42 protein-coding genes and 2 riboswitches (1 of these 44 running past the window's edge) are annotated in these 57671 nt (G+C 69.2%); of the genes, 33 read left to right on the forward strand and 9 right to left on the reverse strand.

The window, feature by feature from the left end; translation table 11 throughout:
- The 17 genes from ACZYZ5_RS09095 to ACZYZ5_RS09175 all read left to right on the forward strand — a co-directional run.
- The coding region (locus tag ACZYZ5_RS09095; RefSeq protein WP_463901125.1) for an Ig-like domain-containing protein at positions 1 to 5353 on the forward strand (5353 nt) is incomplete at its 5' end.
- A gap of 121 nt (positions 5354 to 5474) precedes the next feature.
- Complete coding sequence (locus ACZYZ5_RS09100) at positions 5475 to 6449, forward strand: AAA family ATPase (protein WP_463901126.1); 975 nt, start codon at positions 5475 to 5477, stop codon at positions 6447 to 6449.
- Positions 6450 to 6559: 110 nt separating this feature from the next.
- Positions 6560 to 7891 carry a DUF58 domain-containing protein gene (locus ACZYZ5_RS09105; protein WP_463901127.1) on the forward strand — a complete coding sequence of 444 codons (1332 nt, stop codon included), beginning with the start codon at positions 6560 to 6562 and terminating at the stop codon, positions 7889 to 7891.
- Positions 7888 to 10446, forward strand: a complete 2559-nt coding sequence (locus ACZYZ5_RS09110) for a transglutaminase-like domain-containing protein (RefSeq protein ID WP_463901129.1) — start codon at positions 7888 to 7890, stop codon at positions 10444 to 10446. Before ACZYZ5_RS09105 ends, ACZYZ5_RS09110 begins: the two co-directional genes overlap by 4 nt.
- A 278-nt stretch (positions 10447 to 10724) precedes the next feature.
- Positions 10725 to 11972 (forward strand): RDD family protein, encoded by a 1248-nt coding sequence (locus tag ACZYZ5_RS09115; RefSeq protein ID WP_463901131.1) that lies wholly within the window; start codon positions 10725 to 10727, stop codon positions 11970 to 11972.
- Positions 11969 to 13021: a PP2C family protein-serine/threonine phosphatase gene (locus ACZYZ5_RS09120; protein ID WP_463901133.1), complete on the forward strand. Its 1053-nt coding sequence runs from the start codon at positions 11969 to 11971 to the stop codon at positions 13019 to 13021. The genes ACZYZ5_RS09115 and ACZYZ5_RS09120 overlap by 4 nt, the downstream gene beginning before the upstream one ends.
- A complete protein-coding gene (locus ACZYZ5_RS09125; RefSeq protein ID WP_463901135.1) occupies positions 13018 to 14931 on the forward strand; it encodes an FHA domain-containing protein in 1914 nt (637 codons plus the stop codon). The genes ACZYZ5_RS09120 and ACZYZ5_RS09125 overlap by 4 nt, the downstream gene beginning before the upstream one ends.
- Positions 14928 to 16616, forward strand: coding sequence for a serine/threonine-protein kinase (locus ACZYZ5_RS09130; protein WP_463901137.1), 1689 nt, complete (start codon positions 14928 to 14930; stop codon positions 16614 to 16616). Before ACZYZ5_RS09125 ends, ACZYZ5_RS09130 begins: the two co-directional genes overlap by 4 nt.
- A gap of 33 nt (positions 16617 to 16649) precedes the next feature.
- Positions 16650 to 17384 carry a hypothetical protein gene (locus ACZYZ5_RS09135; RefSeq protein ID WP_463901139.1) on the forward strand — a complete coding sequence of 245 codons (735 nt, stop codon included), beginning with the start codon at positions 16650 to 16652 and terminating at the stop codon, positions 17382 to 17384.
- Complete coding sequence (locus ACZYZ5_RS09140; RefSeq protein WP_463901141.1) at positions 17381 to 21826, forward strand: type VII secretion EssC family protein; 4446 nt, start codon at positions 17381 to 17383, stop codon at positions 21824 to 21826. The genes ACZYZ5_RS09135 and ACZYZ5_RS09140 overlap by 4 nt, the downstream gene beginning before the upstream one ends.
- A gap of 152 nt (positions 21827 to 21978) precedes the next feature.
- Complete coding sequence (locus ACZYZ5_RS09145) at positions 21979 to 22590, forward strand: superoxide dismutase family protein (RefSeq protein ID WP_463901143.1); 612 nt, start codon at positions 21979 to 21981, stop codon at positions 22588 to 22590.
- A 242-nt stretch (positions 22591 to 22832) separates the two neighbouring features.
- Positions 22833 to 24215 (forward strand): vanadium-dependent haloperoxidase, encoded by a 1383-nt coding sequence (locus ACZYZ5_RS09150; RefSeq protein ID WP_463901144.1) that lies wholly within the window; start codon positions 22833 to 22835, stop codon positions 24213 to 24215.
- A 218-nt stretch (positions 24216 to 24433) separates the two neighbouring features.
- Positions 24434 to 26758, forward strand: a complete 2325-nt coding sequence (gene ligA, locus ACZYZ5_RS09155; protein WP_463901146.1) for an NAD-dependent DNA ligase LigA — start codon at positions 24434 to 24436, stop codon at positions 26756 to 26758.
- Positions 26755 to 27594, forward strand: a complete 840-nt coding sequence (locus ACZYZ5_RS09160; RefSeq protein ID WP_463901148.1) for an inositol monophosphatase family protein — start codon at positions 26755 to 26757, stop codon at positions 27592 to 27594. The genes ligA and ACZYZ5_RS09160 overlap by 4 nt, the downstream gene beginning before the upstream one ends.
- Positions 27595 to 27708: 114 nt before the next feature.
- Positions 27709 to 28212, forward strand: a complete 504-nt coding sequence (locus ACZYZ5_RS09165; protein ID WP_463901149.1) for a GNAT family N-acetyltransferase — start codon at positions 27709 to 27711, stop codon at positions 28210 to 28212.
- 96 nt (positions 28213 to 28308) lie between these two features.
- A complete protein-coding gene (locus tag ACZYZ5_RS09170) occupies positions 28309 to 28830 on the forward strand; it encodes a hypothetical protein (protein WP_463901151.1) in 522 nt (173 codons plus the stop codon).
- Positions 28831 to 29078: 248 nt separating this feature from the next.
- The gene (locus ACZYZ5_RS09175; protein WP_463901153.1) at positions 29079 to 29462 is read left to right on the forward strand and encodes a RidA family protein; all 384 of its coding nucleotides are present in this window, start codon (positions 29079 to 29081) and stop codon (positions 29460 to 29462) included.
- 25 nt (positions 29463 to 29487) lie between these two features.
- On the opposite strand, the gene ACZYZ5_RS09180 is transcribed toward ACZYZ5_RS09175, so the two are convergent.
- Positions 29488 to 30159, reverse strand: coding sequence for a response regulator (locus ACZYZ5_RS09180; protein ID WP_463901155.1), 672 nt, complete (start codon positions 30157 to 30159; stop codon positions 29488 to 29490).
- Positions 30152 to 31918 carry a sensor histidine kinase gene (locus tag ACZYZ5_RS09185; RefSeq protein ID WP_463901157.1) on the reverse strand — a complete coding sequence of 589 codons (1767 nt, stop codon included), beginning with the start codon at positions 31916 to 31918 and terminating at the stop codon, positions 30152 to 30154. Before ACZYZ5_RS09185 ends, ACZYZ5_RS09180 begins: the two co-directional genes overlap by 8 nt.
- Before the next feature lie 159 nt (positions 31919 to 32077).
- On the opposite strand from ACZYZ5_RS09185, the gene ACZYZ5_RS09190 reads away from it, so the two are divergent.
- The 5 genes from ACZYZ5_RS09190 (at position 32078) to ACZYZ5_RS09210 (ending at position 37879) form a co-directional block, all read left to right on the forward strand.
- Complete coding sequence (locus ACZYZ5_RS09190; RefSeq protein WP_463901473.1) at positions 32078 to 33532, forward strand: CitMHS family transporter; 1455 nt, start codon at positions 32078 to 32080, stop codon at positions 33530 to 33532.
- A 164-nt stretch (positions 33533 to 33696) separates the two neighbouring features.
- Positions 33697 to 33993, forward strand: a complete 297-nt coding sequence (gene gatC / locus ACZYZ5_RS09195; protein ID WP_463901159.1) for an Asp-tRNA(Asn)/Glu-tRNA(Gln) amidotransferase subunit GatC — start codon at positions 33697 to 33699, stop codon at positions 33991 to 33993.
- A gap of 4 nt (positions 33994 to 33997) precedes the next feature.
- Positions 33998 to 35563, forward strand: a complete 1566-nt coding sequence (gene gatA, locus ACZYZ5_RS09200; RefSeq protein WP_463901161.1) for an Asp-tRNA(Asn)/Glu-tRNA(Gln) amidotransferase subunit GatA — start codon at positions 33998 to 34000, stop codon at positions 35561 to 35563.
- Complete coding sequence (gatB, locus tag ACZYZ5_RS09205; RefSeq protein ID WP_463901163.1) at positions 35563 to 37068, forward strand: Asp-tRNA(Asn)/Glu-tRNA(Gln) amidotransferase subunit GatB; 1506 nt, start codon at positions 35563 to 35565, stop codon at positions 37066 to 37068. Before gatA ends, gatB begins: the two co-directional genes overlap by 1 nt.
- Before the next feature lie 388 nt (positions 37069 to 37456).
- On the forward strand, positions 37457 to 37879 hold the full coding sequence (locus ACZYZ5_RS09210; RefSeq protein ID WP_463901164.1) for a hypothetical protein: 423 nt from the start codon (positions 37457 to 37459) through the stop codon (positions 37877 to 37879).
- On the opposite strand, the gene ACZYZ5_RS09215 is transcribed toward ACZYZ5_RS09210, so the two are convergent.
- On the reverse strand, positions 37876 to 38790 hold the full coding sequence (locus ACZYZ5_RS09215) for a LysR family transcriptional regulator (RefSeq protein WP_463901166.1): 915 nt from the start codon (positions 38788 to 38790) through the stop codon (positions 37876 to 37878). The two genes, ACZYZ5_RS09210 and ACZYZ5_RS09215, sit on opposite strands and share 4 nt — an antisense overlap.
- A 160-nt stretch (positions 38791 to 38950) precedes the next feature.
- Between ACZYZ5_RS09215 and tdh the strand changes: the two genes are divergently transcribed.
- The 4 genes from tdh (at position 38951) to ACZYZ5_RS09235 (ending at position 43683) form a co-directional block, all read left to right on the forward strand.
- Positions 38951 to 39997 carry an L-threonine 3-dehydrogenase gene (gene tdh, locus ACZYZ5_RS09220; protein ID WP_463901167.1) on the forward strand — a complete coding sequence of 349 codons (1047 nt, stop codon included), beginning with the start codon at positions 38951 to 38953 and terminating at the stop codon, positions 39995 to 39997.
- 49 nt (positions 39998 to 40046) lie between these two features.
- Positions 40047 to 41255 carry a glycine C-acetyltransferase gene (locus ACZYZ5_RS09225; RefSeq protein WP_463901169.1) on the forward strand — a complete coding sequence of 403 codons (1209 nt, stop codon included), beginning with the start codon at positions 40047 to 40049 and terminating at the stop codon, positions 41253 to 41255.
- Positions 41256 to 41335: 80 nt separating this feature from the next.
- Complete coding sequence (locus ACZYZ5_RS09230) at positions 41336 to 42454, forward strand: NAD(P)/FAD-dependent oxidoreductase (protein ID WP_463901171.1); 1119 nt, start codon at positions 41336 to 41338, stop codon at positions 42452 to 42454.
- Between the two features lie 11 nt (positions 42455 to 42465).
- Positions 42466 to 43683, forward strand: coding sequence for an amidohydrolase family protein (locus ACZYZ5_RS09235; RefSeq protein WP_463901173.1), 1218 nt, complete (start codon positions 42466 to 42468; stop codon positions 43681 to 43683).
- A gap of 36 nt (positions 43684 to 43719) precedes the next feature.
- Here ACZYZ5_RS09235 and ACZYZ5_RS09240 read toward each other — a convergent pair whose 3' ends face one another.
- A complete protein-coding gene (locus ACZYZ5_RS09240) occupies positions 43720 to 44400 on the reverse strand; it encodes a histidine phosphatase family protein (RefSeq protein WP_463901175.1) in 681 nt (226 codons plus the stop codon).
- Between the two features lie 64 nt (positions 44401 to 44464).
- On the opposite strand from ACZYZ5_RS09240, the gene ACZYZ5_RS09245 reads away from it, so the two are divergent.
- Entirely contained in the window at positions 44465 to 45247 is a 783-nt protein-coding gene (locus tag ACZYZ5_RS09245; RefSeq protein ID WP_463901177.1) for a CPBP family intramembrane glutamic endopeptidase, read from the forward strand.
- Between the two features lie 114 nt (positions 45248 to 45361).
- On the opposite strand, the gene ACZYZ5_RS09250 is transcribed toward ACZYZ5_RS09245, so the two are convergent.
- Positions 45362 to 46000 (reverse strand): VOC family protein, encoded by a 639-nt coding sequence (locus ACZYZ5_RS09250; protein WP_463901179.1) that lies wholly within the window; start codon positions 45998 to 46000, stop codon positions 45362 to 45364.
- Between the two features lie 204 nt (positions 46001 to 46204).
- A riboswitch (SAM riboswitch) is annotated at positions 46205 to 46320 on the forward strand.
- A gap of 64 nt (positions 46321 to 46384) precedes the next feature.
- Here ACZYZ5_RS09250 and ACZYZ5_RS09255 point away from each other — a divergent pair.
- The 4 genes from ACZYZ5_RS09255 (at position 46385) to ACZYZ5_RS09270 (ending at position 51325) form a co-directional block, all read left to right on the forward strand.
- The gene (locus ACZYZ5_RS09255; protein ID WP_463901181.1) at positions 46385 to 47701 is read left to right on the forward strand and encodes a bifunctional o-acetylhomoserine/o-acetylserine sulfhydrylase; all 1317 of its coding nucleotides are present in this window, start codon (positions 46385 to 46387) and stop codon (positions 47699 to 47701) included.
- A 134-nt stretch (positions 47702 to 47835) separates the two neighbouring features.
- Positions 47836 to 47951: riboswitch (SAM riboswitch) on the forward strand.
- Positions 47952 to 47962: 11 nt separating this feature from the next.
- Complete coding sequence (metX, locus tag ACZYZ5_RS09260) at positions 47963 to 49141, forward strand: homoserine O-acetyltransferase MetX (RefSeq protein ID WP_463901182.1); 1179 nt, start codon at positions 47963 to 47965, stop codon at positions 49139 to 49141.
- 101 nt (positions 49142 to 49242) lie between these two features.
- Complete coding sequence (locus ACZYZ5_RS09265) at positions 49243 to 49782, forward strand: DinB family protein (RefSeq protein WP_463901184.1); 540 nt, start codon at positions 49243 to 49245, stop codon at positions 49780 to 49782.
- A gap of 163 nt (positions 49783 to 49945) precedes the next feature.
- Positions 49946 to 51325 carry an MFS transporter gene (locus ACZYZ5_RS09270; protein ID WP_463901186.1) on the forward strand — a complete coding sequence of 460 codons (1380 nt, stop codon included), beginning with the start codon at positions 49946 to 49948 and terminating at the stop codon, positions 51323 to 51325.
- Positions 51326 to 51450: 125 nt separating this feature from the next.
- On the opposite strand, the gene ACZYZ5_RS09275 is transcribed toward ACZYZ5_RS09270, so the two are convergent.
- A complete protein-coding gene (locus ACZYZ5_RS09275; protein ID WP_463901475.1) occupies positions 51451 to 52350 on the reverse strand; it encodes a LysR family transcriptional regulator in 900 nt (299 codons plus the stop codon).
- A 183-nt stretch (positions 52351 to 52533) separates the two neighbouring features.
- Between ACZYZ5_RS09275 and mmsB the strand changes: the two genes are divergently transcribed.
- Both mmsB and ACZYZ5_RS09285 read left to right on the forward strand, forming a co-directional pair.
- On the forward strand, positions 52534 to 53436 hold the full coding sequence (gene mmsB / locus ACZYZ5_RS09280; protein WP_463901188.1) for a 3-hydroxyisobutyrate dehydrogenase: 903 nt from the start codon (positions 52534 to 52536) through the stop codon (positions 53434 to 53436).
- Between the two features lie 62 nt (positions 53437 to 53498).
- Positions 53499 to 54983, forward strand: a complete 1485-nt coding sequence (locus ACZYZ5_RS09285; RefSeq protein WP_463901189.1) for a CoA-acylating methylmalonate-semialdehyde dehydrogenase — start codon at positions 53499 to 53501, stop codon at positions 54981 to 54983.
- Between the two features lie 134 nt (positions 54984 to 55117).
- On the opposite strand, the gene ACZYZ5_RS09290 is transcribed toward ACZYZ5_RS09285, so the two are convergent.
- The 3 genes from ACZYZ5_RS09290 to ACZYZ5_RS09300 form a co-directional block, all read right to left on the reverse strand.
- The gene (locus ACZYZ5_RS09290) at positions 55118 to 55681 is read right to left on the reverse strand and encodes a hypothetical protein (RefSeq protein ID WP_463901191.1); all 564 of its coding nucleotides are present in this window, start codon (positions 55679 to 55681) and stop codon (positions 55118 to 55120) included.
- A gap of 114 nt (positions 55682 to 55795) precedes the next feature.
- On the reverse strand, positions 55796 to 56902 hold the full coding sequence (locus ACZYZ5_RS09295) for a winged helix DNA-binding domain-containing protein (protein ID WP_463901192.1): 1107 nt from the start codon (positions 56900 to 56902) through the stop codon (positions 55796 to 55798).
- A 22-nt stretch (positions 56903 to 56924) separates the two neighbouring features.
- Positions 56925 to 57671, reverse strand: partial view of an SGNH/GDSL hydrolase family protein gene (locus ACZYZ5_RS09300; protein ID WP_463901194.1) — the 3' portion only. The gene runs 129 nt beyond the window's last position; the window shows 747 of its 876 coding nt (coding positions 130-876); its start codon lies beyond the right edge, outside the window; its stop codon occupies positions 56925 to 56927.

Consider the following 57671-nt stretch of genomic DNA (forward strand, 5'->3'; position numbering starts at 1 on the left):
GCGGGATGCGAAGCTGCAGCTGTCCGGTCCGGCGGCGGACGCGGTGGCGGTTGCGACGCCGAAGGCGCTGCTGCACCAGCCGTTGGATGGTTCGACGGCGAAGTCGGTGACGTTCGGCGGGCAGGGTGTGCCGGCGGCGCCGGTGCAGCTGGCCGGGTGTGTGCATGCGGCGTGGTCGGGGGCGAACAAGTATGTCCGTGAGTGCGTCAATGATGCCGATGACAAGACGGTGGATGTGCCCAAGGCCAGTGCGTCGCCGTCGTATGCGTTCCGGGTGAACCGGGACCTGGTGGTCCTCAACGATGTGAACTCCGGCAATGTGTGGCTGGTGAACCAGAACATGCAGCTGGTCAACAACTGGGACGACGTCGTCCCGCCCAAGAACCAGTCCGATGACCAGGACCAGGAGTCGGCGGACACCAACACCGTCAACGTCCTGCCGGACCGCACCAAACCCAACCGGCCCCCGGAAACCACCCCCGACGCCGTCGGCGTCCGCCCGGGCCGCACCACCATCCTGTCCGTACTGGACAACGATTCGGACCCCGACGGCGACGTCCTCACCGCCTCCGTGGGCAACAACGGCCCGGCGTCCGGCAGCCTGGAAAACATCTACGGCGGCACGGCCTTCCAGATCACCGTCCCGGCCGACGCGAAGCCCGGCACCGAAAACTTTGGCTACAACGCCGCCGACGGCCGCGGCCTCTCCGCCGCCGGAAGCATCACCCTGAACGTCGTTGGCCCCGACGAGAACACACCGCCCCTGTTCAAACGCGGCGAGCCCACCACCATGCTGGTGGAGCAGGGCAAAACCGTCAGCCAGAACATCCTCACCGACTGGACCGACCCCGACGGCGACGACCTCGTGCTGATGGACGCCAAGGCGGACAACGACCAGGACCAGGTCAAGATCCGCCGCGACGGCCTGCTCACCTACCAGGACTCCGGCGCCGCGCCCGGAAAGAAGTCTGTCACCGTGACCGTCTGGGACGGACGCGCCACCAGCACCGGCAAGGTTACCGTCAACGTCCAGCCTCCCGGCGCCCTGCAGCCCGTGGTCAACGCCGACCACGTCACGGCTGTCGTCGGCCAGGACCTCGTGATCGCGCCGCTGAAGAATGACGTGGACCCCAACGGCGGCGCGCTGCGCCTGGCCCAGGTGGAAGCCGCCGGCACCGCGGAACTGGGTCCCGTGACCGACGGCGGAACCTTCACCTTCCGCAGCAGCACCCCCGGCCCCATCTACCTGACGTACATCGCCAGCAACGGCCCGCAAAGCAGCCAGGGCCTCATCCGCGTGGACGTCGAATCCGGCAAGGACGCCGGCAACCCGGTCGCCGTCCACGACGTCGCCCTGATGCCCGTCGGGGGCAGCGTGCTCCTGGACCCGCTGGCCAACGACTCGGACCCGTCCGGCGGCGTGCTGGTGCTGCAATCCGTCCAGCTGCCCGAGAACGCGACCGCCTCGGTCAGCGTGATTGACCACAGCGTCCTGCGGATCACCGACGTCATCGGCACCAAGGACCCGTTCACCTTCCGCTACACCATGTCCAACGGCACCAAGTCGGCCACCGGCAGCGTCTCCGTGGTTCCCGTCCCGGCACCCGCCGTCGTCGAGGCCCCGCAGCCCAAACCGGACGAGGTGAACGTGCGCGTCAACGACGTCGTCACCATCCCGGTGCTGGCCAACGACACCCACCCCCAGGGCGAGAAGCTCAGCGTGGATCCCGTCCTGCCGCAGCCCGTCCCCGAAACGGACGGGAAGAGCTTCGTCTCCGAAAACACGCTCCGCTTCATTGCCGGCGCGGAACCCAAGACCGTCCGCGCGATCTACAACGCCGTCGACCCGCAGGGCCAGAAGAGCGCCGCGGCCGTCACCATCCACATCCTGCCGCTCGAGGGCGCGGAAAACTCCCGCCCGCAGCCCAAGAACCTCACGGCCCGCGTGGTGGCGGCCGGGTCCGTGCGGATTCCGGTGGAGCTCGACGGGATCGACCCCGACGGCGACTCCGTCCAACTGACCGGAATCGACAGCACCCCGGCGATGGGCACCGCCACCGTGGGCAGCAACTTCATCGACTTCACGGCGGCCGGCGACGGCGCCGGCACGGACACGTTCCGCTACAAAGTCGTCGACCGGCAGGGCGCCGTCAACACCGGCACCGTGACTGTCGGCATCGCCCCGCGCGGGGACACGAACCAGTTGCCCACCCCCGTGGACGACGAGGTCAAGGTCCGCCCCGGACGGCAGATCGCCGTGGACGCCACCGGCAACGACACCGACCCCGACGGCGACCCGATCCGGCTCATCAGCGACGGCATCGAAGCCGCTCCGGAACTGCAGGCCACCGTCAGCAAGCAGTCTTCCCGCATCATCCTGCTGGCTCCGGCCGAGGAAGGAACCGTCAACGTGCGCTACTCCGTGGCGGACGACCGCGGCGCCACAGCGCAGGCCGCCATCGCCGTCAAGGTGCAGCAGGACGTGCCGCTGCAGGCGCCGATCGCCCGGGACGACCGGGTGACCTCCGCCCAGACCCTCGGCAAGACCGCCGTCGACGTCCCCGTCCTCAAAAACGACGAGGACCCCGACGGCGTGGGCGAGAACCTCAAGATCGCCACCGACGCCAAAACCGCCCGGCCCGGCGCCGAGGGCAGCATGATCGTGGAACTGACCGAACAGCCGCAGCTCATCCCGTACACCGTCGAGGACCTCGATGGCCAGACATCCACCGCCATCATCTGGGTCCCGGGTGTGGGCCAGCAGGTCCCCACCCTGGCCAAGGACGAGGTAATTGAAGTCATCGCCGGCCAGTCCGTCACGGTGGACCTCAAAGACTGGGTCAAGGTCCGCGACGGACGCTCACCGCGCCTGACCCAGACCGACCGGATCAAACTGATCGGCGCCGACGGTTCCGACCCCGTGGCCGGCAACGGCACCGCGCTGAAATACACCGCCGGCCAGGACTACGTCGGCCCCGGCTCGCTCAGCTTCGAAGTCACCGACGGCTCCGGCCCGGACGACGAGGCCGGACTGAAGTCCACGCTCAGCATCCGCACCAGGGTGCTCCCGGACCCCAACCGGAACAACCCGCCGGTGCTGCTGGGCAGCCCGGTGGAGGTCCCCAAGGCGGATTCCACCACCACCGACCTGGCCAAACTGACCACCGACCCGGACGACGGCGACGTGGACCGGATGAAGTACGAACTGGTGGGCGGCGTCCCGGCAGGATTCGACGCCAGCATCGACGGCACGTCCCTGAAGGCTTCCGCCAAGGACGGCACCGCCGCCGGAGCTGCAGGAGCAGTCCAGGTCAAGGCCACGGACCCCCGCGGGCTCGAAGCCACCGCGACCTACCAGCTGACCGTCACCGCCTCCAACCGGCCCAAGCCCGTGGCCAACGACGACGCCGAAGCCAACGCCGCGGCCGGCAAGCCCGTCACCGTGCGGGTGCTGGACAACGACGCCAACCCGTTCCCGGAGACGGCGCTGAAGATCGTGTCGGCCTCGACCGAAACCGGCCAGGGCACCGCCGCCGTCACCGGGGACACCGTGACCGTGACACCGGCCGACGGGTTCTCCGGAACCATGATCGTGGCCTACACCGTGGCGGACAAGACCGGCGAAGCGTCCCGCTACGCGACGGCCCGAATCCGGCTGACGGTCAAGGACAAGCCGCTGGCGCCGACCACGCCGCAGGCCGGGAGCGTGGGAGACAGCACTGCCCTGCTGAACTGGACCGCCCCGGCGGACCGCGGAGCGGCCATCACCAAATACACCGTGTACGGCGAGGCCGGCTTCCGCCAGGACTGCCCGGCCAACTCCTGCACCCTCACCGGCCTGACTAACAACTCCAAGTACCACTTCCAGGTCACGGCCACCAACGCCCTGGGCGAATCCGAGCGGTCCCCGGCATCGGCCGAGGTGCGCCCGGACGTCAAACCGGACACTCCGGCCGCGCCGGCCGTGAAGTTCGGCGACACCCAGCTCACGGTGACCTGGGCGCCGCCGGCGTCCAAGGGCTCACCGGTCAAGTACTATGACCTGGAAATCTCTCCGGCCCCCGCCGGGCAGAACGCCCAGATCCAGAACCTCAGCTCGGTGAGCTACGTCTGGAAGGGCCTCAAGAACGGCGTCGCGTACAAGGTGCGCGTCCTGGCCCGCAACGACGCCAAGGAGCCCTCCGAATGGAGCGCCTACTCGGCGGCGGAAACCCCGGCCGGGGTGCCCGCCACGGCCGCAGCGCCCACTGCCACCGCCGCCGGTTCGGTGGGCAGCCAGAGCCAGCTCAAGGTGAACTGGACGGCCCCGAACAGCAACGGCGACGCCATCTCCAGCTACACGCTCACCACCCTGCGCGGCGGGGCTGCCGTGGCCACGCAGAAGGTGTCCGGCACCACGCAGAATGTCACGGTGGACAACTCGGAGGCGGGCTACACCTTCACCGTTTCCGCCTCGAACAAGGCCGGAACCTCCGGAACGAGCGCCCAGTCCGCCGCCGTGCGCGCCGTCGGCAAACCGGCAATGGTGGCCAAACCGGCGGTGACGCTGGTGGATACCGGCGGCGCTGGCGGCAAGATCGACGTCCGCTTCACCGGACTGACCGCAGAGCAGCGGAACGGGTCCAGCGCCGGCGAGATTTCCTACCGTTACAAGCTCACGTCCAGCGGTGCCGGCGGAACCATCCCCGCCGGCGGCGCGGTGGTTGCCGCCCCCAACGGGACCGCCACCGCGGTGACGGTCTGGGCGGTCTCCTCGCGGAGCAGCAGCGCTGGCGACGCGAGTCCCGCGTCCGACTCGGTCAACCCCTACGGTCTGGCGTTCGCCCCGACCGTCACGGGAGCCAAAAGCAGTGGCGTGGGAGACAAAACCGTCTCCTGGACCTGGACCGCGCCGAACGGCAACGGGCGCCCCGTGACCGGCTACCAGTACCGGCTCGACGGCGCAGGTGGCTGGCAGGACACGCAGCAGCGCTCCTTCTCCAAGGGCGTGGGCTTCAGCGAGACACACACCCTGGAAGTCCGTGCCATCAGCGGCGGCCAGAACGGGCGGATCGGCAGCGATACGTCCCGCAGCGGGTCGGAACCGCCGCCGCCGGTACCCACCTCCCAGATCCAGGCGCACAACAGTACCTGCCCCGGCAAACCCGGCGAACGGGACACCTACAGTCCGAGCGGGCCGTCGTGCGGCGTCGGCTGGGTGGAACGGACGGAGGGCAAGCTGAACGTCAACTGCACCAAGGACATCTACGGCAACGGCACCCCCTGGTACCGCGTGACCCAGGGCAGCCACCCGGGCTGGTTCGTCAAGTCCACCACCGTGGATCTCTTCGGGCCCCGGCCCGGCGGCTGCTGATGCCGGCACCGAGACCTGCCGCCGGAGTTACCGGGACTCCGCACCGGCGGCAGACCCGGCAAGTTCACCCAGAACAGAATTATCCAGAACAGATTCACCCAGAACAGAAGAGGACCAACCCATGACCATGACCACCGAACAGGCCGAATGGTTTTCCGGCACCTTCGAGACGCTCGTCGCGAACGTGGGCCAGGCCGTCCTGGGCAAGTCCCACGTCATCCGCCTGACCTTCACCGCGATGCTGGCCGAGGGACATGTCCTCTTCGAGGACGCGCCGGGCACCGGCAAGACCTCGCTGGCCCGTGCCCTCGCGGCCACCGTCCAGGGCTCCAACAACCGCATCCAGTTCACCCCGGACCTGTTGCCCTCGGACGTCACCGGCGTGACCATCTATGACCAGAAGACGCAGAAGTTCGAGTTCCACAAGGGGCCCATCTTCAACAACATCGTCCTGGCCGACGAAATCAACCGGGCCTCGCCCAAGACCCAGTCGGCACTGCTGGAGGTCATGGAGGAGTCCCGCGTCACGGTGGACGGAACCACCTACGAGGCCGGCCGGCCGTTCATGGTGATGGCGACCCAGAACCCGATCGAGCAGGCCGGCACCTACCGGCTGCCCGAGGCCCAGCTGGACCGCTTCCTGATGAAGACCTCCATCGGCTATCCCGATCACGCCTCCACGGTGCAGCTGCTCGGCGGCGCCAACCTCAAGGACCGCTCCAAGGACATCACCGCCGTCATCACCACCCAGGCGATCGCGGACATGGCGGACCTTGCCGCCACGACGCATGTGGACACCGCCGTGCTCGAATACATCGCCCGGCTGTGCGAGGAGACCCGCAACGCCCCGGAAACCCGCCTCGGCGTCTCCGTCCGTGGCTCCCTCGCCATGGTCCGCGCCGCCAAGGTCTGGGCGGCCAGCCAGGGCCGCAACTTCGTGCTGCCGGACGACGTCAAGGACCTGGCCGCAGTCGTCTGGACCCACCGCTTCGTGATGGACCCGGAAGCCGAATTCTCCGGTGCCACCCCCGAGGCCGTACTGACGCGCGTTCTCGCCGCGGTCGCCGCACCGCAGCAGCGTGCAGCCCTTGTTTAATAACACCGGCTCCTAGCACCGGTTAGCAGGCCGGCAGCAGCACCGCCCGGCAGCACCGACTGCCACCACCACCGGCACCCAGAAAACCCAGCACGAACAAAGGCACCCATATGTCCTCCAGCACTCCGCTGACCCGGCTTGCTGAACGCCTGCAACGGCCCTTCCAACGGGACGGCAGGCCCACCCGGCTGCATCCCGGCTCCCTCTGGACCGAGGCCGGAAGCACTGCAGGCCTGGCCCTCGCCCCGGCCTGGCGCGCCGTCCGCGCGCTGTGGCTGCGCTACGTGTGGCCTGTCCTGTCCGTGGTGAGCCTCCTGGGCTGGTTCGTGCTGGCGGCCTCGATCCTGCTCTGGACAGTCGGCCAGGCGTTCGGCTGGCAGGAGGCGAAGGCGGCAGCGATCGCCGCGTTCGTTTTGTTCGTGCTCGCCGTCGGCTTCATCCTGGGCCGCTCCTCCTACGGCGTTGTCCTGGATCTGGCGCGGACGCGGGTGGCGGTGGGGGACAGCGCCGTCGGCAGTATTGCTGTCTCCAACACTTCCGCCCGGCCTCTGCTGGCCGCGGACCTTGAACTCCCGGTCGGGGCCGCCACTGCGGTGTTCCACCTGCCCCGGATGAAACCCCAGCAGGTCCACGAGGACCTGTTCACCATCCCCACCGCCCGCCGCGCCGTGATCGTGGTGGGTCCGGTCCGCTCCGTCCGCGCCGACCCGCTGCACCTGCTGCGCCGCCAGGTGCTCTGGACCGAACCCGAGGACCTGTACGTGCACCCGAAAACCACGGCGCTGGCCGGCTCAGCCGCCGGATTCATCCGCGACCTCGAGGGCATGCCCACCACGGACCTGTCCAGCGCCGACGTGTCCTTCCACGCGCTGCGCGACTACGTGCCGGGCGACGACCGGCGGCACATCCACTGGAAGACCACGGCCCGCACCAACAAGCTCATGGTCCGCCAGTTCGAGGAAACCCGCCGGGCGCACCTCGCCATTTCGCTGTCCATCAACACGGACGAATACGCCTCCGAAGAGGAGTTCGAGCTGGCCATCTCCGCCGCCGCATCGATCGGACGGCAGGCCATCCGTGAACAGCGTGACCTCGATGTGCTCACCCAGAAGGGCCCGCTGCGCTGCGAAACCGGCCGCAACATGCTCGATGACATGACGCGGATCGTTGGCGCGCCGCAGCGCAAGAGCGCCGTCGACCTCGCCCGGAGCCTTGCGGACACCGTCCCCAACGCCTCCGTGGTGTTCCTGATCGTGGGCAGCAACGTCACCCCCACCCAGCTGCGCTCCGCCGCCGCCGCGGTGCCGCTGGGCGTGCGCACCCTCGCCGTCCGGCTCCAGTCCGGCGCCGCACCGGCCCGGGCGAACATCGGGGACCTGACTGTGCTGACCCTCGGCGACCTCTCTGACCTGGCCATCGTGCTGAGGAAGGCGGCAGCATGAGCACCGCAACCCCGCTCCGCCCCCGCAACCACGCGGCAGCTGCCAAGCGTTCCGGCTTCACCGGCGGCCAGCCGCTCTGGCACCTCTGGCTCGACGCCGGTGCCCTCACCGTGCTGCTCGGCCTGGGTGTGCTCGGCTTCAGTCTCAGCTTCGGCGGCGACCCCTACTACCTGGTCGCGGGCTTCGGCGGCATCCTGCTGGGTCTGGCCCTTGCGGCGGCCGCGGTGCACTTCCGGCTCGGGCTCCTGATCACCGCAGCCCTGACGCTCGGGGCGTACCTCGTCTTCGGCACCGCGCTGGCCGTCCCGGAGGCCTCCTTCGCCGGGGTGCTGCCCACGCTCGATTCGCTGCGCACCCTGCTGCTCGGCGTGGTGTTCGCCTGGAAGGACATGCTCACCGTCGGCGTGCCGGTCGGCACCGCCGGCGGCACCCTGATTGTGCCGTTCCTGAGCTCGCTGCTCACCGCTCTGGCGGCCGGGCTGCTGATCTGGCGGATCAAGAGCCCGTACTGGCCGCTGCTGCCGGTGCTGGTCCTGTTCGTCACCGGCATCGCCTTCAGCACAAACGCCGGATTCATCACGGTGGAACGCGGCATCTCACTCACCGTGGTCGCGATCGCCTGGGCCACCTTCCGCCGCGACGCACTCCGCCGCAGTGACACCCGCAAGGTCTCCGTCAACCGGCTGGAGACGGATGAGGCCACCGCCCGCGCGGCCACGCTCCGCCGGCTGGGCACCGCCGCCGCCGTGATCGCCGTCGCCGTGGCGGTCACCGCCGTCGCGTCCCCGCTGGTCACTGCCAGCGACGACCGCCGCGTGCTGCGCAACACGATCGTCCCGCCGTTCGATCCCAAGGACTACGTGACGCCGCTGGCGAGCTTCCGCAACTTCGTCAAGGACAAAAAGGACGACAACCTCTTCGTCGTCAAGGGCCTGCCCAAAGACGCCCGGGTGCGGCTCGCCGCCCTCGACTCCTTCAACGGCACTAACTACAACATGGACCCGAACGGCTCCGGCAGCTTCAGCAAGGTGGGCGACGCGAAATCCCTCAACACCCTGGCCGACTCCACCGGGATCGTTCCGGCCACCAACTACACGCTGGACATCACGGTCGAGGACTACGAGGGCTATTTCCTGCCCGGCGGCAGCAAAACCACCGGCATCAGCTTCGCCCGCGACAGCTCCGGCGCAGCGTCCGGCCTGTACTTCAACGCCGGCACGGACACGGCCGTGACCACCCGGGGGCTGGCGAAGGGCGATTCCTACCGCGTTCAGGTGGCCGATCCCGCAACGCTGGAACACGGGCAGCTGACGCAGTACGACTTCGCACCGATGTCCCTCCCGGATCCCGCGGAGGTGCCGCCCGTCGTCGGGTCCCAGGCGAACGACCTCGCCGCGGATGCCCCCACCGCGATTGACCGGGTACGCCAGATCGAGGCGCACTTCCAGAAGAAGGGCGCCTTCAGCAACGGCCTGATCGCCGACGGCCAGCTGCCCAGCGTCTCCGGCCACGGCGCCAACCGCGTCCGGAGCCTGCTCACCGCCAAACAGATGCTGGGCGACGACGAGCAGTACGCCGTGGCGATGTCGCTCATGCTGCGCCACCTCGGCATCCCCTCCCGCGTGGTGATGGGGTTCTACCCGGATCCCAAGAGCCCGGAAAACGGTGCCGGCGAGGTCAAGATCACCGGCAAGGACGTCCACGCCTGGGTCGAGGTCGCCTTCGACCGCGTGGGCTGGGTGTCCTTCGACCCCACCCCGCCGAAGGACAACGTGCCGATCCCGCCGGACCCGGAGAACAAGTCCAAGCCCAAGCCGCAGGTGCTGCAGCCGCCGCCCCCGCCGCAGGAGCCCGCGGACCTTCCGCCCGACTCCTCACCGGATGCGCTCGACGCCGACGAGAAGAAGAACAACCCCTGGCTCTTCTGGGGCCCCCTGCTCACCGCCATCGGCCTGGCGCTGATCCCGATCGCGATCCTGGCACTGCCGCTGCTCCTGATCGCCCTGCTCAAGTCCCGCCGCCGGAAGTCCCGCTTCACCGCAGGCCACCCGGCGCAGCGGGTGGGCGGCGGCTGGAACGAAGTCGTCAGCCTGGCGACGGACCTCGGCGCCGGCCTCGACAGCCGCGCCACCCGGCGCGAGTCCGCCGTCGTGCTCGCCGACGCGTTCCCGGCCGCCGGCGGGACCACGACCCTGCTCGCCACCCGGGCCGACGCAGCAATCTTCGGCGCCGGACAGCCGAGCGAGGACCAGGTCCTGCGGTACTGGGAGACCGTGGACGGCTCGCTCAAGGAGATGACCGGGACCCTCGGGTTCTGGCGCCGGCAGCGGGCCCGGTTCTCGCCGCGCTCCCTGCTGGCCGACGGCCGGGCAGCGCTCACGCTGCGGGGCCTCCAGCCGGCCCGCCCCGGCCGGAAGCGCGCGGCGCCCGCCGGTCCGGAAAAGCCTGCCGGTACAGTGGAGTCCGTTCCGCCGGCGGCAGCCCGCCTTGATGCTGCTGCCGACACCCCGGACGACGCCAGCCAGACCGCCAGGAAGAACCGCCAGAAGCCATGACCGACGACGCCGAGCTCTGCCCGCGCTGCCAGCAGCCGCTCTGCCGCGGGGCCGCTTTCTGCACCTCCTGCGGGACGCCACTGAGCAACCGTTCCGCGCGGAACGTCCGCAACGTGCGGGCACTCCCCGCGCCCCGGGACCCGCAGGAGATGCACCCGCGGGGTCCCGACGGCGCGGACGCCCGGAACCCCGCCGCCGGGCACCCCGGACTGATCCCCGGTAGTATCCCCGTAACGCAGGGCCCAGCCACGGGCCGCGGACCAGGGGGAGGACCTTCCATGCCGAACAAGCTTGAACTGGTACCTGCCGCCGCCGGAAAGCGGCTGGGGGCCGCCGTGCTGGACTGGCTGCCGCCGGTCACCATCCTGGTCATCCTGCTGACGATCGGCTTCGCCGGGGTCACCAGGAGGCAAAGCGGGGGCTTCATCGTCTACGACACCTCGTCCCTGGTGCTGTTCGGCGGCATCGGCGCGGGCCTCACCCTGATCTACACGGCGGTTGCCGCCACGCTCGAAGCCCGTTCCGGCGCGACTCCGGGGAACCGGCTGATGGGCATCCGCAGCACGGATGCCGACGGCTTCGCCCCGGGCGGGGGAGCGGTGTTCCTCCGCGGCCTCATCACCGGCGCCGGCGTGCTGCTGGCCGTGGCCGCCGCCGCCGCGGTCGTGATCTTCCAGTGGTTCGGCGTCGCCCTGCTGGTGCTGGGACCGCTCCTGATCCTGGGCGCGGCCTGGGCTGTCCTCGTGGTGCTCTCCAACACCTGGGACCGCAACGGCCGCCTCCGCGGCTGGCACGACACGGCCGCCAAGGTTCTCGTCTTCGACGTCAAAGCCGGACGCAATTCGATCACCACCGGCGGCATCCAGGGCCCGTACAGCTTCGCGCCGATGGACCTGCCCCCGGTACAGCAGGTCTTGTCGCCGCTGGCGGCGGGATCGGCCGCCGCAGCTGCTGCGCCGGCCGCCGCGCCGGTTGCCCCGGTTGCCCCGGCGGCTCCGGCGGCTCCGGCCGTGCTCGATCCCAACCAGTGGCAGCCGCCCGCGCCCGCCGTCGAACACCGGCCCGCCAGACAGCAGCCGGTACCCCAGGCCGCCTCGTTCGCGCCGCCCGCCGCGGCCTTCCAGCCGGGCACGCACCCCGACGACGACCACGACCGCACCCAGGTCCGGGGCGACACGCACGCCCCGGTCACCGTGGCGATGCTCCGGATCCGGCTGGACGACGGCCGCGACATCGAGCTGGACCGCACCGTGCTGATCGGCCGGAACCCCGCCGGACAGCCCGGGGAGGAGACCGCGCAGCTCGTCCCGGTCGCCGATCCCGGCCGTTCCATTTCCAAGACCCACCTGCACCTGCTTGCCGGAAACGGGGGGATCTGGGTCACCGACCGCGACTCCACCAACGGCAGCTCCGTCACCACCCCGGACGGTATCCGTACCGCCCTCGCGGCGGGGGAGCCCACCCACGTCCGCCCCGGGTCCACCGTGCACTTCGGTGACCGCTCCTTCTACCTAGGACAGGCATGATCCCCCAGCCGGCCTCCGTTCCCACCCCAGCCCACTCCGGCGCCGACCCCGTGCCGGCCCTGGGCGGCCCTCCTGGCCTGCGGCTGAACGCCGGCTACGGCACGGACCGCGGCCTGCGCCGCGAAATGAACGAGGATTCCTTTATTGCCTCCGATCCTGTCTTCGCCGTTGCGGACGGCATGGGCGGGCACGAGGCCGGTGAGATTGCCAGCGGTATCTGCGTCCGCACGCTGGCCCGGATCCCGCAGCTGGCCAGTGGCGGGCGGGACGCGACCGCCGGCGTCGTGCAGGAGCACCTGCTGTTGGCCGACGAAAGCATCCGCGAGGCCACGGGCGCCCGCGCCGGGACCACACTGTCCGGCGTTGTGGTGGTGGAGCAGATGGGGGTCCCGTACTGGCTGGTCCTCAACATCGGCGACTCCCGGACCTACCGGCTCAGCCAGGGCAAGCTGAAACAGGTCAGCGTTGACCACTCCGAGGTCCAGGAACTCGTGGACGCCGGACAGATCAGCCAGGCGCAGGCCGCCGTGCACCCGCGCCGCCACGTCGTCACCCGGGCCCTGGGCACCGGCGACGAGATCGAGGCCGACTACTGGCTGCTGCCCATCGAGGAGGGGGACAGGATCCTGGTCTGCTCCGACGGGCTCAACGGCGAACTCGACGACGAGCACATCTCCAATATCCTGCGCTCCCAGACGGACCCGCAGACGGCCGTGGATGAGCTCATCCAGGCGGCCCTGCGCAGCGGCGGCCGGGACAATGTCACCTGCATCGTCGTGGACGCCACCAATGTCCACAACGACGACGGCGCCGCCCGGACCGCGCCGCGCAGCGCCGCCGCGGCGGAGGACGAGGACACCCTGCCGCGGACCGATGCCCTGGACCTGGCCCCCAACGGGGAACAAGTTTCCGGGGCCGGCGCGACGCCGGCCGACGAGGCGGCTGCTGAAGACCCGGTTTCCGCAGGACAGGACTCCGCAGGACAGGTTTCTGAAGAACAGGTTTCTGAAGAACACGTTTCTGAAGGACAGGGCAAGGACCCGAAATGATGGCAAATAACCCCGCCGCTGCCGCGCGCTACACACCCGGCAGCTGGCTCGGTGTGGTGCGCTCCGGAACCGTGGTGCTGCTGCGCCCGGGCAGCGCCCCGGCCCTGGTGGACTCGCTGTGGGAGCTGCTGGCCACCGGCCCCGAGGCACACGAGGTGCTCGACGCCGTGTCCTCGGCCTCGGGCGGTTCGCTCGCCCGGCTGCCGTGGTTCGCGATCGTGGCCCGCCGCGGCTCCATTCAGGTCTTCCTGCGCGGCGAGATCGACCTCACCGTGGACCTGCCCTCCGGCCCGGTGGAACTGAGCGGCCGCGAGGTCACCACCTGGACGGAACGGCGCTTCGCGGCGGCCGACGGATTCAGCCTGACCGTCCCCGCTGCCGACACCGCACGGAATTCCGACACCGCACGGACCTCCGGCGCCGCGGCGGACCTGCCGCTGGCTGACGGCGTGGTCCTGCTCCAGGGCCTGCGGGTGGACTTCACCGGTGCCGCCGAGCCGGCGGTCCCTTCCGCCCTTGCCGCGGCGACCACTGCCGTTGTGGCCGATCCGGCCGCGGCGGACGCCGGGGCAACGGCCGAGGACGAAGCAGCGATGGACGACGCGGCGATGGGCGAAGCAGTGACGGGCGATGCAGCGGTGGAGGACGAGGTCCTGGCGGCCGCCGAAGCAGACATCGCAGCCGAGCTGAGCGAGCACGAGGCCTCCGCGGAGACCGTGCTGGAGTTCCCCGGTGAGGACCTCGAGCTCGACGGAACCCTGCGGGGTGCACCGGAAGCGGTCTCCGAACCTGAACCCGAACCCGAACCCGTACCGGCCACGGACGCCGACCCTGCAGCGTCCGGATATGAGCCCGAACCGTCCGCGCAGCCGCCGGCCGCGGCACCGGAACCGGCTGAACAGGAGCCGACCGGCAGCTACGACCACCTCTGGGAACAGACGGTGATACGGAACATCGAAGACGCCGCCGTCCGCGAGGACCCCGACGCCGAACTCGCCGTCGAGTCCGCCCCGGACTCCGCCAGCACCGATTCCGCCGGCGCCGAGCCTGAACCGGCGCCGGCCGGCGCGCAGGAGGCCGCGGAACGCGAAGCCGTCCCCGCTCCCGCGCCGGAACCGCCCGCGCCGTCACGCCCGGCGCTGCCCACCGGGCTGATCGACTCCGTCCCCTGGCACACCGGCGGCGACCGACGGTCCCAGACGCCCCAGGTGCCCGAGGCGTCGGGGGCATCCCTGGCGTCCCCGCCGCCGATGGCGCCTGTACCTGCGCCGGCCGCGGCGCTGCCGCCGTCGGCTCCGCTGCCGCCTGCCCTGCCACTGCCTGCCCGGCAGCCCGAAGCGGACGCCGACCACGACGGCCAGACAATCATGAAGAGCGAGCTCGCAGGGGCCGGCCCGCGGCCGCCCGGCGGGCAGCGCCAGTCCACGGGACCGGCTACGGAACCGGCCACCGGACCCATGGTGCTGGCGCGCGTCTGTCCGCAGGGCCACGCCAACCCCTCCACCTGCTCCCAGTGCGGCCGCTGCGGCCAGCCGCTTCCCGGGGACGGCGTCCAGGTCCGGCGGCCCCGCCTGGGCCGGATGCGGCTGTCCACCGGTGAACTGGTCGACCTCGACCAGTCACTCATCGTGGGACGCCAGCCCTCGGTCTCGCGCGTCCAGGGTGCCGTGATGCCCAAACTCATCCAGGTGGCGAGCCCCAGCGGCGATATCTCCCGTTCGCACGTGGAGGTCCGGCTGGAAGGCTGGCACGTTATGCTCTGCGACCTCAAGGCCACCAACGGCACCGTCCTGGTCCGCGAGGGCCAGCCGCCGCGCCGGCTGGCCCAGGGCGAGATGGCCATCCTGCTCGACGGCGACATCGCGGAAGTCGGCGACGGCATCTCGCTGCGCTTTGAGGAGATCCCGTGAGTTCAAAACGGCCCGTCGCCCCGCCGCCAGTCATCCCGGGCTTCACCTACATCAGCCTGCTCGGCTCCGGCGGCTTCTCCGACGTCTACCTCTATGAACAGGACCGGCCACGCCGCAAGGTGGCCGTCAAGGTGCTGCTCTCGGACCTGAAAACCGAAGGCGCCCGCCGCCGCTTCGAATCCGAAGCCAACCTCATGGCGCAACTGTCCTCCCACCCGTACATCGTGACGATCTTCGAAGCCGAGATCACCGACGCCGGGCATTCCTACCTCGCCATGGAGTACTGTTCCCGTCCCAGCCTGGACGTCCGCTACCGGCGGCAGCGCTTCAGCGTGGACGAGGTCCTGGCCATCGGCATCCAGGTGGCGTCCGCCGTCGAGACCGCCCACCGTGCCGGAATCGCGCACCGGGACATCAAACCGGCCAACATCCTGGTCACGGACTACAACCGGCCCGCCCTGACGGACTTCGGCATCTCCGGCACCCTGGCCGGGGACGCGGACGAGGACGCGGGCATGTCCATCCCGTGGTCCCCGCCGGAGCAGTTCACCGGCCACAATGTCGACGGCGTCCTGGTGGACGTCTGGGCGCTCGGCGCCACCCTCTACACCCTGCTGGCCGGACGGTCCCCGTTTGTGCTGCCGGGGGCGGACAACTCCCAGCGCGAGCTGATTTCACGGATCACCAACCTGCCGGTGCCGAAACTGGGCCGCGCCGACGTGCCGGAATCCCTGGAACTGGCGCTCTCGACGGCGATGGCCAAGTCCGATTCCTCCCGCTACTCCTCGGCGCACGCCTTCGCGCTGGCCCTGCAGCGGATCCAAGCCGAACTGAACCTCTCCGTGACATCGTTCGAAGTCCTGGAGGAGCCGCGCCCCGAGGAAAACCAGCCGGACGACGGTTTCGAGGAAACCAGGGTCCGCAGCGTCGCCGCGATCGACCCGGACGCCACCGGCAGCACCCCGACCTTCCCGGCCCGGTTCCCCGGCGCGGACACGAGTTCCACCCTCGACAACGCCACCACCTTCAACAACGCCACCACCTTCAACAACGCCGGCGCCTCCAAAACCGCCACCGCCTCCAACAACGCCACCGTCCAGCGCCCGGCGCTGCCCGGCTTCGCTGCGCCCGGCGCCGCCCGGACCGCCGACCGGACTCCCGCTGCCGAGGACGACCTTGCGGCCACGGTCAACCGTTCCAGCGCGGCGTCTCCCGCCGGCGACGGGGACGAAGGCGCGGGGGAGCAGCCGGCCGGTCACGGCCGTCGCAAGCTGCTGCTCTCCATTGTCGGCGGCACCGTCCTGGTGGCCGCCGTCGCCCTCGGGGTCGTGGCCGGCACCACCCGGCCCGAGCCGGCGCCGAAGGCCACGGACCAGGTCAGCAAACCGCCCGCGGACGCCCTGGACAACGGCACCGTGCCGGACGTCACCGGGCTGGCCGGGGCGGCCGGTCCGGCCGGGAAGGTCAGCTTTACGTGGACCAACCCGCAGCCGAAAACCGGCGACAGCTACAAATGGCGGGTCCACACGCTCAAGGGCGGAGGAGACTACCAGTCGTCCGCCGGGCCCGCCGCGGAAATCGCGGCGAACCCGGCCGAACCCAGTTGCATCCAGGTCATGATCGTCCGCAGCGACGGGGCATCCTCGCCACTAGGCCCCGATTCCATCGCCTGCGTCCCGAACTAGCAGCACCAACGACTTTCCAGAAAGGCACGGATTATGGGGGATCTGGCGATAGATTTCTGCGGCGAGTGGTATGAACCCACGGACGAGGACATCTTCAGCATCGGCCGCGAAGGCGACCTTGAGGTGGACGACAACCCTTACCTGCACCGGCAGTTCCTGCAGATCGCCCGCTATGACGGCATCTGGTGGCTGAGCAACGTCGGCAGCATGCTCTCCGCGACCATCGCCGATGCCTCCGGGGGGATGCAGGCGTGGCTGGCTCCGGGCGCCCGCATTCCGCTGGTCTTCAGCCACACCAACGTCATTTTCACCGCGGGCCCCACCACCTACGAGTTTGCCGCGCACCTTAGGACCCCCGCGTTCCGGCAACAGTCCCGCGACGAGGACAGCGGCGGTGACACCACGATCGGCCCCGTGCTCTTCACCAACTCGCAGAAGGCCCTGATCGTGGCCCTCGCCGAGCCCATGCTGCGCCGGGAAGGGACCGGCTTCAGCGCCATCCCGTCCTCCGCCGACGCCGCCAAAACCCTGGGCTGGGCCCTGACCCGGTTCAACAGAAAGCTGGACAACGTGTGCGACAAGCTCGACAAGGTGGGGGTCGCCGGTCTGCGGGGCGGCGGCGGGAAACTCGCCACCAACCGCCGCGCGCGGCTCGTGGAACATGCCGTCACCTCCCACCTGGTGACGCCCGCGGACCTGCACCTGCTGGAAAAGCACAACACTGAACAGCCCAAGACCGAAGAACTGACTGGAGCCGACGAAGCGTGAGAATCCGACTGACGCTGCGCCGCGACCCGGCCGACGCCAAAGACCTCGCCGTCACCGTTGACGGACTCGCCACCGTGGCGGACATCGCCACCCAGCTCTGGGCGGCCGATCCGGCACGGCGGGGAACCCCTCCGCCGTCGAACCTGTCCCTGAGCATCGAGGAGGCCTTCGCCGCCGGCGGCATGAAGGGCAGCATCCTGGACCGCAAGGACAACCTGCTCGAATCCGGGCTGCGGCCGGGCTCCATTGTCGCGCTGACCCAGCTCAGTGAGCAGTTCGCGACGCCCGGCGCGAGCCGGGGACCGGCGGCGGCGACGCTGCGCGTGCTGTCCGGGCCCGACGTCGGACGCGAATTCTCGCTGCCGTCGGGCACCAGCTACATCGGCCGCGACCGCGACGTCGACATCCGGCTCACGGACCCGCTGACCTCCAAGCGGCACGCCCGGATCACGGTCGGCGAGACGGTCGAGATCGTGGACACGAATTCGGCCAACGGGCTGCTGATGGACGGGCTGCCGGTCACCCGCGCCACACTGAACTCCTCGGACACCGTGGCCCTGGGCGACACCACCGTCTCGGTGGTCTCGCTCGGCACCGGGCACAGTTCCGCCCCGAGCTCGCCGCTGATCGACTTCAACCGCTCGCCGCGTGTGGTGCCCCGGTTCGAGCTGCAGAAACGGATGCTTCCGGCCGGGCCCAAGCGCCAGGAGCACCACGCGTTCCCGTACATCATGCTGCTCGCGCCGCTGATGATGGGAGGCATCCTGTTCGCCGTCACGCAGAACGTGCTCTCGGTCGTGTTTATGCTGATGATGCCGCTGTTCATCGTGGGCCACTACGTGGACCAGAAGCTGCAGGCGAAGCGGGAGCGCAAGGAACAGCTCAAGCAGTTCCGCGAGTCCATGGCCGTCTTCCGGACGGACATCACCCGGCTGCAGAACGTGGAACGCTCCGTCCGGCTGCAGGAAGCACCTTCGGTCAGCGACACAGTCGACTCGATCTACAAACTCGGCCCGCTGCTCTGGACCCACCGGCCCGAGCACACCGGCTTCCTGGGACTGCGCTTCGGCCTGGGCACCGGGCCCTCGCGGATCCAGTTCGAGGAGCCCAACAGCAACGACACCGAGGCCGAATACATGGTCGAAATCCAGGAATGCATGGCGCAGTTCCGGGACATCGAAGGCGTGCCGATCGTGTCGCAGCTGCGCTCCGCCGGGTCCTTCGGCCTCGCCGGGTCCCGCGGCCTCGTCGATGATGTGGCCCGCGGCATGGTCCTGCAGCTCGTCGGCCTGCACTCACCCGCGGAAGTGGTGCTGGCCGCCATCACCTCGGCGCAGTCGAAGGAACGCTGGGAATGGCTGCAGTGGCTCCCGCACGTCGGCTCCGGCCACAGCCCGCTCAGCGGCGACCACCTCGCCGCCGGCCCCGCGGGCGGCTCTGCCCTGCTGTCCCGGCTCGAGGACCTGATTGACCAGCGGGAGGCAGGCTCCCAGACGCCCCGCCCGGCCCTGCGGCCCGGCGTCGACCCGCTCAGCACGGACCTTCCGGGACCGCTCCTGCCCACCGTGCTGGTGGTCGTCGAGGACGACGCCCCGGTGGACCGCGGCCGGCTCACCCGGGTCCTCGAACGGGGCCCGGACTCCGGCGTGCACGTGATGTGGGTGGCATCCTCGGTGCAGCAGCTTCCGGCCGCGTGCCGGGACTTCATGGCCGTCGACGGCGACCACGGCACCACCACCGGCCAGGTCCGGCTCGGCCGGCACACCTTCCCGGTGAGCTGCGAAAGCCTCGACGCCGGCCTCGCCGCCCAGCTGGCCCGCATGCTGGCACCCGTCGTCGACGTCGGCAAGCCGCTGGAGGACGACTCCGACCTGCCGCGTGCCGTGTCCTACGCGACCCTGATCGGCAAGGACTTCCTGGACAACCCGGCGGCCGTGGCCGAGCGCTGGACCGAAAACAATTCGGTGCGGGCCTCCGCCGTGCCCAACCGCAAGGACAACGGCACGCTCCGGGCCCTGGTCGGCTCCAAGGGCATTGAACCGCTCTACCTCGACCTCAAGAACGAGGGTCCGCACGCCCTGGTCGGTGGCACCACCGGGGCCGGCAAGTCCGAGTTCCTGCAGTCGTGGGTGATGGGCATGGCCGCGGCCTACAGCCCGGACCGGGTGAGCTTCCTCTTTGTCGACTACAAGGGCGGCGCCGCGTTCGCGGACTGCCTGCACCTGCCGCACACCGTGGGCCTGGTCACCGACCTCTCCCCGCACCTCGTCCGCCGCGCGCTGACCTCGCTGCGGGCCGAACTGCACCACCGGGAACGGCTGCTGAACCGGAAAAAGGCCAAGGACCTGCTGGAACTCCAGCGCGAAGCGGACCCGGACGCGCCGCCGTACCTGATCATCATCGTGGACGAGTTCGCGGCCCTCGCCACCGAGGTGCCGGAGTTCGTCGACGGTGTGGTGGACGTCGCCGCCCGCGGCCGTTCCCTGGGCCTGCACCTGATCCTGGCCACCCAGCGCCCGGCCGGCGTGATCAAGGAAAGCCTGCGCGCCAACACCAACCTGCGGGTGGCGCTGCGGATGGCCGACGTGGACGACGCAATCGACATCCTCGGCGTGCCGACGGCCGCCTACTTTGACCCGTCCATTCCCGGACGCGGCGCCGCCAAGACCGGCCCCGGCCGGATCCAGGGTTTCCAGACCGGGTACGCCGGCGGCTGGACCACCGAGAAGCCGCAGCGGCCGCAGATCGAGATCGTCGAGATGGCCTTCGGCTCCGGCCCGGCCTGGGCCGCCCCGGCACCGGAGACCCCGGTGAAGGAAGAGGCGGCGGGCCTGAACGACATCGCCCGGATGACGGCCAACATCATCAGGGCCGCCGACGTGCTCTCCATCGACCCGCCGCGCAAGCCCTGGCTGGACGAACTCGCCACCACCTACGACTTCTCCCGGCTGCCGAACCCGCGCACGGACGAGCGGCTGCTCCTCGGGGTGGCGGACGACCCGGCCCATCAGGACCAGCCCACGGTGTTCTACGAGCCGGACCGGGACGGCAACATGGCCATCTACGGCACCGGCGGTTCGGGAAAGTCCGCGGCCCTGCGCGGCATCGCGATCGCCGCCGCGGTCACCCCGCGCGGCGGGCCGGTGAACGTCTACGGCATTGACTGCGGCTCGTCGGGGCTGAAGATGCTCGATGAGCTGCCGCACGTCGGCGAGATCATCAACGGCGACGACGTCGAACGCGTCGGCCGGCTGCTGCGCTGGCTCCGGGACCTCGCCGATGACCGCGCCGCCCGCTATTCGGAGGTCCGCGCGTCGACCATCGTGGAGTACCGGACCCTCGCGCAACGGCCGGAGGAAAAACGGATCTTCGTGCTGGTGGACGGCATGTCCGCGTTCCGCGAGGCCTACGAATACAGCAAGCTCTCCGCGCTGTGGGACATCTTCCTGCAGCTGGCCACCGACGGCCGTCCGCTGGGCATCCACCTCGTGGTCAGCGGGGACCGGCCCAACTCCGTGCCGGCGTCGCTGCTGGCCTCGATCCAGCGCCGGCTGGTGCTGCGCCTCTCCTCCGAGGACGACTACCTGTCGATGGATGTGCCCAAGGACGTCCTGGGCCAGGCCTCGCCTCCGGGCCGCGGCCTGCTGGGCAACCTCGAGGTTCAGCTCGCGGTACTCGGAGGCAACTCCAACCTTGCCGTGCAGGCCCGCGAGGTGCACAAACTCACCGAGGCCATGCTGCGCCAGGGCGTCGAACGCGCCCCGCAGATCGAGCGCCTGCCGGACCAGATCGACCTCGACATCCTGCCCGCCGGCAGCCCGGACCTGCCGGTGATCGGCGTCGACGACGAGACGCTCCAGCCCGCCGAGATCCTGGCCAAGGGCCCGCTGCTGCTGGCCGGCCCGCCCGGCTCCGGCCGCACCGTGGCCCTGGTGACCCTGGCCTACGCGCTGCGGCGTTCTAATCCCGGCGTCGAACTGCTGTATATCGGCTCCCGGCGCTCCGCCGCGGCGTCCCTGAAGCTTTGGGACCGCTCCGTGGTGGGCGCGGACGACGTCGAGGAAACCATCGATGAGTTGGTGGACTACTCCACCGGCACCCCGGGCAAGCTCGCGATCTTCATCGAGGGGCTGACCGACTTCACCGACACGGGAGCGGAATCCGGGATCGAACGGCTCATCACCGCCTCGATCAAGGCCGAACAGTGGGTGGTGGGCGAATCCGAGACCTCCACCTGGTCCTCGGCCTGGTCCCTCGCGCAGCCGTTCAAGTCCGGCCGCCGGGGCCTGTTGCTGAACCCGGGCGACATCGAGGGCGACAGCCTGCTCAGCACCTCGCTGGGCCGGGTCAGCACGGACTTCATCCCCGGCCGCGGCTACATCGTGGGCCGCGGCAAGGTCCGCAAGCTCCAGGTCGCGCTGCCGCCGGAGAACCGGAACTAAGCGGAGCGGTACTGCTTGTACGTCATGCTGCCGCGTGCTTAGGTGATTCAACGGCGGCAGCAGCTGCATCTATCCGTTCACAAAAGGCAACCCCGCCTACGCGGTGCATCCTCACACAGCCGCTTCACCCAGCAGAACTGGAGGAACACAAAATGAAACAGCAGCATGCCCGTGCAGCTATCGGTCTGACAGCCCTGGGCGCTTTCCTTGTCGCATGTTCGGGAACCTCTCCGGCAAGCACGCCGTCCACGTCTGCCTCGCCGGCCGAAGCAACGCAGGCATCCAAAGCGGAAGGCAACTTCACAGCCTGGGCCGAAGGCAATGTTGCAACCACGTACAACCCCGACCTCGTCCCCATCGGAGGCAAGGCCGAGGCCACCGTGTCAGTCCGGGGCGAGGGGACCGAAACGAAACTGATGGTCCACGCTCTGATGCCGAATCGCCACTATGGTGCCCACGCCCATGTGAAGCCGTGCGGGGTCGACGGAGCCGCCGCGGGACCGCATTACCAGGACCGGATTGATCCGGTGACACCCTCCGTGGATCCCGCGTACGCGAATGCCGACAACGAAATCTGGCTGGATTTCCTCACGGACGCCGAAGGCAACGCGTCCGTGGAATCCAGCGTTGCTTGGAAGGCCCGAGGCGGCGAAGCACAGTCCATCATCATTCATGAGACTCACACCATGACCGAAGCCGGCAAGGCGGGAACCGCCGGCACCCGCCTGGCTTGCATTGATGTGGACTTCACCCCGACACAGTGACGCGACAGCAACTTGCCGCAGTGTCATAGGCGGTGGCCCAGGCCTGGCCCGAGACCTCCCAGGCTGCCGGACCCGGTTCCACTGGACAACGCGCTGGCAGAGGATCACCCTTGGACTTAACCCTCCGACGGCGCATCGCTGACCTCGGGCGGTCGCGTGCCGCCGGTGTCGGGCACCCATGAGATGTCGGTTCCGTCGGGTTCGCTTGAACATGGCTCCGTGACGACTGGAGGACCGGCGACATGACGAACAGCAACGCTTACGATCATCACGGGCGAACATCGCGGACTTCGAGGAACGGTGCGCGGCGACGGTGGACGCTCTGGTTGATCCCGGCCCTGACCGCCGCACTCGTTGTGCCGGCGGTGTCGAGCGCCGGCACCTCGAACGCTCGGAACGCGGCGCCGGCGGACACGGACGTCCTGATCGAATGGAACACCATCGCCCAAGACCACGTCATCCCACTGCGCCCCACGGCTCACGGCCAGCTCCGCGGCATGGCGATGGTTCAAGGCGCGGTGTACGACGCAGTGAACGCCATCGACCGCGGGTACCAGCCCTATCTGCTCGACGTCGACGGCGTCGGGCCGGAGGCATCGCTTGATGCGGCGATCTCGACCGCCGCACACCACGTGCTCGTCACGCTGGTCCCGTCGGACCAAGTAGCTGGCCTCGACGCCGCGTACGAAGGTACGCTCGCGGGCGTCACCGACGGCCCGAACAAGGACGAAGGCGTCGCCTCCGGTGAGGCCGCCGCGGCGGCGATGATCCTCGCGCGCACCGACGACGGGTTCATGACCCCGTTCGAGTTCGACATCGGACCCGATCCCGGCGATTGGCGGCCCGTCACGCCCGATGCGCTCGATCCGGACGCCTGGGTGGCCAATCTCAAACCGTTCATCATCGAGAGTCCCGACCAATTCCGCTCGGAGGGACCCAACCCGCTGAGGAGTGCCGAGTACGCAGCGGACTTCAACGAGGTCAAGGAGATCGGTGCGCTCACGAGTACCACTCGAACCGACGACCAGACCACTTCTGCCATCTTCTGGCAAGCCACGCCGGTGGCAATCTGGAACGGCGTGTTCCGCAGCCTCGCCGTGGAGCACGGACTCGACGTGGCCGACGCGGCTCGGCTGTTCGCGATGACCAACCTCGCCGCCGCTGATGGCGCGGTCGCTTGCTGGAACGACAAGTACTACTGGAACTTCTGGCGTCCGATGGCGGCGATCCGCGAAGCCGACACCGACGGCAATCCGGAGACTGCAGCCGATCCCACATGGAAACCGCTCTTCGATCCATCGACAGCGACCGTCCCGCCGCTCGGCACACCGCCGTTCCCGGACCACCCATCCGGTCACGGCTGCGTCAGCGGCGCCACTCTCTACGCGGCGCAGGAGTTCTTCGGCACGGACGAGGTCACCTTCGACGTGAACTCCGGTCGCTTCCCCGGCAAGCCACGGCACTTCGACGGATTCTCAGCGGCGATACAGGAGATCATTGATGCTCGCGTCTGGGGCGGCATCCACTTCCGCACCGCCGACGTGCAGGGCGCCGAGCTCGGCAACGAGGTGGCGTTGTGGCTCAGCGATCACTACTTCCAGCCGGCGCGCCATGACCGTCGCTGAGTCCTGCGACCAGTGGGTGGTGGCGGAGATCCCCGGCGCGATCGAGAAGCTGCCCGCCGGTGGCGTGGTCGGGCGCTTCATCGCGATGAACGAGTAAAGGCCCCCGCCCGGTGGCCGTTGCAGCACCCGTTGACTCGGGTGCCGCAGCGGCCGCTGCGGGTTGCAGTGGTGCCCGCTCCTGACCGGACAATGTCGGCGATCTAGGGCAGGATAGGTCTGTGAGCACAGGGAACACTGCAGCAGAAGCCGACACGCACACCCCCTCCGAGGCCGTGCGCGAAGAGTACGAGGTCCTCGTCGAGGAGGTCCGCAAGCACCGCTTCGCGTACTACCAGGAGGACGCGCCGATCATTTCGGACGCCGAGTTCGACGAGCTCTACCGGCGGCTGGAAACGATCGAAGCCATACACCCGGAACTCGTGGCCAACGATTCCCCGACCCAAGAAGTGGGCGGCGAGGTGTCCGCCGCCTTTACCGCCGTCGAACACCTGCAGCGGATGTACAGCCTGGAGGACGTCTTCTCCCTTGAGGAGCTGGAGGCGTGGATCGCCAAAGCGGAGGCGAACATCGCCAGGCTCGGCAACGGGACCCCAGCCTGGCTCACCGAACTCAAAATCGACGGACTCGCCGTCAACCTGCTCTACCGCGACGGCGTGCTGATCCGGGCCGCCACCCGCGGCGACGGCACCACGGGGGAGGACATCACCCACAACGTCCTCACCATCAAGGAGATCCCGCAGCAGCTCCGCGGCGAGGGCTTCCCCGCAGAGATGGAGGTCCGGGGCGAGGTCTTTATCCCGTCCCAGGCCTTCGCCGAATTCAACGAGGCGCTAATCGAGGCCGGCAAGGCGCCGCTGGCCAACCCCCGCAACGCCGCCGCCGGCTCGCTGCGCCAAAAGGACCCCGCGGAAACCGCCAAGCGCCCGCTCCGGATGTACGTGCACGGCATCGGCGCCCGCGAAGGACTCGCCACGGCCAGCCAATCGGAGACCTACCGTCGGCTCGCCGAGTGGGGTCTGCCCACCAGCCCGTACTTCGAAGTCCTGCCCGGGCTGACGGACGTGCTGGCATTCATCACCCGCTACGGCGACAAGCGCCACAGCCTCACCCACGAAATCGACGGCATCGTGGTCAAGGTCGACGACTTCGCCACCCAGCGCGCGCTCGGCTACACCTCCCGGGTTCCGCGCTGGGCCGTGGCGTACAAGTATCCGCCCGAGGAAGTGAACACCAAGCTGCTGGACATCGCGGTCAATGTCGGCCGCACCGGCCGCGTCACCCCGTACGGCGTGATGGAGCCCGTCAAGGTGGCCGGCTCCACCGTGGAAATGGCCACCCTGCACAACCAGGAGGTCGTCAAGGCCAAGGGCGTCAAAATCGGCGACATCGTGGTGCTGCGCAAGGCCGGGGACGTCATCCCGGAGATCGTCGGGCCGGTCCTGGCCCTGCGGGAGCAGCAGGATCCGCCGGTCCGGGACTTTGTGATGCCCACCGAATGCCCCGCCTGCGGCACCCCCCTGGCGCCGGCCAAGGAGGGGGACGTGGACATCCGCTGCCCCAACGCCCGCTCCTGCCCGGCGCAGCTGCGCGAACGCGTGTTCCACCTCGCCGGTCGCGGCGCCTTCGACATCGAGGCCCTCGGCTGGGAAGCCGCCATCGCCCTGACCCAGCCGGAGGAGCCCGAGACCCCGCCGCTGACCACCGAGGCGAACCTGTTCCGGCTGACCCCCGCGGACCTCGCCGACGTCCGCATCCGGCGGGAGAAGCGCTCCAAGGGCGTGGCCACCGGCGAGTTCGAGCTGGTGCCGTACTTCTTCAGCAAGGGCACCGCCAAGGCCCCGTCCAAACCCACGGCCACCACGGAGAAGCTGTTCCGCGAGCTGGAGAAGGCCAAGACCCAGCCGCTCTGGCGGGTCCTCGTGGCGCTGTCCATCAGGCACGTCGGCCCGAGGGCCTCCCGCGCCCTCGCGACGGCCTTCGGCAGCATGGACAACATCCGGCAGGCCTCCGAGGAGGAGCTCGCTCACGTCGACGGCGTCGGGCCGGTGATCGCGGCGGCCCTGACCGAATGGTTCACCGAGGACTGGCACCGCGAGATCGTCGACACCTGGGCGGCCGACGGCGTCCGGATGAAGGACGACCGCGACGAATCCATGCCCCGGACCCTGGAGGGACTGACAATCGTGGTGACCGGCAGCCTGGAGAGCTACAGCCGGGACGAGGCGAAGGAAGCCATCCTGATCCGCGGCGGCAAGGCATCCGGCTCAGTCTCGAAGAAGACGGACTACGTTGTGGCCGGCGAGAACGCGGGCACCAAGCTGGACAAGGCCGAACAGCTCGGCGTGCCGGTCCTGGACGAAGACGGCTTCCGCGCGCTGCTGGCCAACGGCCCGGCGGACGGCCCGGCGGACGGTCCGGCGGACGGTACCGCCGGTCCTTCGGCGGGAAGTCCCGCGGAACCGGGCGCCGCCGCGGACGACGACGCCGGCGACGGCGCTGTTGAGGACGCCGAAGAGGACCACCAGGAAGTCGTGGCCGAGTGAGCGGCGGCTCCGCCGACCGGTCCGCCGATTTCCTGCCGGCCGCGTTGCTGGAACTCGCACAGCAGGCGGCAGCGGCCGGGGCTGCGGTGCTGGCCGGCCGGAACGCGGCCCAGCTGGACGTCAACAACAAGGGCGACTCCGGGGACTGGGTGACCGCCTTCGACCTCGCCGCGGAAACCGCCGTCCGGGACGTCATCACCGCGGCGAGGCCGTTCGACACGATCACCGGCGAGGAGGGCGGCACCGTCCTTCCGGCGTCGCCCAGCGGCTACCGCTGGTCGATCGACCCGCTCGACGGGACCACTAACTTCATCCGCAACATCGTCTACTACGGCACCTCCGTGGCCGTGGCGGACCCCGACGGCGTCTGGCTGGCCGGCGTCGTGAACGCCCCGGCCCTGGGCCGGCGGTACTACGCGCTCCGCGGGCAGGGCGCCTGGCTCGAGGAGGATGGCCGGCTGACGCAGCTGTTCGGACCGGTCGCGGGCCGCGCCGGGCAGATCCTGGCCACCGGTTTCAGCTACGACCCGGACGTGCGGGCCGAACAGGCGGCCGGGCTGGGCAGCATCATGGACGGCTTCGCCGACGTCCGCCGGCTCGGGTCCGCCGCCTTGGACCTCTGCCTCGTGGCGGACGGCACCCACGACGCCTACGGTGAACGGGGCCTGAACGAACACGACTTCGCCGCCGGCGCCCTGATCGCCGAGGAAGCCGGCTGCTGGGTGCGCCGACCGCGGCTGACCAGCCCGCTGGACGGCGGGCCCTCCGACGACGAGCGCCTCGCGGCCTGGACCTGCGCCGGGACGCTGGAACTCTCCGGCAAGTTCCCGCTCTGACCCTGACCCCGCGGGCAGCGCCTCTGAACCTGCGGGCAGCGCCGTTCTGATAGTTCAGTCACGGAAACGGGTGTTCCGTGACCCGGCGCGGGAGCCCGCCCGTACCATGGACAGGTGCATCCTCAGATCCTCATCCGCCCCGCAGTTCCGGCCGACTACGACGCCATCGCGCGCATCACCCGGGACGCCTATCTGGCCGCAGGCTACTTTGCGAGCGCCGACCACCCGTACATGCGGCAGGTCCAGGACGTGGCCCGGCGGGCCGCGAAGGCCACCATTTGGGTGGCGCAACGCGAGGGAAGCATCGTCGGCTCCGTGACCCTCGCCGTCGCCGGCGAACCCTACGCGGACATCGCCGAGGCCGACGAGCTGGAATTCCGGATGCTCGTGGTGGACCCTGCCGTGCAGCGCAGCGGTGCCGGCAAAGCCATGGTCCACGCCATCCTGGACCATGCCCGGTCGCTGCCCGGAATCAACGCCGTGGCACTGACCACGGGCCTGACCTGGGAAAGCGCCCACGGGCTCTACCAGAAGACCGGCTTCCAGCGGGCGCCGGAGCGTGACTGGATCGTGCCGGACACCGACATCAGGCTGCTGGTCTACCGCCAGGAGCTGTAAGCCGCCGGACGGCTGCCGGGACGGAAAGAGCCGGAGGGCCGCCGCTTTCGGTGGGGTAGGGTTTGGGACAATCGCAACGCTCACCCTGGAGGATCCATGGCACCGCACATCCCCGGCTCAATCGACGAGAAGCTCCTCGGTCTGTACCTCTCGGACCACCTGACCGGCGCCACCGCCGGCCTCTCCCGGATCCAGCGCATGGCCGAGGCCTTCGCCGACACTCCGGTGTCCGCCGAGCTGTCCCGGGTCAGCGCGGAAATCACCCGGGAACGCGACGTGCTCTCCGGCCTGATCCAGGACCTGGGCCTGCGGCGGCGCCCGCACCGGCAGGCCGCCGCCTGGCTGGCCGAGCACGCCGGCCGGCTCAAGCTGAACGGGCGGATCGTGCGCCGGTCCCCGCTGACCATGGTGCTGGAGGCCGAGCTGATGCGCGCCGCGATCCTGGGAAAGCTCGGCGGCTGGCAGACCCTGGAAGAGCTGGCACCCGAGCTCGGACTCGACCCGGTGACCTTCAGGAAATTCGGAGACGACGCCCGGTCCCAGATCGAGGCCCTCAGCCGCGTCCACGAGCACGCCCGCAGCAACGCCTTCCGCAAGCACCGGGACATCAGCACCTGACCGTCAAAAGCTCATTCTGCGACCTGCAGTCTCCGTCCGGGGGCACTTTGGGCACAATGTTCGACGCCGGCGCTTTAGATGACGGCGTGTCCGCGCCAATGTGCCCCCGGAGTGCCGAAAGCCTCGGCAGCGGGGTGCAGCCCGGCAGGAACCCCACCCGGCCGACACACTTGCGCCGGGTTACCGGCAGCGCCGCCCGCCGCCCTAAAGTGGTGCCGACTCCACGGCACACTGCGAAAGGCACCTCCATGCGCAAGACCTTCGGCACCGGTTCCGTCTGGGAACAGAAGGTCGGCTACTCCCGGGCGGTCCAGGTGGACAACACCCTCTACATCTCCGCCACCGCCGCCAGCGGCGAGGACGGCGTGGTCGGCGGGGACTTCTACACCCAGACCCGCTCAATCCTGGACAAGCTCGGTACCGTCCTGGCCGACGCCGGCTTCGGCTTCGCCGATGTGGTGCAGTCCAAGCTGTACCTGACGGACATCAGCCAGTGGGAGGAAGCCGGACGCGCCCACGGTGAAGTCTTCGGCGAGATCCGCCCCAGCCTGGCCCTGGTCCACGTGCTGCCGTTCCTGGACCCCACGATGCTGGTCGAAATCGAACTCGTCGCCCAGAAAAGCACCAGCTGACCCCGCGTTGCTTCGGGGCGCCGGGTCAGGCGCCTGCTGAGGGCGGCAACCCGTAGCGGTGCTCGGGCCGGCCGGTGGTGCCGTAGCGCAGCTGGATGTCGACGGCGCCGTCGTCGGCCAGCGCTGAGAGGTACCGCTGCGCGGTTGCCCGGGAGACGCCCACGCGGGTGGCCACCTCGGCCGCCGAGTACTGCTCGCCCGGCTCCAGCGACTCCAGCACGGCGGCCTCGGTGGCGGACCGGGGCTTGGCCGAGGGAATGACGTCCCCGGGGATCAGCGCGCGCTTGGCCCGTTCCACCGTGTCCTGCGTGACATTCCCCGGCTGGGCCAGGATCCGCCGGTAGCGCGCATAGGAGCGCAGCTGCTGGGACAGCGACTCGGCCGTAAACGGCTTGAGCAGATAGCCCAGCGCCCCGCGCCGGAACGCGAGCCGGAGCGAGGCGGTGTCCGAGGCGGCGCTCAGGATCATCGTGTCCACATCCAGCTGGTGCAGCAGGTCCAGCCCCGACGCGTCCGGCAGAAACACGTCCAGCAGCACGAGGTCGGGGCGCAGGCTGTGGATGGCCTGCAGCGCCAGCGACGCCGATCCGGCCGGGGGCAGGGCCAGGAACCCCGCCACCGAGTCCACATAGGCCGCATGCAGCTTGGCGACGTGGAAATCGTCGTCCACTATCAGCACCCGGAAATCCTCAGACATCGTTGTCCCTTTCGTTGGGCGCCGTCTCATTGAGCGCTGTCGCATTGGGCGCCGTCGTCCCCGGAAGGGTCGCCATGAACACCGCGCCGGGTCCGCCGGCGGAGCCGGGGTCCAGCACCTTCACGTCCCCGCCGCGGCGGCGCGCCAGCTGCCGGGCCAGCGCGAGGCCAAGTCCCTGGCCTGCCCCCGCCCGGGCCGGGCGCTCCGACGTCGTGAATCCTTCCGCGAACACCGCGTCCGCACCGCCCGCCTCGGCGGCAGGCAGTCCGTCGCCGGAATCCCCGACGACGATCAGCAGCGTCCCGCCGCCGGCCCCGGTGCCTTGCTCGTCGAGCACCTCTACCTCGACCCAGCGCTCCGCCGCGGAGCCCGCGACGGCGGCATTTACGGCGTTGTCGATCAGGTTGCCCAGGACCGTGGTGACTTCCTGCGGCTCGGTGACCTGGCCCCGGACGAGGGTTTCCGGGCCGAGCCGCAGGGTCACGCCGCGTTCGTCCGCTTCCACGCCCTTGGCGCCGAGGAAGGCCTGCAGGTACGGGTCCTGGAGCAGCTCGGCCTGGTCCACGGGGAACTTCAGCGGCCCGGTGGCGGCCAGTCGGGCCAGGTAGTCGCGGGCCTGCTGGTGCTGGCCGATGCTCATGAAGCCAGCGATGGTGTGGAGCTGGTTGGCGAACTCGTGCCGCTGGGCCCGCAGCGCGGTGGACATGGTGCCGACGGCGTCCAGCTGGCGGGTCAGCTGCTGGAGCTCGGTCCGGTCCCGCAGCATGACCACCCAGCCCAGGTCCTCGCGGCCGTGCAGCGCCTTGCGGGCGCTCGCCACCAGCACGCGCCCGCCGGCAACCAGTTCCACCGCGTCGCCTTCCGCGGCGTCGGCCCGGGTCAGGGCGGGCAGCTGGGCCGGCACGGGGGCGTCGGCCCACGGCGTTCCGGTGAGATCGGGCTGGCCCAGCAGGCGCTGGGCCGCGGAGTTGAACACGCTGATCCGGCCGTCCGCCGCGACGCCGATCACGCCGTCGTCGACCCCCTGCAGGACCGCGACCTGGTCGTGGACGAGGGTGCTGATTTCCTCCGGTTCCAGGCCCAGGGTCAGCCGCTGGAGCCGGCGCCGGAGCAGGAAGGAGGCGAGCACGCCCACCACCAGGGCGCCGGCGGCGGTCAGGGCGATCGGGACAATGTCCCGGGACAGGCTCTGGCTGATGGATTCCGTGGAGTAGCCCACGCTGACCTCGCCGATCACCGCCTCCGAGCCCGGGGCGAACACGGGAACCTTGGCGCCGGCAGACGGTCCCAGCGTCCCGGTGTTCCGGGTGGTGACCTCCTTGCCGGCCAGTGCCTCGGACGGATCCGTGCTGACCCGTTCGCCCAGCCGCTCGGCGTCGGGGTGGGCAAGCCGCAGGCCGGTCTCATCGGTGATGACGACAAACAGGGCCCCGGTGCGGGTGCGCGCCCCCTCGGCGGCGGCCATCAGGGGACCGGTCAGCAGCTCGGCCGGCGGGGGAGTGCCGGGCAGCGCGCTGATCTGCTGCACTTCCGCGCGCACCTCGGGGTCCGAGGCCACAGTCCGGGCCAGCGTCAGGGCCTGGTTCTCGGACTCCCGGCCCAGCCGCTCGTAGGTCAGCCAAGCATGGACGGCAGCGCTGAGGAGGACCACAAGCGCCACGACGCCCAACTGCAGCAGGAGGGTTTGGGTGGAGAACCGCAGGGGAGTCCGGCCGGTCAAACGCCGGCCGGTCAAACTCGGGCCGGGTAAGCGTGGCACGGCGGTCCTCCTTCGGGTGTGAGCACAATGCGCAAAATGCGTCCAATAAGCAGTATGCCAATCAAATGAGGCAAAGACCCAGCCGTGACGCGCGCCACTCTAACGTCTGTAGTACGCATCACACCGGGGTGGTGCGATTCAATGAAGAAGGAGCCGGCCGTGCTGGTATTACTAGGATTCGCCATGATCGCGGTATTCATGGTGCTCATCATGACGAAGAAACTGACACCAGTGCTGGCGCTCATCATCGTCCCCACCGTCTTCGGACTCTTCGCCGGCGCAGGCCTCGGCATAGGCCCTATGGTCATGGACTCGATGAAGTCGATGACGTCCACGGCCGCCCTGCTGATGTTCGCCATCATCTACTTCGGCCTGATGATCGACGTCGGGCTCTTCGACCCGCTGGTCCGGTTCATCCTGCGCAAGCTCGGCAACGACCCCGCAAAGGTGGTCCTTGGCACGGCCATCCTCGCAGCGGCAGTGTCTCTCGACGGCGACGGCTCCACCACCTTCATCCTCACCACCGCGGCCATGCTGCCGGTCTATCTGCGCCTCAAGATGAGCCCGGTGGTCCTGACCTGCGTGGCGGGCCTCGCCAACGGCACCATGAACATCCTGCCCTGGGGCGGCCCCACCGCCCGTGCCGCAACCGCGCTGAAGCTCGACGTCAACGATGTCTTCGTCCCGATGATCCCCTCGCTGATCGCCGGGCTCGTGGTCGTGTTCGTCTTCGCCTGGCTCCTGGGCCTGCAGGAGCGCAACCGGCTCCGCGCCACCGCCCCGGAGATCTGGGCCGACGGCGCCGGATTCGACGGCGGCACCGGCGGCAGCCGCACCGGCCGCTTCGGGTTCGGCCGCACGGGCTCCGCCCCGGCCGGGGGAGTCCCCGCCGCCGGCGGTTCCTCGGTCGCCGTCCTGGAACGCACCGAGGACCTCGTGGACGACCGCGATTCCGCCATGGCGGACACCGCACTGGACCCCAACCGCGCCACCCTGCGTCCCAAGCTGTTCTGGTTCAACCTCGGCCTGACGGTGGCAGTCATGGTGACGCTCGTTGCCAACATTGTTCCGCTCCCGTACGTCTTTATGGTGGGTTCCGCCATCGCCCTGCTGGTCAACTTCCCGAATGTCAAGGAACAGAGCGCCCAGCTGATCGCCCACGCGCCCTCGATCGTCGCCGTCGTCAGCATGGTCATGGCCGCCGCGGTCCTCACCGGCGTCCTGAACGGCACCGGCATGGTCAAGGCGATGTCCGAATGGCTCGTGGCGATCATCCCCGCCGACATGGGCCCGTTCATGGCCATCATCACCGGCGTGCTGAGCATCCCGATGACGTTCTTCATGAGCAACGACGCCTTCTACTTCGGCGTCCTGCCGGTCCTTAGCGAGACCGCGGCCCACTACGGCGTCAGTGCCGCGGACATGGCCCGGGCCTCGATCACCGGCCAGCCGTTCCACCTGCAGAGCCCGCTGGTCCCCGCGATCCTGCTCCTCGTGTCGCTCGCCAAGGTGGACCTGGGCGACCACCACAAGAAGGTCCTCTGGCGCACCGCCGTCATCTCCCTGGTCATGCTCGCCGTCGGTGTCCTCACCGGAGCCATCGGCATCGGCTAACAAACCCACGAGGTGACAGTTCGCGCCGGTGTTTGCTCAAAACATCGGCGCGAACTGTCACTTCGGCGTTAACACCCTTGCCGCAGGGGGTCCGCCGGGAAGTAACAGCAGGCGAACCCACGTAGACTGGGACGGAAAATAATCCGAACTTGCAGGGGAGATCCATGGCTGCGATCAACCGCGACGACGTCGCGCATCTCGCGCGTCTCGCGCACATCGAGATGAGTGCTGAAGAGCTCGACAGGATGGCCGGCGAACTCGCCGTCATCGTCGATTCAGTGAAATCCGTCAGTGAAGCCGCCGGTGATGACGTCCCGGCCACGTCCCACCCGATCCCGCTGACGAACGTGTTCCGCGAGGACGTTGTGGGCCACACTTTCACGGCCGAGGAGGCACTCTCCGGCGCCCCCGATGCGTACGAAGGCCGTTTCAAGGTCCCGGCAATCCTGGATGAGGGCTAAGAACATGACTGAGAACAACGCACTGATCCGCTCCTCCGCCGCGACGCTCGCCGGCAAGCTGGCCGCCCGCGAAGTCTCCGCCGTCGAGGTCACCCAGGCGCACCTGGACCGCATCGCCGCCGTCGACGGCAAGGTCCACGCCTTCCTGCACGTCAACACGGACGAGGCGCTCGCCGTCGCCGCCGAGGTCGACGCGATCCGCGCCGCCGGCGGTGCCGCTGCACAGGAGCTGCACGCCCTCGCCGGGGTGCCGATCGCGGTCAAGGACCTGATCGTCACCGTCGGCCAGCCCACCACGGCCGGCTCGAAAATCCTGGAAGGCTGGCACAGCCCCTACGACGCCACCGTGGTCAAGCGGCTGCGCGCCGCGAAAATGCCGATCCTGGGCAAGACCAACCTGGACGAATTCGCGATGGGCTCCTCCACCGAGCACTCCGCGTACGGCCCCACCCACAACCCCTGGGACCTGGACCGGATCCCCGGCGGCTCCGGCGGCGGGTCCGCGGCCGCCGTCGCGGCCTTCGAGGCCCCGCTGGCCCTCGGCACCGACACCGGCGGCTCGATCCGTCAGCCCGGCGCCGTCACCGGCACCGTCGGCGTGAAGCCCACCTACGGCGGCGTGTCCCGCTACGGCGCGATCGCGATGGCCTCCTCGCTGGACCAGATCGGCCCGGTCTCGCGCACGGTGCTGGACTCCGCCCTGCTGCACCAGGTCATCGGCGGGCACGATCCGCACGACTCCACCTCGCTGCCGGACCCGCTGGAGGACCTCGTCGCCGCCGCGTCGATCGGCAACGTGCACGGCATGAAGATCGGCATCATCAAGGAACTCCACGGCGAGGGCTACCAGACCGGCGTCGAGAACCGCTTCAACGAATCCCTCGAGCTGCTCAAGGGCGCCGGCGCCGAAATCGTGGAGGTGTCCTGCCCCAACTTCAAGTACGCCCTGGGTGCCTACTACCTGATCATGCCCTCGGAGGCCTCCTCCAACCTGGCCAAGTTCGACGGCGTCCGGTACGGCCTGCGCGTGCTGCCCGAAGACGGCCCGATGACGATTGAACGCGTCATGGCCGCCACCCGCGCGGCCGGCTTCGGCGACGAGGTCAAGCGCCGCATCATCCTGGGCACCTACGCCCTGAGCGCCGGCTACTACGACGCCTACTACGGCTCGGCCCAGAAGGTGCGCACGCTGATCCAGCGCGACTTCGACGCTGCGTTCGCCAAGGCCGATGTCCTGATATCCCCGACGGCGCCGACCACCGCGTTCAAGCTCGGCGAGAAGCTCAACGACCCGCTGGCGATGTACCTCAACGACGTCGCCACCATCCCCGCCAACATGGCCGGCGTCCCCGGGCTCTCGCTGCCCGGCGGCCTGGCCGACGAGGACGGGCTGCCGGTCGGCGTCCAGTTGCTGGCCCCGGCCCGCCAGGACGCCCGGCTGTACCGCGTCGGTGCGGTGCTGGAATCCCTGCTTGAGGCCCAGTGGGGCGGCCCGCTGCTGGACCAGGCCCCTTCCCTGACGGCCCCTGCCCTCAATGACACCGTCGCGAGCCACGGAGGTTCCCACTAATGTCTGACGCAACCCTCAGCTTCGAAGAGGCGATGGAGAAGTACGATCCCGTCCTGGGCTTCGAGGTCCACGTGGAGCTCAACACCAAGACGAAGATGTTCTCCTCCGCCCCGAACGTGTTCGGCGACGAGCCCAACACCAACGTCAACGAGGTGGACCTGGGCATGCCCGGCGTGCTGCCGGTGGTGAACAGGACCGCGATCGAGTCCTCGATCAAGATCGGCCTGGCGCTCAACTGCACCATCGCCGAGAGGTGCCGCTTCGCCCGGAAGAACTACTTCTACCCGGACACCCCGAAGAACTTCCAGACCTCCCAGTACGACGAGCCCATCGCGTACGACGGCTACCTGGACATCGAGCTCTCCGACGGCACCGTGTTCCGCGTCGAAATCGAGCGCGCGCACATGGAGGAGGATGCCGGGAAGCTGACCCACATGGGCGGCGCCACCGGCCGCATCCAAGGCGCGGACTACTCCCTCGTGGACTACAACCGCTCCGGTGTGCCGCTCGTCGAGATCGTGACCAAGCCGATCGAGGGCGCCGGCAGCCGTGCACCCGAACTCGCCAAGGCCTACGTCGCCGCGGTCCGCGAGATCGTCAAGAACCTCGGCGTCTCGGACGCCAAGATGGAACGCGGCAACGTCCGCTGCGACGCCAACGTCTCGCTCCGCCCGCACGGCCGCGAACGCTTCGGCATCCGCTCCGAGACGAAGAACGTCAACTCGCTGCGCGCTGTGGAACACGCCGTCCACTACGAGATCCGGCGGCACGCCGCCGTCCTGGACTCCGGCGAGCCGGTCATCCAGGAGACCCGCCACTGGCACGAGGACACCCGCTCCACGACCTCGGGCCGGCCCAAGTCCGACGCCGACGACTACCGCTACTTCCCGGAACCGGACCTGGTCCCGATCGTCGCTTCCCGCGAGTGGGTCGAGGAACTCCGGGCCACGCTGCCCGAGCCGCCGGCCGCCCGCCGGAAACGGCTGCAGGCCGACTGGGGCTACTCCGACCTGGAATTCCGCGACGTCGTCAACGCCGGTGTGATGGACGAGATCGAGGAAACCATCGCCGCCGGCGCCACCGCCACGGTGGCCCGCAAGTGGTGGATGGGCGAAATCGTCGGACGCGCCAAGATCGCCGACGTCGACCCCGGCCAGCTCGGCGTCGCACCGGTCACCATCGTGGAACTGAACACGATGGTCGAGGACGGCAAGATCAACAACAAGATGGCCACTGAGGTCCTCGACGGCGTGCTCGCCGGCGAAGGCACCCCGGCGGAGATCGTGGCGAAGCGCGGCCTCGCCGTGGTCTCCGACGACGGGCCCCTGCTCGAAGCCATCGACGCGGCCCTCGCCGCGCAGCCCGGCGTCGCGGACAAGATCCGCGGCGGCAAGCTCCAGGCGATCGGCGCAATCGTCGGCGCCGTCATGAAGGCCACCCGCGGCCAGGCCGACGCCGGCCGCGTCAAGGAGCTGATCCTGGAGCGCCTCGGCGTCGAAGGCTAGGTCCGCCAAGCCCCACCCATCAAGCTCGCAGTTGTTGTCGTGTCAGAACGGCAACACCTGCGAGCTTGCCGGGTTAACGGGGGCCATGTTCAGCCAGCCGCTCCGGCCATATGCTGGGGCCCAAGGTTCCGGTGACAGGCCGGGCACAGGGGGGAAGGGCGAACCAATGGTGGCTCCACAGCGCACCGGATGGCGAAGTGTTGTATTGGCGGGCGGAATCGTCATCGCCCTCAGCGGTGCCGGGGCGGCTGCGGTCTGGGCCGGCACCGCACAGTCCGTGACCCCGCTAACCTTCCCCACGACTTGGGCGGCCCAGCCACCCGGTAATGCGCCCGCAGAAGGGCAGGCCCGGAAGAAAGGCCATGCCGTCCCACTGCATGGCGAAAGCGTGGTCAAGAAGGGCGACGGCGGATTTGAGACCCGGCTGACGCAGCAGGGCACCATCGAGGCCGTTGGCAGTGCGTCGATCACCGTCAAGAGCGAGGACGGCTTCAGCCAGACCTACGCCATCAACGCCGGAACAAAAATCACGAAACTGCCCCCTCCTGCCGCTGACGGCACCATACCGAGAGACAGCGCGGGCAAGCGGCTCAAGCCCGCCGCCGCCACCGCAGCGGACCTCAGGACCGGGGAACAGGTGCGGATCACAGGCGTCAAGGACGGGTCCGGCATCACTGCCGGGCACATTGTTGCCGGAGCCCCGGGCGTTCAGGGGCCGGGCAACGGAGTGGGCAAGGGACTGGGCAACGGACTGGGCAAGCACCTCGGAAACGGGCACTGGAAGGACAAGGCCGCGGGGCAGGCCCCCTAGGGCCGGTCAGTGACCAGCTCGGTCATGATGGTCTGCAGTGCCTCGCAGACCATCATGACCGACCGGCGTTTAAGGTTCTCCGGGCGGGCCAGGATGTCGATCCGGCGCCGGGTGCTGATGCCCTCGAGCGGCCGGAGCACAATGCCCGGGTTCAGCACCGGCCGCGCCGTGTACCGCGGCAGCAGTCCGACCACGCCCCCGGTCGCCACCAGTGCCGCCACCGTGGAGTAGTCGTTGATCCGGTGCACGATGTTCAGTTCCCGGCTGGAGACGGCCGCGACGGCGGAGAGCACGTCCGCGGGGGAGTAGCCGGTGCGGCTGGTCACCCAGGGTTCCCCGACGACGTCGTCCGCCGTCACCGCATTTTGGCCGGCCAGGCGATGCCCGGCCGGCAGCGCGACATCCAGCGGCTCGTGCGCAAGCGGTATCACCGCCACCCGCTCCCCGGGCCAGCGCGGGCTGTGGTCCATCCGGTGCGCGAGGACCAGGTCATACCGGGCGGTCAGCGCGGGGAAGTCCTGCTGGGCGACGTCCTCGTCGGAGAGCAGGATCCGCGGCTGCCCCGGCCCGGCCAGCAGCCGGGCGAGCGGGGCGAACAAGGCCTGGCCCGCGCTGTGGAACCCGCTCAGTGTCACCGGCGCCACCGGCGAGCCGTGGTACGCGCCGATCGCCGTCCGCGCGTCCGCCATGGCGCTGACGACGGCGGCCCCGGCGTCCGCGAGCACCTGCCCGGCCTCGGTCAGGACCAGGTTCCGGCCCTCCTTGCGGGTCAGCGGCACATCCACGGATTTCTGCAGGGCGGCCAGCTGCTGGGACACCGCCGAGGGCGTCACGAGCAGGGATTCGGCAACGGCCTTGACGCTGCCGAGGGCGCCGAGTTCACGGAGCATCTCCAGCTGGTGGATTTCCATGCCGCCCAGTCTATGCGCAAGTAAAAGCTAAATCGTCGATTGAGAAAAATCCGGTTGTGCTAACGCTTTGCAGCGGCTCTAATGGGGTGAGTTGACCCGCACGAGCTGCCCCTGGCAGCGGATCTACCCGTGCCTGCCGAAGGCACAGACAGGAAGGCCCATGAAAGCTCTCTACAAGGCCGGCGCCCACGCAGGGTTCGAGCTCGTGGACCGTCCCGAACCGGAAACGGGACCCGGCGACGTCAAAATCCGTGTCATGACCACCGGCATCTGCGGCACCGACCTGCACATTCAGTCCTGGGACGCGTGGGCGCAGGGCATCATCAACGCCCCCCTGATCGCCGGCCACGAGTTCTACGGCGAGGTCGTCGAGACCGGCGAGGACGTCCTGGACGTCAAGGCCGGCGACCGCGTCTCCGGCGAGGGCCACATCGTCTGCGGCATCTGCCGCAACTGCCGCGCCGGCCGACGGCAGATGTGCATCAACACCGTCAGCGTCGGCGTCCAGCGCGACGGCGCCTTCGCCGAGTACGTCGTGATCCCCGAAACCAACGTGTGGGTCCACCAGGACCCCTCCGTGACGCCGGAACTCGGCGCCATTTTCGACCCCTTCGGCAACGCCGTCCACACCGCGCTCAGCTTCCCCCTCGTCGGCGAGGACGTGCTGATCACCGGCGCCGGGCCCATCGGGCTGATGGCGATCGCCGTCGCCCGCCATGCCGGGGCCCGCAAGATCGCGATCACCGACGTGTCCGCCCCGCGGCTGGAACTGGCCCGCAGGCTCGGCGTCGACCTCGCGATCGACGTCTCGAAGATGCGCGTCAGGGACGCTCAGCGCGAACTGGGCATGCGCGAGGGATTCGACATCGGAATGGAAATGTCGGGACACCCCACGGCGCTGCCTGAGATGATCGACAACATGAACCACGGCGGCCGGATCGCGATGCTGGGACTGCCCAGCCAGTCGATCGACATCGACTGGGGCAAAGTCGTCACACATATGCTGACCATGAAGGGCATCTACGGCCGCGAAATGTTCGAGACCTGGTACGCGATGAGTGCCATGCTCTCCTCCAACCCGGTACTGCACGCCAACATCTCCGCCGTCGTGACGGACACCCTTCCCGCCACCGACTGGGAAAAGGGCTTCGAGATCGCCCGCGCCGGCGTGGGCGGCAAAGTGGTCCTCGACTGGACCTGCTTCTAACCCGCCCCCGATTCGGCCCACCGACCCCACCAGCTGAGGAGCACAACCCATGTATTCAGCCATCAAGGACCAGTTACAGCACGAACTGGACGAGATCCGCAGCGCCGGCCTGTTCAAAACCGAGCGGCACATTGACTCGCCGCAGGCCAACCACATCAAAGCCGGGCAGATCGGCGAGTCCAGCGCGGACGTGCTGAACTTCTGCGCCAACAACTACCTGGGCCTCGCGGACCACCCGGAAATCATCGCCGCCGCCAAGGCCGCGATGGACGACCGCGGCTTCGGCATGGCCAGCGTGCGGTTCATCTGCGGCACCCAGGACCTGCACCTGGCCCTCGAGGAGCGTGTCTCCAAGTTCCTCGGCACCGAGGACACCATCCTGTTCTCCAGCTGCTTCGACGCCAACGGCGGCGTGTTCGAATCGCTCTTCGGCCCGGAAGACGCCGTCATCTCCGACGCGCTGAACCACGCCTCGATCATCGACGGCATCCGGCTCTGCAAGGCCCAGCGCTTCCGCTACGCCAACCAGGACATGGCGGACCTCGAATCGAAGCTGATCGAGGCCACCACCCAGGAGAACCCGGCCCGCCGCAAGATCATCGTCACCGACGGCGTCTTCTCGATGGACGGCTTCCTCGCCCCGCTCGAGGCGATCTGCGACCTCGCCGACAAATACGACGCCATGGTCATGGTGGACGACTCCCACGCCGTGGGGTTTATGGGCGCCAGCGGTGCCGGCACCCCGGAGCACGCCGGCGTCCCGGACCGTGTGGACATCTACACCGGCACCTTCGGCAAGGCCCTGGGCGGTGCGTCCGGCGGCTACGTCTCGGGCCGCAGCGAAGTCGTTGCGATGCTCCGCCAGAAGGCCCGCCCCTACCTGTTCTCCAACTCGCTGGCCCCGGCCATCGTTGCGGCGACGCTCAAGGCCCTGGACCTCGTGGAGAGCTCCGGCGAACTGCGCAGCAAGCTGTTCGCCAACGCTGCGCTGTTCCGGAGCCGGATGTCCGAGGAGGGGTTCGAGCTGCTTCCCGGCGAGCACGCCATTGTCCCGGTCATGTTCGGCGACGCCGTGATGGCCGCCAAAGTGGCCGACGCCATGCTGCACAACGGCGTCTTCGTCACCGCGTTTAGCTACCCCGTAGTCCCCAAGGGCGCGGCCCGGATCCGCGTCCAGCTCTCCGCCGCGCACAGCGCCGAGGACGTGGAAGCCTGCGTGCAGGCCTTCGTGCGCAGCCGCGCCGCCGTCGCCGGCTGAGCGGGGCTTCACCGGCACAGCAGACGGGGTTGCGGCGCCACAAGCGGCGCCGCAACCGTTCCGTCTGCAAGGATGGACCCATGTCAGCTAATTACGATGTCGTGATTGTCGGCGGCGGTATCGCCGGCCTGTCCCTCGCCTCAGCCCTGGCCGGAAAGTGCAGCGTCGCGCTGGTGGAGGCCGAGCAGACCCTGGCGTATCACGCCTCCTCGCGCTCCGCCCGGCAGCTGATTCCCAGCTACGGCCCGCCCGTGGTGCAGGAGCTCACCCTCCGCACCCTCGAACTGATCGCCGCCCGGGACGCGAACCGGCCCGAACCCGTGCTCTCACCGCGCAGCTTCATGCTGATCGGCGACGAGGCCACCGTCCGGGAGCAGGCCAGCGGCCACATGCGGCCAATCTCCCACGCCGAGGCCCTGGGACTCTGCCCGGCCCTGGTCCCGGACTCCTTCTCCGCCGCCGGCCTGGACACCGGCTCCTTCGCCTGCAACGCGCCCCTGCTGCTTGAGGACCTCCGCCGGCATGCCGAAGAGAACGGGGTGGACATCATTACCGGCGCCCGCGTCCACTCGGCCCAGCGCCTCGGCTCCGGCTGGGAACTCGGCGCCGGACAGGAAGGCTTCCAGGCAGCCGTGGTGGTCAACGCCGCCGGCGCCTGGGCCGACGAACTCGCCGTGCTCAGCGGCGTCGAGAAGGTCCAGCTGCAGCCGTACCGGCGCACCGCGGCGATTGTCGACGTCGAGCGTCCCCTCCCGGAAGGCAGCCCCATGGTGGCCGCCGCCGACGACTCCTTCTACTTCCGGCGGGACGGTCAACAGGTCCTGATTTCGCCCTCGGAACACGAACCGAGCGGGCCCGAGGACGCCCGGCCGCACCCGGGGGACATCGAAAGGCTCATCACCCGGCTCAACACCCTCACCACGCTGGGCATCCGCGGGGTCCGCCAGGCTTGGACCGGGCTGCGGACGGAAGCGGCCGACGGCGTCCCGGTGGTGGGATTCGACGCCGAGGCCCCCGGATTCTTCTGGCTCGCCGGCCAGGGCGGCTACGGCTTCCAGACCTGCTCCGGCGTCGCCGAACTCGCCGCCGGGCTGATCCTCGCCGGCCAGGGCGCGGCCGCGGATACGTCCCCGGCCCAGGGTCCGGCATCCCGGACAGTGGAGGCGCTGGCGGCGACGCGCTGGTCCATTCGGCGCTGAAGAATGGACTCATGAGCACCCTGATCACCAACATCGCCGAGCTGATGACCCAGGACCCGGACCACCGGGTCGTGAAAAACGCGGCCGTGGTGATCGAGGGCGAACGGATCGCCTGGCTGGGGCAGGCCGCGGACGCGCCGGCCGCCGACGAGTCCGTCGACGCCGGCAGCCGTGCACTGCTGCCGGGCTGGGTCGATTCGCACACCCATCTGATCTTCGCCGGGGACCGGACCGCCGAGTTCGAGGCCCGGATGGCGGGGGAGAGCTACAGCGCCGGCGGGATCGCCGTGACCACCGGCGCCACCCGGAGCACGGGCGACTTCGACCTCACCCGGCTCGCGCTGGGCCGGGTGGCCGAGGCCGTCTCGCAGGGCACCACCTACCTCGAAACCAAGACCGGCTACGGCCTGGACATCGACAACGAGGCCCGCAGCGCCCGGATCGCCTCCACCGTGGCGGACGAGGTCACCTATCTCGGCGCGCACCTGGTGCCAGCCGGGATGGACGCCGGGGAGTACACGGACCTGGTCTGCGGCCCCATGCTCTCCGCCGTGCGGCCGTTCGTGCGCTGGGCCGATGTCTTCTGCGAGCGCGGCGCCTTCGACGAGGACCAGTCCCGGCGCGTGCTCCAGGCCTGCCAGGACGCCGGGCTGGGCCTGCGGGTGCACGGCAACCAGCTCGGTGAAGGTCCCGGGGTGCGGCTCGCGGTGGAATTCGGCGCGGCCAGCGTGGATCACGTGAACTACCTGTCCGCCGCCGACGTCGACTCCCTCGCGGCCAGCTGGTCCGGCTGGGACGGCTGTGATAGCGACACAGGAACTCGTCGCGGCACGGTGGCGACGTGCCTGCCGGCCTGCGATCTGTCCACCCGCCAGCCGCTGGCGCCGGCCCGGGAACTGCTCGACGCCGGTGTGCAGCTCGCCCTGGCGTCCAACTGCAACCCGGGCACCTCCTATACGAGCTCGATGGCGTTCTGCGTCACCACCGCCGTGCTCCAGATGGGCCTCAGCGTCCACGAGGCCGTGCGTGCCGCGACGTACGGCGGGGCGCTGGCCCTCGGCCGGGAATCCGGGACCGACGTCGACGGCGAACGCGCCGTCGGCTCGATCGCCGTCGGCCACCGCGCGGACCTGCACCTGCTCAACGCGCCCTCCGCCACGCACCTGGCCTACCGGCCGGGCATGCCGCTGACCCACGCCGTCTGGCGCGCGGGGGTCCGCGCCCGCTAGGTGACAACCGCCCGGGTTCCGGAATGAGCCCGGCGGCTAGAAGAACATCGGCGGGGCGTCCAACACCGTCTCATCGACGCGCCGGGCCTCCCACTGGCTGAACGGCTTGTCCAGCTCGTACTTGCCCTCCCCGGTGCGGTACAGCGTGCGGACCTCGGCGTTGTCCGGGTTGTTGAGCGACTCGAAGTACTCCACGGACCAGTGGAACCAGCGCATGCAGAACAGCCGCATGGTGAGCCCGTGGGTGACAAACAGCGCGTTGGGGGCGTAGCTCGGCTTGGACCAGTGCCGGTACAGGGTCTCCATGAAGGAGGAGATCCGGTCATAGACATCCGAGCCGGACTCGCCTTCCCGGAAGCGATAGAAGAAGTGGCCGTAGGCGTTCCGGAGTTCCTTCTGGTCCTCGATCTCACCGGCGATCTGGAAGTTGGCCCAGTCCTGCTCCCGCAGTCGCGGTTCCTCGATCACCCGCTCCACCAGCGGGCCGAGGTTGAGCGCCTCCAGGGTCTGGTAGGCCCGCAGGTACGGGGAGACATACACGCACACCGGGCGGCCGTCCAGCAGCCGCCGGACCTGCTCGCCGGCCGCCCGGGCCTGCTCCACGCCGAGCTCGGTCAGCGGAATCCGGTAATCGGGCACCCGGTTGTAGATCGAGGTGTCGGCGTTGGCGGCAGACTGGCCGTGCCGGATCATGATGATTTTCCCGGGCGCACTCATAAACCCCAGCATAGGCGGCAATGCCGGTAGGGCCGGGCAAGCCAAGACCGGGCAAGATAGGAACATGCTCGTTCCCTCCCGCCGCCGCCTGCGGCTAGAAGTCTGGATCGTCCTGGGCCTGTCCCTGGGGCAGTCCGCCGTGTACTCGGTGGTCCAGTTGCTGGACAAGATGACCCGGGCGCCGCTGGCGGAGGGCACCTCCACGCTGAACCGTTCACAGAGCACCCGCGAATACTTCGATCTCACCTACCAGCTGCTCGATATCTTCTTCGCCCTGGTGCCGGTGGTCCTGGCGCTCTATTTCCTCACCGACCACCGGACGTCCGGCCTCCCCGGAGGCGGCAGCCGCGGCGTCACGGCATTCCAGAAGCTCGGCCTCAATTTCGACCGCCCCGGCAGGGACCTGCTGCAGGGGTTCGGCCTGGCGGCGCTGATCGGCATCCCGTCCCTGGGCCTCTACGCCGCGGGCCGGGCGCTGGGCATTACGACGGCGATCATCCCCAGCGCCCTGGATTCCTACTGGTGGACCGTGCCGGTGCTGGTTCTGTCCGCGATCCGGCACGGGATCGTGGAGGAAGTGATCGTGGTGGGTTACCTGCTGGACCGGCTCGGCAAGTTCGGCTGGAGCCTGCCGCTGGCAATCTTCACCAGCGCCATGCTGCGCGGCAGCTACCACCTCTACCAGGGCTTCGGGCCGTTCATCGGCAACGCCATCATGGGCGTCATCTTCGCGCTGGTCTACACCAAAACCCGGCGCCTGATGCCGCTGGTGATTGCGCACGCCGTGCTGGACGTCGTCGCGTTCGTCGGTTTCAGCCTCTTCGGCAAGTCCATCGGCCTCGGCTGACCCGCGTTGCCCTGAACAGCGGGCCGGGGGCGGGCTTAAAAAGTTTCGGCCGCCATCGGTGGGTGACGTCATTGGCACCCGCTGATGGCGGCCGAAGTGTTGGGCGGTGAATCGTTAGATGGTGACGGCTCCGGAGGCCGTCTCGAACGTGACGGAGAGGATGCCGGGTGTCCCGCGGGGGGCGAGCCAGTTCACGGCCACGTCTTCCAGCGGCTTCTCGACCGGGACGCCGAGCCATTCGGTGACACGCTCTGCCGAACCGGCGATCGTGAGGGCGGACATCTTGACGTTGCTCTCGTAGGCCCTCGACGGGTGGAGCTCCGGATCGCCTTCCCACTTGAGCATGTACGGGACCTGGGGGTCGGCGATGAGCCCGAGGATGCCGATCTGCTTCCAGACCAGTTCGCGGCCGTCCGGGAACTTGCGGTTGCCGTTGACGGCGTCGCGGCCGAGCCGCTCCTCGAACGGGGCGAGGTCGTCAACTTCGACGCACCAGCCCATCCAGCCGCCGCCTGCTTCGGAGCGGGCGCGGACGGCCTGGCCAAAGGGGGCTTTGTCGGACGCGGGGTGGTTCAGGACCTCCACGACCTCGACATATTTGTGTCCCGCGAGCGGGATGATCATGTTGCGGGTCCCGAATCTGGGGTGTACTCCGCCCTTCACGGCTTCGACGCCGAGGGCAGACGCAATTCGTTCGGTGGTGGCAGCGAGGCCATCTTGTTCACAGGCGTAAGAGACGTGATCCATGCGCATGCCCTCATCTTGACACTTTGTGATGCCCCTCTCAGCTTAGGTTCTCCTAACCGTGGTGGGATGTCATCTTTTGGGGGTCTCCGCCGGGCGCTGTTCCGCATCACCGCGGGGAACGGAAGGGCCGTCCCGGACCCTCCGGGTCCGCAACTTCATGTTCGTCACAAAGCTATCCAGAGCCCGGAACCGATTCCTAGACTGGGGTCAGGTCATGAGTGCCAGCACACAGCCCCGGCTTGCTGGCCGGCAACCCTCGTCACGCGGTGGGGTGCCCCGGGTGAAGACCTGGCCGTCCGGCACCCGCCGGAGGGCAAGCGCGGCGCCAGTGCCGACCCGGGCCGAGGGGCTCCGGGGCGGCCTGTGCCCGGTCCCTTAAGGAGTGTCCCGATGTCCAGTGCCTGGTCCTTCGAAACCCGCCAGATCCACGCCGGCCAGGAGCCGGACAGCGCCACCGGCGCCCGCTCGCTGCCGATCTACCAGACGACGTCGTTCGTCTTCCCCAGTGCCGAAAGCGCCGCCAACCGCTTCGCCCTCGCCGAACTCGCCCCCATCTACACCCGGATCGGCAACCCCACCCAGGACGCCGTGGAACAGCGCGTGGCCAGCCTGGAGGGCGGACTCGCTGCCCTCCTGCTGAGCTCTGGGCAGGCGGCGGAGACCTTCGCGATCCTGAACGTCGCCGAGGCCGGCGACCATGTGGTTGCCAGCCCCAGCCTCTACGGCGGCACGTACAACCTGCTGGCGCACACCCTGAAGAAGTTCGGCATCTCCGTGACGTTCGTGGAGGACCCGGACAACCTGGCCCAGTGGCGCGACGCCGTGCAGCCCAACACCAAGCTGTTCTTCGGGGAAGTGGTCTCCAACCCGCGCCAGGACGTGCTGGACATCGAGGGCATCTCCGAGGTGGCACACGAGGCAGGGGTCCCGCTGATCGTGGACAACACGCTTTCGACGCCGTACCTCATCCGGCCGATCGAATGGGGGGCGGACATTGTGGTGCATTCCGCCACCAAGTACCTTGGCGGCCACGGGACCGCGATCGCGGGCGTGATCGTGGATTCCGGCAATTTCGATTTCGGCAAGGACCCGGAGCGCTTCCCCGGCTTCAACACCCCCGACCCCACCTACAACGGCCTGGTCTACGCCCGGGACCTGGGCAAGGACGGCGCCCTCGGCGCCAACCTTTCCTACATCCTCAAGGCACGGGTCCAGCTGCTGCGCGACCTCGGCTCGGCGGTCTCGCCGTTCAACGCCTTCCTCATCGCCCAGGGCCTTGAGACCCTGAGCCTGCGCGTGGAGCGGCACGTCGCCAACGCCAGCAAGGTGGCGGAATGGCTCGAAGCCAGGGACGACGTCGAATCGGTCGCTTACGCGGGGCTGCCGTCCAGCCCCTGGTACGAGCGCGGCCGCAAGTACGGACCGAAGGGGACCGGCGCCGTCGTCGCCTTCAACATCGCCGGGGGAGCGGAGGCGGGCAAGCGCTTCGTCGATGCCCTCGAGCTGCACTCGCACGTGGCCAACATCGGGGACGTGCGCTCGCTGGTCATCCACCCGGCGTCGACCACCCACAGCCAGCTGTCTGCTGAACAGCAGACCGTCGCCGGGGTGAACCCCGGCCTGGTCCGGCTCTCCGTGGGCCTGGAGCACATCGATGACATCCTCGCCGATCTCGACGCCGGATTCCGCGCGGCCAAGAGCGCCTGAGCCCCCCCGGCGCCCGGCGTCCCGGCCCTGTGGCCCGGGCGCCGGGGCCGGACTGACGCCGCAAAGCGCGCGGCGAGTCATAAGTTCGTCACAATCTTCGCCACCGGGGCGCCGCATTTCGTAGACTCTGTGGAGGTCATGAGTGCCAGCGACAGCCCCGGCTTGCTGGCCGGCAACCCTCCTTTCGCGGCGGGGTGCCCCGGGTGAAGACCTGGCCTGCCGGTCAGCTGACGGCGGGCAAGCGCGAAGTTAGGTCCTCAAATGACGATTGCCGTCACCCGCCAGGGTGTACCTGTAAGCAAGACCTCCCACCCGCCTGCCCCGGCCCCGGGAGACACGGCGCCAGCCGGCGCTGTCCCGGACGGAACGGTCCGGCACCTCCGGATCGGCGACCTCGACCTCGAATCCGGGGCCCGGCTGCCGGACGTCACCCTCGGCTACGAGACCTGGGGGACCCTCAACGCGGACCGCTCCAATGCAGTGCTGATCGAGCACGCGCTGACGGGGGACACCCACGTCACCCGCGGCGCCAGCGAGGAGCCGGGTTGGTGGGAGCAGCTCGCCGGCCCCGGTGCCCCGGTGGATACGGACAAGTACTTCGTCGTCTCGATCAACATCCTCGGCGGCTGCTACGGCTCCACGGGTCCCTCGACGCCGGCGCCCGATGGAAAGCCCTGGGGCTCCCGGTTCCCGCTCGTCACGCTGCGGGACACGACCGAGGCCGAAGCCAGGCTCGCGGACGCCCTGGGCATCCGGAGCTGGTACGCCGTGCTCGGCGGTTCCCTGGGCGGGGCGCGCGCCCTGGAATGGGCCGTCAGCTACCCGGACCGGGTCCTGCGCTGCGGCGTGATTTCGGTCGGCGCCGCCAGCACCGCCGAACAGATCGCTTTCGCCCAAGCGCAGACCCTCGCCATCCGGCAGGACCCCAACTTCAACGGCGGGGACTACTACGGAGGTCCGGAACCCGAAGCGGGCCTGGCCCTGGCCCGGCGGATTGCGCACATCACCTACCGCTCGGCCGCGGAGCTGGACGGACGCTTCGGCCGGAACGCCCAGGACTCCGAGGCCCCGCTGGAAGCCGGATCCCTCGCCGGGCGCGGCCGCTACCAGGTGGAGAGCTACCTCGACCACCAGGGCAACAAACTGGTCCGCCGCTTCGACGCGAACAGCTATATCGCCATCACCGAAGCGCTCATGAGCCATGACATCAGCCGGGGCCGCGGTGCCCTCGCCGAGGCCCTGGCTCCGGCCACGGCGGAATTCCTGCTGGCGGCCGTCGACTCGGACCGGCTGTACTTTCCGGCCCAGTCCCACGCGCTCGCCGCTGCCCTGCCGGGCGACGTCGCCGTGCACACCATCGAGGCGCCGATCGGGCACGACGGTTTCCTGACCGAGATCGGCCAGCTCACCAGCCAGCTCCGGCGGTACTTCTTCGGCTAGTCCACTTCGGCTGGTCTTTTGCGGGACCGACGCCGGTCCGGCAGAAGAGCGTCCGGCCCCGGGCTTCCTCTGCGGCGAGTCCGCCGGTAGGCTCACGGCGCATGACCATCATCGATGAACAGGGCCGTCCGGAACCTCCCGTCGCTGCCGGCGAGGCTGCCACGCTCCTGGGCTTCCTCGACTACCAACGGGCAACCCTCGAGTGGAAGTGCGCCGGCCTCGATGCCGAAGGCCTCAACGAGAAAACCGCCGCCTCCACTGTGACCCTCGGCGGGCTGCTGAAGCATATGACCTATGTGGAGGACAGCTGGTTCTCCCACTCCCTGCACGGACAGGACCGGCAGCCGCCATGGAACACGGTGGACTGGAAGGCACGCCCGGACTGGGAGTTTCACTCAGCCGCCGGGGACTCCGCCGCCGAGCTCCGTGCACGCTGGCAGGATGCCGTCGGGCGCTCGCGCTCCCTCGTTGCCCAAGCCCTGGCCGGCGGCGGGCTGGACTCGCTGGCCAGGCGTGCCTGGCCCGACGGGCAGGCGCCTAACCTCCGCTGGATCCTGTGCCACATGATCGAGGAGTACGCGCGGCACAACGGCCATGCCGACCTCCTCCGCGAATCCGTGGACGGAAGCACCGGAGAATGAGACCATTTGTGCAATTTTGCAGATACGCTCTGCACTAATGGCCGTTGAGGCTCAGGGCGGGAGCGCCCATACTCATTGAGAATGATGCCGCGTGTCACAAATCACGCCGCGTCCATTGTCCAGAGGTCCATAGGGTGTCGACGGAGACACCGAAGGAGTCGAAATGAGTACACAAAACGCCGCCAGGCGCCCCGAAGAGGAAGACGTCAAGTCGTCCGGACTGAAGAAGGTAGTAACGGCCTCCATGGCCGGCACCGTTGTCGAATGGTATGAGTTCTTCCTCTACGCCTCGGCCGCGACCCTTGTCTTTGGTAAGTTGTTCTTCCCGAACTCCGGCTCGGAACTGGACGGCATTATTGCCGCTTTTGTCACGTACGCCGTTGGTTTCGTCGCCCGCCCGATCGGCGGCATCGTCTTTGGCCACTTCGGCGACAAGTTCGGCCGCAAGCAGCTGCTCCAGCTGAGTATCATCCTGGTCGGCGTTGCAACCTTCGCGATGGGCTGCCTGCCGACCTTCCAGCAGATCGGCTACTGGGCACCGGCCCTCCTGGTATTCCTGCGCTTTGTCCAGGGCTTCGCCGTCGGCGGTGAATGGGGCGGCGCCGTCCTCCTCGTGGCCGAGCACAGCCCGAGCAAGTCCCGCGGCTTCTGGGCCTCGTGGCCGCAGTCCGCGGTCCCGCTGGGCAACCTGCTCGCCACGGGCGTGCTGTTCACGCTGTCCGCCACGCTGTCCTCCGCCGACTTCCTCAGCTGGGGCTGGCGCGTGGCCTTCTGGCTCTCCGCCGTGATCGTACTGGTCGGCTACTACATCCGGACCAAGGTCACGGATGCCCCGATCTTCCTGGAGGCACAGAAGGAAGTCGCCGCTGAGAACAAGGGCTACGGCGTCGCCGAAGTCTTCCGCCGCTACCCGCGTGGCGTCTTCACCGCCATGGGCCTGCGGTTCGCGGAGAACATCCTCTACTACCTCGTGGTCACCTTCTCCATTACCTACCTGAAGGTGATCGTTCAGACGGACACCTCCCGGATCCTGCTGCTGCTGCTGGTGGCGCACGCAATCCACTTCGCCGTGATCCCGATGGTCGGCCGCATGTCCGACCACTTCGGCCGTAAACCGGTCTACATGGCCGGCGCCATCCTGGGCGGCACCTGGGGCTTCTTCGCCTTCCCAATGATGGACACCAAGAACGACCTCATCATCCTCGCGGCGATCACGATCGGCCTGCTCTTCCACGCCCTGATGTACGCCGGCCAGCCGGCCCTCATGGCTGAGATGTTCCCGACCCGGATGCGCTACTCCGGTGTTTCGCTCGGCTACCAGGTCACCTCGATCGTCGCCGGTTCGCTGGCTCCGATCATCGCCGTCGCCCTGCTGAGCCAGTTCAAGTCCTCCACTCCGGTGGCCGTCTACCTGCTCGGCGCGTGCATGGTCACGCTGGTGGCGGTGTTCTTCCTGAAGGAAACCCGCGGCATCTCACTGCACGACGTTGATGCCGCCGATGCCCAGGGCACTGCGGACCTGCTGGCCGCCAGCAAGAAATAACAGCAAGAAGTAACCGCAAAAAAAGTATGAGAACCAGCATCAGCCCGGTCCCCGCAACGCGGGGGCCGGGCTGATGCTGTTGGAGAGGCTCAGCCTGCCAGGACGGCTCAGCCTGCCAGGACGGCTCAGCCTGCCAGGACGGCCTGGCGGGTGGAAATTTCGGTCCGGACCGCTGCGAGCACGGCCTGCACGGGGGCCGAGCGCAGCGATTCCGCGCGTGCCACCGCCCAGATCGGAAGCTGCCGCTGGAAGTCGTCCGGCAGCACGGGCAGGAAATCGGGGTCACCGACCGCCAGGAAGTTGGGCAGCAGGCCGATCCCGGCGCCCCGCCGGACAGCCTCAAGCTGGGCAAAGATGCTGGTGGCCTGAAAGCTGGAGCGCGGCACGGGAAGCTGGGTGGAGCGGTGGCCCAGTTCGGCGACCTGCAGCGCCGACTCCACGTAGGAGACAAAGCCGTGCTGCCGGACGTCGTCGAGCGTCACCGGCAGGCCGTGGTCGCGGGCGTACTGCGGGCTGGCGTACAGCCGGAGGAAGTAGTTGGACAGGAAGATGGTCTGCGCATTGCTGACGTCCAGATTGCCCACCACCACCTCAAGATCCACCCCCGACCGGTTCTGGCTGACCTTGCGGGTGGCGCTGAGCATCTCGACGTTGAGCTGCGGATGGCCCTGCTGCAGCCGGACGAGCGCCGGTGCGACAAATTCGGCGCCGAAGCCGTCCGGGGTGCTGATCCGGACCAGTCCGGAGAGCACGTCCTCGGAGTGCGCGATCCGGTTCGTGAGCGCACCGAGCGTGCCCTCGATGGACTCGGCGGCCGCCACGGCGTCCTGGCCCAGGTCTGTCAGTTCCCAGCCGTGCGGGCTCCGCTCCAGGGTGCGTCCGCCCAGCTGTTTGTCCAGCGCCAGGATCCGGCGGGAGATGGTCGTGTGCGTGGTACCGAGGGTCTCCGCCACCGCATTGAACCTGCCCAGCCGTGCCACGGTCAGCAGGATGAGCAAGTCGTCCGGACTCGGAAGCCGCCGCAAGTCCACAAGAACTCCTCTGAATTCAGGTATGTGCATTCATGCACATACCATCTGTAGTTTTTTCCCTTGATTGCACTGTAACAGGGTGTGATGCTTGACACGGAACGTCCGGCGATTGGCCGGATCACGCGCAGGACGCAAAGCAAGACACACAGCACGACGCAAAGCAAAGGAGCTTATGCCATGGCAGTAATCGCTTGGATCGGACTGGGGAACATGGGCGGGTCCATGTCGGTGAACCTCGTCAAGGCCGGCCACGACGTCCGCGGGTTCGACCTTAATGCCGAGGCCGTTGCCGCCGCGGTCGCCGGCGGCGTCAAGCCCGCCGGCAGCATCGCCGAAGCGGTCGGCGGCGCCGACGTCGTCTTCTCGATGCTCCCCAAGGGCGAGCACGCCCGCGCTGTCTACCTCGGCGAGGACGGCGTCCTGGCCCACGCGGACACCCGCACGCTACTGGTGGATTCCTCCACGATCGACATCGCCTCCGCCCAGGCCCTGCACGACGCCGCCGCTGCCGCCGGCTTCCGCTTCGTCGACGCCCCGGTCTCCGGCGGGATGAGCGGCGCGAAGGCCGCCACCCTGACCTTCATGATCGGCGGCGAGGAAGGTGCCGTGGCCGAGGCCACGGAATACATCAAGCCCATGGCGGCGAACATCATTCCCACCGGCGGCGCCACCACCGGCCAGGCCGCGAAGATCTGCAACAACCTCATGCTCTTCATCAACCTGGCTTCGACCGCGGAAGGCGCCGTGCTGGCGGACCGGCTCGGCCTGGACAAGCAGGTCTTCTGGGATATCGCGTCCGTGTCCTCCGGCGACAGCTGGGCCCTGCGCACCTGGTACCCGGTCGCCGGAGTGGTCCCCACCGCGGCCTCCAACAACGACTTCGCCCCGACCTTCACCACCGAGCTGGCCAACAAGGACATCGGACTGGCCATCAGCGCGGCCCGGGACACCGGCACCCCGCTGGAAATCGGCGAGCACGTCCAGCAGCTCTTCCAGCGCCTCATCGACTCCGGCAAGGCCGGCATGGACTGCTCGGCGATCGTCAAGCTCGTCGACGGCACCCTCGATACGGCCAACTAGCCACCCTGCCCCGCAGCCGGCTGCACACCCCGAACCTGCACCACACGAGAGAGACCCACCCCATGGAACGCATTCCGCACTTCATCAACGGCGCCCTGATTTCCGACGCCGAGCGCTACGGCCCCGTCTTCAACCCGGCCACCGGCGAGCAGGAGAAAGAGGTCGCCCTGGCCTCCGCCGCCCGCGTCGAGGAGGCCATCCAGGCCGCCCGCGCCGCCCTGCCCGGCTGGCGCGCCACCAGCCTGGGCAAGCGCACCAACATCTTCTTCAAGGTCCGCGAACTGCTGATGCAGCGCCGGCCCGAACTCGCCGCCCTGCTGACCAGTGAACACGGCAAGGTCCTCTCCGACGCCGAGGGCGAGATCACCCGCGGCCTGGAGAACATCGAGTTCGCCACCGGGCTGTCCCACGCCCTCAAGGGCGAGCGCTCCGAGCAGGTGGCCGGCGGCGTCGACGTCCACTCCGTGCGCCAGCCGGTCGGTGTGGTCGCCTGCATCACGCCGTTCAACTTCCCGGCCATGGTGCCGCTGTGGATGATCGGCAGCGCCCTGGCCTGCGGCAACACCGTGCTGCTCAAGCCCAGCGAAAAGGACCCGTCCTCGGCCATCTTCATCGCGCAGGTCTTCGCCGAGGCCGGCCTGCCCGCCGGTGTCCTGAACGTCGTGCACGGCGACAAGGAGGCCGTTGACGTGCTGCTGGAACACCCGGACGTCAAGGCCATCAGCTTCGTCGGCTCGACGCCGATTGCCCAGTCCATCTACAAGCGCGCCGCCGACCACGGCAAGCGGGTGCAGGCCCTGGGCGGCGCCAAGAACCACATGGTGGTCCTGCCCGACGCGGACCTGAACATGGCCGCCGACGCCGCCGTGTCCGCCGCGTACGGCTCCGCCGGAGAGCGCTGCATGGCCGTCAGCGTCCTGGTCGCCGTCGGGAACATCGCCGATGATCTGGTCGGGGCCATCACCACCCGGATGGGCACACTGAAGATTGGCCCCGGGACCGACCCGGCGTCGCAGATGGGCCCGCTCATCACCGCCGAGCACCGCGACAAGGTCGCCTCCTACGTCGCCGGCGCGGCCCAGGAAGGCGCCACCGTGGTGGTGGACGGCCGGGAGCAGGAGTTCGACTCCAACGGCTTCTTCATCGGCGTCAGCCTCGTTGACCACGTCAAGCCCGGCATGAAGGTCTACGACGACGAGATCTTCGGCCCGGTCCTGTCCGTGGTCCGCGTCGAGACCTACGCCGACGCCGTCAAGCTCGTGAACGACAACGAGTTCGGCAACGGCGTGGCGATCTTCACCCGCGACGGCGGCGCCGCGCGGCAGTTCGAGTTCGAGGTCGAGGCCGGCATGGTGGGCGTCAATGTGCCGATCCCGGTTCCGGTGGGAACCTTCTCCTTCGGCGGCTGGAAGAACTCGCTCTTCGGCGACACCCACATGTACGGCCCGGAGAGCATCCGCTTCTACACCCGCGGCAAGGTCGTCACCACCCGCTGGCCGGACCCGTCCACCTCGGTGATCGACCTCGGCTTCCCGCAGGTCGACTAAACCAGCCGGTCAGCCACCCGGGCCGGTCCGCCCGGCCCGGGTGGCGCCTTGAACAAAACAATGCGGGGTCACTCCGCGCCCGTCCGGTACCGGATCTTGGGCGCCGGAGTGACCCCGCGTTGCTGTGTGGGGGGTTAGCCCTTCATGATCTCCGTGCGCTGGGCCATGTAGTCCTCCATGGACAGCTCGCCCTCGCTGTACCGCTGGTCCAGTTCCGCGAGCTTCCGCGCCCGGAAGCCCTGCGGGGCCGACGGCGGCGGGGGCACCGCGGGGCCCGACGGCTGCTGGCTGCCGGACTCCCAGGTGTTGGACTGGGGAGTGTTGGACTGGGGAGTGTTGGGCTGCGGGAAGGGCTGGGGCTGGTTACCGGGGTAACCCGGGCTGTCCTCATAGGGGACGGGGGGCTGGTGGCCCTGCTGTCCGGGGTAGGGCTGGTTCGGGTACGGCTGGCCGGGGTACTGCTGGTTGGCCGGCGGCGCGGGCTGCCGGGGAGCGCCGAGTTGGCCGAAGGCGCCGTAGTAGTCCCGCTGGGTGAAACCGTCACGCGGCTGCTTGTTCTGTTGCCCCGGGTACGGGCCGGGAGCGTCGCCGGGGAACTGCCCGAACTGGTCCGGGCCGCCGGGCATGCCCTGGTTCTGGTTCCGGCCGCGCACTGACTTCTTGTAATAGCGCATCGCGATCGGGATCAGGAATGACAAGATGATGATCCATAAGAACAGATTGTTCACGGTACCGGGCCTCTCAGGAAGTGTTCTCCCAGCTTAACGCGCCCGCCTCGTCCGTCGTGCCCGGCTCCGCGCGGCACGGCTCCGTCAGGCGACGAGGACGGCCGGCATCCCCAGGAAACTGCCGTACGACGCCACCGCCCGGCTGATCCCGGGGTCCGCCGCGGGATCCGCCCGGGAGTGCAGCCGAACATCCAGCTCGCAGCGGCCACGGGCCAACCGGTGCCGCCATACCCCGGCGAGCCGGCCGTCCCGCAGGACCAAGTGGGCCGGTTCGCCGGCCGCCGGGGCAAACGGCGCTTCTCCACCCAGATAGTGCCGCGACATGGAGTACCCCATCACGTATTCGTCGTAGCACTGGATCAGGTCGATCCGGGGCGGGCCGGCCGCCGTGGCGACGGCCGGCCCGGGCCCGAAATGGAACTCCACGCCGTCGATCCGCACGGTTTCGAGCATCCCGGGAGTGCCGTCCCGCACCAGCCGCAGCCCTGCCCGGACATCCGCCAGGGTCAGCCCCGACCAGTCCGCGCAGTCCTTCTCCGTCGCCGGGCCGCGGCTGGCGAAATACCTCCGGACCAGCTCGGCCAGGGCAGCCGGGCGGTCCATCAGCCCCGCCGGGGCGGCGGGGACCCGCTCGTCGAAGAGCGCGTAGCTCTGCTTCAGCGCCCCTCCCGCGCTCCGCACCGGACTGCCGCTGACCAGCACGCCGCTGGCCTCGGCGAACATGACCCGGTAGGCCAGCCCGAGGCCCTCGGAAGCGTGGCCGGCCCTCCGCAGTTCCGCGGCGAGCTGCTCCCGGGTCTTGTGGGCGCCGCCGGCCACGGCACCGGCCAGCACCCGGTTGCTCTTCGCGCCCTCCGCGGCATCCAGCCCGGTCCGGCGGTACATCCCCGAGTTCCCCTGATGGAGCCGTGGTGCGGAGAGCGCCAGCAGCCAGCGCAGATCGTCCCGGTGCACAAAGTGCCACGTGGGCCGCAAAATGTGCGTGCGCAGGATGGTGCCCTCGGACACGGCCTGCTCCACCGCCGCGGCTGTGGCTGCCGCGCTCCGCTGGGCCAGGGTCCAGCGGGCGTAGGCGAACTCCTGGGACTGCACGGCCAGCAGGTTCGTCAGTGCATCCTCCGCCGTCGACGCGAACGGCTCGCGCAGCCTCTGGCGGTGGAGCCGCAACCGCACGACGTCGTCGGGATCCATCACATCAGCCTGGGCACGGCGGTCAGGAGCGCGCCGGTTCCTCGGCCCCGGGCGGCCCCTCGCCCGAACCGAGCGGCATCCCGGGGCCGAAGACCGGGCCCGGGAGCGGCCGCTTGGCCGTGACGCCGTCACCGGAGGAACGGTGCCGGAGCCGGCGGACTACCCAGGGCACGAAGTATTCACGCGCCCAGACCAGATCGCCGGAGCGCGCCTGCCGCCAGCTGCGCTGCGGCAGCGGTTTGGGGGAGAGCGGTTCCATGGTGTGTTCGACGTTGAGGGAATCCAGGACCATGGCCGCGATGGTGTGGTGGCCCAGCGGCGAGAAGTGCAGCCGGTCCGCATCCCACATTTGCGGATCGTTCAGCTGCCGCAGGGACCACATGTCCGCGATGATGGCGTCGTGGCGGGCCGCGATGGTGCGGAGGTTCTCGTTATAGATGGCCACTTTGCTGCGCACCCGGCCCAGCACGGACGAGCCGGTGTCGGGGCCGTTGAACAGGACCACAGTGGCGCCGGCCAGGCTGAGTATCTGGACCACCGAATCCAGCTTCTCGGCGAGGGCATCCGGATCCCCGCCGGGGCGGATGAGGTCGTTCCCGCCGGCGGACAGCGTCACGAGGTCGGGGCGGAGAGACAGGCAGTGGGCCAGCTGCTGGTCCGCGATCTGCTGCAGGAGCCGGCCCCGGACGGCGAGGTTGGCGTAGGCAAAGCCCTCGTGGCCGCGGCTCAGCTCCTCGGCCACCCGGTCCGCCCAGCCCCGGTGGCCCCC

Source organism: Pseudarthrobacter ribosi (assembly GCF_055412865.1).

What these genes read in the sequence shown, in the direction of transcription:
- ACZYZ5_RS09120 (WP_463901133.1), top strand. Translation starts at nt 11,969, where the DNA reads ATGATCCCCCAGCCGGCCTCCGTTCCCACCCCAGCCCACTCCGGCGCC.
- ACZYZ5_RS09245 (WP_463901177.1), top strand. Translation starts at nt 44,465, where the DNA reads ATGCTCGTTCCCTCCCGCCGCCGCCTGCGGCTAGAAGTCTGGATCGTC.
- ACZYZ5_RS09150 (WP_463901144.1), top strand. Translation starts at nt 22,833, where the DNA reads ATGACGAACAGCAACGCTTACGATCATCACGGGCGAACATCGCGGACT.
- ACZYZ5_RS09135 (WP_463901139.1), top strand. Translation starts at nt 16,650, where the DNA reads ATGGGGGATCTGGCGATAGATTTCTGCGGCGAGTGGTATGAACCCACG.
- metX (WP_463901182.1), top strand. Translation starts at nt 47,963, where the DNA reads ATGACGATTGCCGTCACCCGCCAGGGTGTACCTGTAAGCAAGACCTCC.
- gatA (WP_463901161.1), top strand. Translation starts at nt 33,998, where the DNA reads ATGACTGAGAACAACGCACTGATCCGCTCCTCCGCCGCGACGCTCGCC.
- ACZYZ5_RS09265 (WP_463901184.1), top strand. Translation starts at nt 49,243, where the DNA reads ATGACCATCATCGATGAACAGGGCCGTCCGGAACCTCCCGTCGCTGCC.
- tdh (WP_463901167.1), top strand. Translation starts at nt 38,951, where the DNA reads ATGAAAGCTCTCTACAAGGCCGGCGCCCACGCAGGGTTCGAGCTCGTG.
- ACZYZ5_RS09110 (WP_463901129.1), top strand. Translation starts at nt 7,888, where the DNA reads ATGAGCACCGCAACCCCGCTCCGCCCCCGCAACCACGCGGCAGCTGCC.
- ACZYZ5_RS09240 (WP_463901175.1), bottom strand. Translation starts at nt 44,400, where the DNA reads ATGAGTGCGCCCGGGAAAATCATCATGATCCGGCACGGCCAGTCTGCC.
- ACZYZ5_RS09235 (WP_463901173.1), top strand. Translation starts at nt 42,466, where the DNA reads ATGAGCACCCTGATCACCAACATCGCCGAGCTGATGACCCAGGACCCG.
- gatB (WP_463901163.1), top strand. Translation starts at nt 35,563, where the DNA reads ATGTCTGACGCAACCCTCAGCTTCGAAGAGGCGATGGAGAAGTACGAT.
- ACZYZ5_RS09170 (WP_463901151.1), top strand. Translation starts at nt 28,309, where the DNA reads ATGGCACCGCACATCCCCGGCTCAATCGACGAGAAGCTCCTCGGTCTG.
- ACZYZ5_RS09105 (WP_463901127.1), top strand. Translation starts at nt 6,560, where the DNA reads ATGTCCTCCAGCACTCCGCTGACCCGGCTTGCTGAACGCCTGCAACGG.
- ACZYZ5_RS09215 (WP_463901166.1), bottom strand. Translation starts at nt 38,790, where the DNA reads ATGGAAATCCACCAGCTGGAGATGCTCCGTGAACTCGGCGCCCTCGGC.
- ACZYZ5_RS09225 (WP_463901169.1), top strand. Translation starts at nt 40,047, where the DNA reads ATGTATTCAGCCATCAAGGACCAGTTACAGCACGAACTGGACGAGATC.
- ACZYZ5_RS09255 (WP_463901181.1), top strand. Translation starts at nt 46,385, where the DNA reads ATGTCCAGTGCCTGGTCCTTCGAAACCCGCCAGATCCACGCCGGCCAG.
- ACZYZ5_RS09285 (WP_463901189.1), top strand. Translation starts at nt 53,499, where the DNA reads ATGGAACGCATTCCGCACTTCATCAACGGCGCCCTGATTTCCGACGCC.
- ACZYZ5_RS09100 (WP_463901126.1), top strand. Translation starts at nt 5,475, where the DNA reads ATGACCATGACCACCGAACAGGCCGAATGGTTTTCCGGCACCTTCGAG.
- ACZYZ5_RS09125 (WP_463901135.1), top strand. Translation starts at nt 13,018, where the DNA reads ATGATGGCAAATAACCCCGCCGCTGCCGCGCGCTACACACCCGGCAGC.
- ACZYZ5_RS09295 (WP_463901192.1), bottom strand. Translation starts at nt 56,902, where the DNA reads ATGGATCCCGACGACGTCGTGCGGTTGCGGCTCCACCGCCAGAGGCTG.
- ACZYZ5_RS09270 (WP_463901186.1), top strand. Translation starts at nt 49,946, where the DNA reads ATGAGTACACAAAACGCCGCCAGGCGCCCCGAAGAGGAAGACGTCAAG.
- ACZYZ5_RS09145 (WP_463901143.1), top strand. Translation starts at nt 21,979, where the DNA reads ATGAAACAGCAGCATGCCCGTGCAGCTATCGGTCTGACAGCCCTGGGC.
- mmsB (WP_463901188.1), top strand. Translation starts at nt 52,534, where the DNA reads ATGGCAGTAATCGCTTGGATCGGACTGGGGAACATGGGCGGGTCCATG.
- ACZYZ5_RS09230 (WP_463901171.1), top strand. Translation starts at nt 41,336, where the DNA reads ATGTCAGCTAATTACGATGTCGTGATTGTCGGCGGCGGTATCGCCGGC.
- ACZYZ5_RS09250 (WP_463901179.1), bottom strand. Translation starts at nt 46,000, where the DNA reads ATGCGCATGGATCACGTCTCTTACGCCTGTGAACAAGATGGCCTCGCT.
- gatC (WP_463901159.1), top strand. Translation starts at nt 33,697, where the DNA reads ATGGCTGCGATCAACCGCGACGACGTCGCGCATCTCGCGCGTCTCGCG.
- ACZYZ5_RS09180 (WP_463901155.1), bottom strand. Translation starts at nt 30,159, where the DNA reads ATGTCTGAGGATTTCCGGGTGCTGATAGTGGACGACGATTTCCACGTC.
- ACZYZ5_RS09175 (WP_463901153.1), top strand. Translation starts at nt 29,079, where the DNA reads ATGCGCAAGACCTTCGGCACCGGTTCCGTCTGGGAACAGAAGGTCGGC.
- ACZYZ5_RS09115 (WP_463901131.1), top strand. Translation starts at nt 10,725, where the DNA reads ATGCCGAACAAGCTTGAACTGGTACCTGCCGCCGCCGGAAAGCGGCTG.